The organism is Cryobacterium mannosilyticum (assembly GCF_004402705.1).
Classification (GTDB): Bacteria; Actinomycetota; Actinomycetes; order Actinomycetales; family Microbacteriaceae; genus Cryobacterium; species Cryobacterium mannosilyticum.
Genome location: NZ_SOFM01000023.1, coordinates 1 through 57,671 on the forward strand (window position 1 = coordinate 1; position 57,671 = coordinate 57,671).

The 57,671-nt window shown below is 69.5% G+C and carries 50 protein-coding genes (1 of these 50 running past the window's edge); 9 read left to right on the top strand and 41 right to left on the bottom strand.

The genetic code is table 11. The features are described from left to right. The first annotated feature begins 316 nt into the window (after positions 1-316). The gene (locus tag E3O32_RS08145; protein ID WP_134508405.1) at positions 317-1,063 is read left to right on the top strand and encodes an alpha/beta fold hydrolase; all 747 of its coding nucleotides are present in this window, start codon (positions 317-319) and stop codon (positions 1,061-1,063) included. A gap of 118 nt (positions 1,064-1,181) precedes the next feature. Continuing rightward, positions 1,182-1,445, top strand: coding sequence for a 30S ribosomal protein S20 (gene rpsT / locus E3O32_RS08150; protein ID WP_134508407.1), 264 nt, complete (start codon positions 1,182-1,184; stop codon positions 1,443-1,445). Positions 1,446-1,605: 160 nt separating this feature from the next. Here the strand turns inward: rpsT and holA are convergent, their stop codons facing one another. The 9 genes from holA to E3O32_RS08195 form a co-directional block, all read right to left on the bottom strand. Beyond that, positions 1,606-2,586 (bottom strand): DNA polymerase III subunit delta, encoded by a 981-nt coding sequence (gene holA, locus E3O32_RS08155; RefSeq protein WP_241974725.1) that lies wholly within the window; start codon positions 2,584-2,586, stop codon positions 1,606-1,608. A gap of 128 nt (positions 2,587-2,714) precedes the next feature. Beyond that, positions 2,715-5,297 (bottom strand): ComEC/Rec2 family competence protein, encoded by a 2,583-nt coding sequence (locus E3O32_RS08160; protein WP_134508411.1) that lies wholly within the window; start codon positions 5,295-5,297, stop codon positions 2,715-2,717. Next, positions 5,294-6,031, bottom strand: coding sequence for a helix-hairpin-helix domain-containing protein (locus tag E3O32_RS08165; RefSeq protein WP_241974716.1), 738 nt, complete (start codon positions 6,029-6,031; stop codon positions 5,294-5,296). Before E3O32_RS08165 ends, E3O32_RS08160 begins: the two co-directional genes overlap by 4 nt. Before the next feature lie 197 nt (positions 6,032-6,228). Continuing rightward, positions 6,229-8,811, bottom strand: a complete 2,583-nt coding sequence (gene leuS / locus E3O32_RS08170) for a leucine--tRNA ligase (RefSeq protein ID WP_241974719.1) — start codon at positions 8,809-8,811, stop codon at positions 6,229-6,231. A gap of 71 nt (positions 8,812-8,882) precedes the next feature. Further along, the gene (locus E3O32_RS08175; RefSeq protein WP_134508415.1) at positions 8,883-10,439 is read right to left on the bottom strand and encodes an anthranilate synthase component I family protein; all 1,557 of its coding nucleotides are present in this window, start codon (positions 10,437-10,439) and stop codon (positions 8,883-8,885) included. Between the two features lie 9 nt (positions 10,440-10,448). Further along, positions 10,449-12,293 (bottom strand): thiol reductant ABC exporter subunit CydC, encoded by a 1,845-nt coding sequence (cydC, locus tag E3O32_RS08180; RefSeq protein ID WP_134508417.1) that lies wholly within the window; start codon positions 12,291-12,293, stop codon positions 10,449-10,451. Next, the gene (gene cydD / locus E3O32_RS08185) at positions 12,286-13,962 is read right to left on the bottom strand and encodes a thiol reductant ABC exporter subunit CydD (RefSeq protein WP_134508419.1); all 1,677 of its coding nucleotides are present in this window, start codon (positions 13,960-13,962) and stop codon (positions 12,286-12,288) included. The genes cydC and cydD overlap by 8 nt, the downstream gene beginning before the upstream one ends. A gap of 15 nt (positions 13,963-13,977) precedes the next feature. Beyond that, on the bottom strand, positions 13,978-14,982 hold the full coding sequence (cydB, locus tag E3O32_RS08190; RefSeq protein ID WP_134508421.1) for a cytochrome d ubiquinol oxidase subunit II: 1,005 nt from the start codon (positions 14,980-14,982) through the stop codon (positions 13,978-13,980). A 9-nt stretch (positions 14,983-14,991) separates the two neighbouring features. Then, positions 14,992-16,404, bottom strand: coding sequence for a cytochrome ubiquinol oxidase subunit I (locus tag E3O32_RS08195; RefSeq protein WP_134508422.1), 1,413 nt, complete (start codon positions 16,402-16,404; stop codon positions 14,992-14,994). Positions 16,405-16,498: 94 nt separating this feature from the next. On the opposite strand from E3O32_RS08195, the gene E3O32_RS08200 reads away from it, so the two are divergent. Together E3O32_RS08200 and E3O32_RS08205 are read left to right on the top strand one after the other, a co-directional pair. After that, positions 16,499-16,879 (top strand): BlaI/MecI/CopY family transcriptional regulator, encoded by a 381-nt coding sequence (locus E3O32_RS08200; RefSeq protein ID WP_134508424.1) that lies wholly within the window; start codon positions 16,499-16,501, stop codon positions 16,877-16,879. 42 nt (positions 16,880-16,921) lie between these two features. Beyond that, the gene (locus tag E3O32_RS08205; protein ID WP_134508426.1) at positions 16,922-17,995 is read left to right on the top strand and encodes a M56 family metallopeptidase; all 1,074 of its coding nucleotides are present in this window, start codon (positions 16,922-16,924) and stop codon (positions 17,993-17,995) included. A gap of 123 nt (positions 17,996-18,118) precedes the next feature. On the opposite strand, the gene E3O32_RS08210 is transcribed toward E3O32_RS08205, so the two are convergent. The 5 genes from E3O32_RS08210 to E3O32_RS08230 form a co-directional block, all read right to left on the bottom strand. Beyond that, on the bottom strand, positions 18,119-19,045 hold the full coding sequence (locus E3O32_RS08210; RefSeq protein ID WP_198417540.1) for an ABC transporter substrate-binding protein: 927 nt from the start codon (positions 19,043-19,045) through the stop codon (positions 18,119-18,121). Next, positions 19,045-19,785: an ABC transporter permease gene (locus tag E3O32_RS08215; protein WP_134508428.1), complete on the bottom strand. Its 741-nt coding sequence runs from the start codon at positions 19,783-19,785 to the stop codon at positions 19,045-19,047. The genes E3O32_RS08210 and E3O32_RS08215 overlap by 1 nt, the downstream gene beginning before the upstream one ends. Further along, on the bottom strand, positions 19,782-20,468 hold the full coding sequence (locus E3O32_RS08220) for an ABC transporter permease (RefSeq protein ID WP_134508430.1): 687 nt from the start codon (positions 20,466-20,468) through the stop codon (positions 19,782-19,784). The genes E3O32_RS08215 and E3O32_RS08220 overlap by 4 nt, the downstream gene beginning before the upstream one ends. After that, positions 20,465-21,310 carry an ABC transporter ATP-binding protein gene (locus tag E3O32_RS08225; RefSeq protein ID WP_134508432.1) on the bottom strand — a complete coding sequence of 282 codons (846 nt, stop codon included), beginning with the start codon at positions 21,308-21,310 and terminating at the stop codon, positions 20,465-20,467. The genes E3O32_RS08220 and E3O32_RS08225 overlap by 4 nt, the downstream gene beginning before the upstream one ends. A 176-nt stretch (positions 21,311-21,486) precedes the next feature. After that, a complete protein-coding gene (locus E3O32_RS08230) occupies positions 21,487-22,152 on the bottom strand; it encodes a TetR/AcrR family transcriptional regulator (protein WP_134508434.1) in 666 nt (221 codons plus the stop codon). Between the two features lie 170 nt (positions 22,153-22,322). Here E3O32_RS08230 and E3O32_RS08235 point away from each other — a divergent pair, with 170 nt between their 5' ends. Further along, positions 22,323-23,366 (top strand): App1 family protein, encoded by a 1,044-nt coding sequence (locus E3O32_RS08235; RefSeq protein ID WP_420898103.1) that lies wholly within the window; start codon positions 22,323-22,325, stop codon positions 23,364-23,366. Here E3O32_RS08235 and E3O32_RS08240 read toward each other — a convergent pair. From E3O32_RS08240 to hisD, 3 genes are read right to left on the bottom strand one after another with little or no spacing between them, the layout of a single operon-like run. Then, entirely contained in the window at positions 23,363-24,433 is a 1,071-nt protein-coding gene (locus E3O32_RS08240) for a quinone-dependent dihydroorotate dehydrogenase (RefSeq protein ID WP_134508436.1), read from the bottom strand. The two genes, E3O32_RS08235 and E3O32_RS08240, sit on opposite strands and share 4 nt — an antisense overlap. A 3-nt stretch (positions 24,434-24,436) precedes the next feature. Beyond that, on the bottom strand, positions 24,437-24,949 hold the full coding sequence (gene nrdR / locus E3O32_RS08245) for a transcriptional regulator NrdR (RefSeq protein ID WP_134508438.1): 513 nt from the start codon (positions 24,947-24,949) through the stop codon (positions 24,437-24,439). 10 nt (positions 24,950-24,959) lie between these two features. Beyond that, positions 24,960-26,279 (bottom strand): histidinol dehydrogenase, encoded by a 1,320-nt coding sequence (hisD, locus tag E3O32_RS08250; protein ID WP_134508439.1) that lies wholly within the window; start codon positions 26,277-26,279, stop codon positions 24,960-24,962. A 74-nt stretch (positions 26,280-26,353) separates the two neighbouring features. Between hisD and E3O32_RS08255 the strand changes: the two genes are divergently transcribed. Next, positions 26,354-26,920, top strand: a complete 567-nt coding sequence (locus E3O32_RS08255) for a flavin reductase family protein (RefSeq protein WP_134508441.1) — start codon at positions 26,354-26,356, stop codon at positions 26,918-26,920. Positions 26,921-26,957: 37 nt separating this feature from the next. Here the strand turns inward: E3O32_RS08255 and E3O32_RS08260 are convergent, their stop codons facing one another. The 22 genes from E3O32_RS08260 to E3O32_RS08365 form a co-directional block, all read right to left on the bottom strand. After that, a complete protein-coding gene (locus tag E3O32_RS08260) occupies positions 26,958-27,725 on the bottom strand; it encodes a lysophospholipid acyltransferase family protein (protein ID WP_134508443.1) in 768 nt (255 codons plus the stop codon). 22 nt (positions 27,726-27,747) lie between these two features. Beyond that, entirely contained in the window at positions 27,748-31,215 is a 3,468-nt protein-coding gene (gene dnaE, locus E3O32_RS08265) for a DNA polymerase III subunit alpha (protein ID WP_134508600.1), read from the bottom strand. A gap of 107 nt (positions 31,216-31,322) precedes the next feature. Then, a complete protein-coding gene (locus tag E3O32_RS08270; RefSeq protein ID WP_134508445.1) occupies positions 31,323-32,243 on the bottom strand; it encodes an RluA family pseudouridine synthase in 921 nt (306 codons plus the stop codon). A gap of 7 nt (positions 32,244-32,250) precedes the next feature. Beyond that, positions 32,251-32,838 carry a signal peptidase II gene (gene lspA / locus E3O32_RS08275; RefSeq protein WP_134508447.1) on the bottom strand — a complete coding sequence of 196 codons (588 nt, stop codon included), beginning with the start codon at positions 32,836-32,838 and terminating at the stop codon, positions 32,251-32,253. Further along, the gene (locus E3O32_RS08280; protein ID WP_134508449.1) at positions 32,828-33,478 is read right to left on the bottom strand and encodes a DivIVA domain-containing protein; all 651 of its coding nucleotides are present in this window, start codon (positions 33,476-33,478) and stop codon (positions 32,828-32,830) included. The genes lspA and E3O32_RS08280 overlap by 11 nt, the downstream gene beginning before the upstream one ends. 141 nt (positions 33,479-33,619) lie before the next feature. Beyond that, positions 33,620-33,922 (bottom strand): YggT family protein, encoded by a 303-nt coding sequence (locus tag E3O32_RS08285; protein WP_134508451.1) that lies wholly within the window; start codon positions 33,920-33,922, stop codon positions 33,620-33,622. An 8-nt stretch (positions 33,923-33,930) separates the two neighbouring features. Continuing rightward, positions 33,931-34,485, bottom strand: coding sequence for a cell division protein SepF (locus tag E3O32_RS08290; protein WP_134508453.1), 555 nt, complete (start codon positions 34,483-34,485; stop codon positions 33,931-33,933). Between the two features lie 36 nt (positions 34,486-34,521). Next, entirely contained in the window at positions 34,522-35,229 is a 708-nt protein-coding gene (locus tag E3O32_RS08295) for a YggS family pyridoxal phosphate-dependent enzyme (RefSeq protein ID WP_134508455.1), read from the bottom strand. A gap of 15 nt (positions 35,230-35,244) precedes the next feature. Further along, entirely contained in the window at positions 35,245-36,435 is a 1,191-nt protein-coding gene (ftsZ, locus tag E3O32_RS08300) for a cell division protein FtsZ (RefSeq protein WP_134508457.1), read from the bottom strand. A gap of 129 nt (positions 36,436-36,564) precedes the next feature. Then, positions 36,565-37,689 carry a cell division protein FtsQ/DivIB gene (locus tag E3O32_RS08305; protein WP_134508459.1) on the bottom strand — a complete coding sequence of 375 codons (1,125 nt, stop codon included), beginning with the start codon at positions 37,687-37,689 and terminating at the stop codon, positions 36,565-36,567. 13 nt (positions 37,690-37,702) lie between these two features. Continuing rightward, complete coding sequence (murC, locus tag E3O32_RS08310; RefSeq protein WP_134508602.1) at positions 37,703-39,100, bottom strand: UDP-N-acetylmuramate--L-alanine ligase; 1,398 nt, start codon at positions 39,098-39,100, stop codon at positions 37,703-37,705. Between the two features lie 109 nt (positions 39,101-39,209). Then, on the bottom strand, positions 39,210-40,280 hold the full coding sequence (gene murG, locus E3O32_RS08315) for an undecaprenyldiphospho-muramoylpentapeptide beta-N-acetylglucosaminyltransferase (RefSeq protein WP_134508461.1): 1,071 nt from the start codon (positions 40,278-40,280) through the stop codon (positions 39,210-39,212). A 7-nt stretch (positions 40,281-40,287) separates the two neighbouring features. Further along, positions 40,288-41,532, bottom strand: coding sequence for a putative lipid II flippase FtsW (gene ftsW / locus E3O32_RS08320; protein WP_241974720.1), 1,245 nt, complete (start codon positions 41,530-41,532; stop codon positions 40,288-40,290). Further along, positions 41,501-43,048: a UDP-N-acetylmuramoyl-L-alanine--D-glutamate ligase gene (gene murD, locus E3O32_RS08325; protein ID WP_134508465.1), complete on the bottom strand. Its 1,548-nt coding sequence runs from the start codon at positions 43,046-43,048 to the stop codon at positions 41,501-41,503. Before murD ends, ftsW begins: the two co-directional genes overlap by 32 nt. Beyond that, positions 43,045-44,145 (bottom strand): phospho-N-acetylmuramoyl-pentapeptide-transferase, encoded by a 1,101-nt coding sequence (gene mraY, locus E3O32_RS08330; protein ID WP_134508467.1) that lies wholly within the window; start codon positions 44,143-44,145, stop codon positions 43,045-43,047. The genes murD and mraY overlap by 4 nt, the downstream gene beginning before the upstream one ends. Then, the gene (locus E3O32_RS17590; RefSeq protein ID WP_134508469.1) at positions 44,142-45,554 is read right to left on the bottom strand and encodes a UDP-N-acetylmuramoyl-tripeptide--D-alanyl-D-alanine ligase; all 1,413 of its coding nucleotides are present in this window, start codon (positions 45,552-45,554) and stop codon (positions 44,142-44,144) included. Before E3O32_RS17590 ends, mraY begins: the two co-directional genes overlap by 4 nt. Beyond that, positions 45,555-47,099 carry a Mur ligase family protein gene (locus tag E3O32_RS17595; protein WP_134508471.1) on the bottom strand — a complete coding sequence of 515 codons (1,545 nt, stop codon included), beginning with the start codon at positions 47,097-47,099 and terminating at the stop codon, positions 45,555-45,557. 13 nt (positions 47,100-47,112) lie between these two features. Next, the gene (locus E3O32_RS08345) at positions 47,113-48,891 is read right to left on the bottom strand and encodes a peptidoglycan D,D-transpeptidase FtsI family protein (RefSeq protein ID WP_241974721.1); all 1,779 of its coding nucleotides are present in this window, start codon (positions 48,889-48,891) and stop codon (positions 47,113-47,115) included. A 77-nt stretch (positions 48,892-48,968) separates the two neighbouring features. Then, positions 48,969-49,598, bottom strand: a complete 630-nt coding sequence (ftsL, locus tag E3O32_RS08350) for a cell division protein FtsL (protein WP_174774738.1) — start codon at positions 49,596-49,598, stop codon at positions 48,969-48,971. Then, positions 49,595-50,548, bottom strand: a complete 954-nt coding sequence (gene rsmH / locus E3O32_RS08355; RefSeq protein WP_134508473.1) for a 16S rRNA (cytosine(1402)-N(4))-methyltransferase RsmH — start codon at positions 50,546-50,548, stop codon at positions 49,595-49,597. The genes ftsL and rsmH overlap by 4 nt, the downstream gene beginning before the upstream one ends. A 100-nt stretch (positions 50,549-50,648) precedes the next feature. Beyond that, entirely contained in the window at positions 50,649-51,080 is a 432-nt protein-coding gene (gene mraZ / locus E3O32_RS08360) for a division/cell wall cluster transcriptional repressor MraZ (protein WP_134508475.1), read from the bottom strand. Between the two features lie 257 nt (positions 51,081-51,337). Beyond that, positions 51,338-51,715 (bottom strand): DUF3040 domain-containing protein, encoded by a 378-nt coding sequence (locus E3O32_RS08365; RefSeq protein ID WP_134508477.1) that lies wholly within the window; start codon positions 51,713-51,715, stop codon positions 51,338-51,340. A 70-nt stretch (positions 51,716-51,785) separates the two neighbouring features. On the opposite strand from E3O32_RS08365, the gene E3O32_RS08370 reads away from it, so the two are divergent. Beyond that, entirely contained in the window at positions 51,786-52,904 is a 1,119-nt protein-coding gene (locus E3O32_RS08370; protein WP_134508479.1) for a polyprenyl synthetase family protein, read from the top strand. A gap of 37 nt (positions 52,905-52,941) precedes the next feature. On the opposite strand, the gene E3O32_RS08375 is transcribed toward E3O32_RS08370, so the two are convergent. After that, positions 52,942-53,286: an Rv2175c family DNA-binding protein gene (locus E3O32_RS08375; protein ID WP_134508481.1), complete on the bottom strand. Its 345-nt coding sequence runs from the start codon at positions 53,284-53,286 to the stop codon at positions 52,942-52,944. Positions 53,287-53,546: 260 nt separating this feature from the next. Between E3O32_RS08375 and E3O32_RS08380 the strand changes: the two genes are divergently transcribed. Beyond that, entirely contained in the window at positions 53,547-54,761 is a 1,215-nt protein-coding gene (locus E3O32_RS08380; RefSeq protein WP_241974726.1) for a LysM peptidoglycan-binding domain-containing protein, read from the top strand. Positions 54,762-54,856: 95 nt separating this feature from the next. Beyond that, positions 54,857-56,812 (top strand): Stk1 family PASTA domain-containing Ser/Thr kinase, encoded by a 1,956-nt coding sequence (pknB, locus tag E3O32_RS08385; protein ID WP_134508485.1) that lies wholly within the window; start codon positions 54,857-54,859, stop codon positions 56,810-56,812. Positions 56,813-57,044: 232 nt separating this feature from the next. Here the strand turns inward: pknB and E3O32_RS08390 are convergent, their stop codons facing one another. After that, positions 57,045-57,671, bottom strand: partial view of a class II 3-deoxy-7-phosphoheptulonate synthase gene (locus E3O32_RS08390; protein ID WP_134508487.1) — the 3' portion only. Its footprint extends 702 nt past the window's final position; only the last 627 of its 1,329 coding nucleotides appear in the window; its start codon lies off the right edge, out of view; it ends in the stop codon at positions 57,045-57,047.

Consider the following 57,671-nt stretch of genomic DNA (forward strand, 5'->3'; position numbering starts at 1 on the left):
ACGGTAATGAAGGGCCATGAACCATTTTCTCAGACCCCTCAAACACGCCCAGGAACGACACGCCCTGCCGGTGGGCAGCCCCATAAAGCAACAGGCTCGGGCGCGGTAGCGCGCTGCGGAAACGGGCGCGGCGACAACCCGTTCGTGCCGACCGCGACCTGCGCTAGCCTCGAGCCCGACCAGACGCCGCTGGTCGAGCAGCCGGATGACGTGCAGAATCTCTGTATCGGGTCGGCACCGAATCGCCGTCAACCCCGACGCACCACCAGCTTCGAGCTGCCACAAGCCCGAACAGAGCCCAGGCAGGAGGGTAGCCATGACATCGGCCACACCAGTCCTCTTCGTGCACGGGATCCGAACCTCGGCCACCATGTGGCGGCGGCAGCTCACGATCCTGGGTGAGGCCGGGCATCCCGCGCTGGCGGTCGATCTGCCCGGCCACGGTTCGCGCCTGGCGGAGCGATTCACCGTCGAGGGTGCCCTTGCCGCCATCGACGACGGGGTCGCAGCCCTGGGCGGCCCGGTGGTGCTGGTCGGTCTCTCGCTGGGCGGCTACTACGCCATCGAGTACGCCGCACGGCACCCCGAGCGGGTGGCCGCGCTGGTCGCCGCCGGCTGCTGCGCGATCCCGTCCGGGTGGCCACTGGACGCCTACCGGCGCCTGGCGCGGCTGATCCGCAGACTTCCCGACCACGGACTCTGGCTGCACACCACCCTGGTGCGGGTACTGCTGCCACGCCAGGGTGCCGCGGACACGCTCGCCGGCGGGGTTCCCCTGCACGTGATGGACGCCGGGCTGGCCGCCACCGGCACCCTGCGCCCGCTGAAGGGCCTGTCCCGGTATCCGGGTCCGGTCTGGCTGGTCAACGGCGCTTTCGACCAGTTCAGGCTGCACGAGCGCCGCTTCCTCGGCGCGTGCCGGAACGGTCGCCTCGTGGTCGTGCCGCGGGCCTCGCATCTGGTCAGCCTTGCCCAGCCGGAACGGTTCGCGACGGTGCTGCGCGGCATCCTCGATGACGTCGCCGCCGGCCGCCCGCGGCCGATTGTCGACCCGGTCGAATAACTGGTATCGTTTCCTGTTGGCTTGCGTGTTGGGTCCCACCCCACACGATCATTGCCGCACGGCGCCCTCTACCGCCAAGCGGCCCATCCGAACAAGAACCTAACGAAAGCGTATAAACGTGGCAAATATCAAGTCGCAGATCAAGCGAATTGGCACCAACAAGAAGGCCCAGGAGCGCAACAAGTCGGTGAAGAGCGAGTTCAAGCGCGCTATCCGTGCGACGCGCCTCGCCGTCACCGCCGGTGACAAGGACAAGGCCGTTGCCAGTCTCGCCATTGCTTCGAAGAAGCTTGACAAGGCCGTCAGCAAGGGCGTCATCCACAAGAACCAGGCGGCGAACAAGAAGTCGGCCATCGCGAAGTCGGTCGGCGCACTCGTCTAGTCACCACCCAGACCTGGTTTGAGGCCGATGTTCGGAACTGAACCGGTGTGAAGGAAAGCCCTCGCCTTATGGCGGGGGCTTTCTTTTTCTGTGCCGTGACAGTGTGAGCCGGCGGCGGCCGGCGCAGGGGGCCGCCGGCTGGCTGCCCGCCGGGGAAGGGTCAGACTGCGCCGCGGCGGGCGATCACGCCGACGAGGCGTTCGAGGGCGAAGACCGGGTCGCGCCCTGCCCCCTTGACCGCGGCATCCGTCTCGGCGAGCATCACCATGCACCGGGCCAGGCCCTCGTCCGACCAGCCGCTCAGGTCACGCTGGGCCCGCTCCACCTGCCACGGCGCGAGCCCGAATTGCGAGGCGAGCTGCCCGGAACCACCGCGCACACCGTAGAGCTTCGCCATCGTGCGGATCTTCATCGCGAACGCGGCGACGACGGGAACGGGGTCGGCGCCCGAGGACAGCGCGTGCCGGAGGATGACCAGGGCCTCACCATGGCGCCCCGCGATCGCGGAGTCGGCGACCTTGAACGCGTTCGCTTCGACGCGTCCGCCGTAGTACCGGTCGACCGTGGTCTCGGTGACCTCGGACGCCGAATCGGCGATCAGCTGCTGGCAGGCCGCGGACAGCTCGGCGAGGTCGCCGGAGAAGGCCGCCACGAGAGATCGAAGGGCACTGGGCGTGACCCGCTTGCCGGCAGCCTTGAATTCCGCCGATGCGAAGTCGTGCCGGTCGGAGTCCTTCTTGAGCTCGGCGCAGACGACCTCGACGGCGCCGCCGACTCCGGACCGGATCGTGTCGAGCAGCTTCTTGCCGCGCACCCCGCCACCGTGCCGCAACACGACGTAGGTGTCCTCCGCCGGGTTCTCGAGGTAGGCGAGCGCCTCGATGAGAAAGGTGTCGCTGCATTTCTCGACCGAGCTCACCCGGATCAGCCGGGGCTCACCGAACAACGAGGGGCTGGCCATGGTGAGCAACTCCCCCGGTGCATAGCTGTCGGCCTGGATGTCGCTGATCTCGAGGCTCGGGTCTTCGAGCTTGAGGAAGTCCCTCAGCTGACGGATGGCCCGTTCCGCGAGGAACACCTCGGTGCCGGAGACCAGCACGACCGGGGCAGGGCGCACCTGGTGCCACGACAGTTGCGGGATTGCGACCGACTTGCTCGATCCGGCCTTGCTCGATCCGGCCTTGCTCGGAGTTGATCGGCCCGTTGCGGCCCGACCAGAGGATGCGGTTCGTGCGGCCACTCGGTTCCCTTCGATTGCGTGGGTCAAGCCTAGCCCGGGCCGCCGACGGGGGCAGCAGGCGAGTGACCCGTGCGCGCCGGTCCGGACGCCGGCTTCTCGGTCCAGACGGTCAGCGCGCCGTGCCCGCCCGGGTCGAGGGCCACCACGGCCAGACCCTGCCGGTCGGTGCGCACGGCGACGGTGCCGTCCGAGGCGAGAATGTCGAGCAGACGGTCGGTTGGATGGCCGTAGCCGTTGTCGGCGCCGACCGAGATCAGCCCCACCGTCGCCCGGAGATCGGCATAGAGGTCGGGGCTCTGGTCCCTCGAACCGTGGTGGGCAACCTTGACGACGTCCACCTGGCCGGGCGCGGAGGCACGGCGCAACGCGTCCTGAGCCTCCTCGCCGAGGTCACCGAGGAAGATCGAGCGGATGCCCCGCCCGTCGAAGCCGATCGTCACGCTCCCCGGGTTTCCGGTCTGCATCACCGGCGAGCCGCGCACGGGCCAGAAGATCTCCCAGCGCAGCCCGCCCAGCGTGCCCCGGTCGCCGCGGGCCGCGATGCGCACGTCCGCCCCGCCTTGGGCGAGCCGCGCGTGCAGGTGCTCGTCCTGGGCGTTCTCCGGAGTTCCGACCAGGGCCGTGCCGACCCGGCCGATCACGGCCTCGATCCCGCCGATGTGATCCATGTCGTAGTGGGTGAGCACGAGCAGGTCGATCCGATTGATCCCGAGGGTGTGCAGGCACGCGGTCAACGGCGCAGGGTCGGGCCCGACGTCGACCAGGGCGTAGCGTTCCCGGTCGCGCACGACGACCGCATCGCCCTGGCCGATGTCGCAGGCCGCGATCTGCCAGTCCGCCGGGAACGCCACCGCCCGGCCGAGGCCCGCGCCGATCAGGCTTCCCGCGTAGCTGCCTCCGGCGACGATCAGCACGATCGCGGCGGCGATCCGCCAGCCGGGCATCCCTGTCGATCCGGGCATCCGGGTCGATCCGGGCGCGCGTTCCGGCCGCCCTAACCGGCCGGGACGACCTGTGGCACCGGGCCGTCCCGACGCACGGGAACCGAGCAGGAGGGCCAGGGCCAGCAGCGTGAGCAGCCCGGTGGCCGCGACCCCGAGGGCTCCTCCCACCCACGGGAGGCGACTGCCGGGCAGCGCAGCGCTCGTCCCGGCGACGGCGGCGATCCACGCCGAGGGCAGCCAGGCCAGCTGAAGGATGCCCCACGCCACACCGGGCAGCCACGGGAGCAGGAGGCACGCGACCAGGCCGATCACGGTGGCCACGGGGGCGGCCGGCCCCGCCAGCAGGTTCGCCGGCACCCCGTAGAGCGGGAGGGTCGGGCTGAGCAGCACGAGCACCGGCTGGCAGGCCAGCTGCGCGGCCAGTGGGATCGCGATCACCCCGGCGAGCCAGGACGGCATCCAGCGGCCGAGAACCCGGCCCAGTGGCCCGGCCAGCACCAGCAGTCCGCCCGTCGCCAGCACCGAGAGTGCGAAGCCGTAGCTGCGGGCCAGCCACGGATCGAAGACGAGCAACCCGATCACCACGAGGGCGAGCAACGGCAGCCCGCGACCCGGCCTGCCCGTCGCGATCGAGAACAGGAGCACGGCGGCCATCAAGGCGGCACGCAGCACGCTCGGTTCCGGGGTCACCAGCACCACGAACCCGGCCAGGGTGACGAGGGCCAGCGCCAGGCGAGCCAGGCGGCGCAGCCTCAGATAGCCGCCGAGCAGCAGCATCCCGGCCGTGACGACGGCGCAGTTCGCCCCGGACACCGCAGTGAGATGACTCAGCGAACTTGTTTTCATCGCGCCGTCCAGGGCCGGCCCCACGGCGCTGGTGTCACCGATCGCCAGTCCGGGCAGCAGATCGCCGCCCTCCCCGGGCAGCCTCCCCGCGGCATCCGCGAACCGGGTCCGAAGATCGTTCGCCCAGGCCAGCCACCCGGGTGGCGCCGCGATCACGGCCGGCGGATCCCGGCCGAAGACGAGCGCCGCCGACGCGGCACCCGGTTCGGCCGGCCGCAGCCGGGCGGACAGGCGGATGACGGTGCCGATCTGGAGCGCGGGGCCTGCCGGGGCCTCGGCGAAAACCATAACCGGCACCGACACCCAGGCCGTGCGCCCGCCCTGGCCGAGCGAGCCGATGGTGCCGGTGAACCGCACCCGGCTCGAGCCGCCACCGGCACCGCCGAATCCTCCGAACGAGGCGGTCTCCACCGGCCTGGACCACACCGTGAGCGTCGCGGTGACCACGGCGTGCCTGGCCGCCGCGTCCCGCACCTCGGCAGGAAGACGTGCGGGGGCGGCCACGGCGACGGCGGATGCCACGAGCGCGGCGCCCGCGCAGCAGACGGTCAGCTGGGCGAGGACCGCGCGCACCGAAACCCGGCGTGCTGAAACCCGGCGTGCCGAAACCCGGCGTGCCGAAACCCGGCGCGCCGAAACGACGTGTGCCGCCGCCGACCGCGCCCGCGATCCGCGGATGGTGGCAACCAGGACCAGGGCCGCCGCAGCGGCCGCCCACAGTGCGAGCAGGCTTCCCGCCGCCCAGTCAGGCGTCCCGGTGAGCCACCAGCCCGCCAGCCAGGCCGCAGCAGCAGCGCCGGCGAGGCGCAGGTCGACGGTCACACCGTGACCAGGTCTTTCAGTCCCTCGAAGGTCTTGTCGCCGATCCCGGTGACGCTGCGGAGGTCGTCGACGCCCGCGAAGGGCCCGTTCGCCTCGCGGTAGTCGATGATGCGCTGGGCCATCAGCGGCCCGATCCGCGGGAGGGTGTCGAGTTCAGCCACGGTGGCCGTGTTCAGGTTCACCTTCTGGCCGGACGCGGCACCCCCGGCCGCTCCCGCTCCCCCGGATGCCGGCGGCGGTCCGGCCGGAACCTCGCCGACCTGGGGCAGGTAGAGCTGCTCTCCGTCGCTGAGCCGCCTGGCCAGGTTGGTCCCGGCCGGGTCGGCGGTCTCGGTCAGACCCCCGGCGGCCGCCACGGCGTCCATCACCCGGGCGCCGACGCCGAGCTGGAACAGCCCGGGCCGGCGCACCGCCCCGAGCACGTGAACAAAGATGATCGCCCCGGGCGCCGACGCCGGGTCGGTCGGGTTGCCGCCGGTCGCGGCGGCACCGGGTGTTGCCGCAACGCCCGCGGCCCCGCCGCCCGCGGCTCCGCCCGGCGAGGGTCCTCCGCCCGGCGTGATCACCTGGTGGGTGGCCTGCCCGCCGATCGCCGAGACGACCACGGCGGTGGCCAGGGCCGCGATGAGCAGCACGACTGCGGCGCCGACCCCGATCCGCATCCGGGCACCCCGTGCGGGGCGCGCCGGGCGGGCCAGGCGCGAGAGCGCCGCTGTGGCCGGGTCAGGCTCCATCCGGGCAGGCTAGACCGTCCGGCTCGGCGGGCCGGGCGGCCGGGATCGGACGGTGCGAGACCGCCGGATCCCGGCCCTGTGGAGGCGAGGCCAGACCACGAGGCCAGCCCGCGAGGCCAGACGTGGGGGTCTGACCGTGGGGGTCAGACCGTGGGGGTCAGACCGTGCGGGTCAAACCGTGCGGGTCAAACCACGAATCAGACCGCGCGGGTCACGATGCTGACCAGGCGGGGTGCCCGCACGATCACGTGCACGATCTCACGGTCGCCGATCGCCTTGATCACCGGTGCCGACGCGCGCGCGAGGCGTTCCAGTTCGTCGCCGGGGATCTTCGGCGAGATGTCCAGGCGTTCCCGCACCTTGCCGTCGACCTGCACGACGGCGGTCACCGATTCCTCCACGAGCAGGGTCGGATCGGCCTTGCGCCACTGGGCGAGCGCGACACAGGGCTCGTAGCCGAGCCGCTGCCACATGTCCTCGGCGGTGTACGGCGCGAACAGGTTCAGAGCCATCGCCGTGGCCTCCGCCGCCTCACGCACGGCGGCGTCGGCCGGGCCGGCACCCGTGTCGATGACCTTGCGGGTGGCGTTGACGAGCTCCATCAGCCGGGCGACGACCACATTGAACTTGAACGCCTCGATCAGGCCCGGCGCGTCCGCGAGGAACCGGTGGGTGACCCGGCGCAGGCCCGCGTCCCCGGTCTTCCAACGGATGTCCGGCTCACTCGTGACGTCCCTGGCCATGCGCCAGGCGCGGGCGAGGAACTTCGCGGAGCCGACGGGCGAGACATCCGCCCAGTCGATGTCGTCTTCGGGCGGCCCGGCGAATGCCATCGTGAGGCGCACGGCGTCGACTCCGAAACGGTCGACCTCCTCGGTGAAGTAGACGAGGTTGCCCTTACTCTTGGACATCTTCGCGCCGTCGAGGATGACCATGCCCTGGTTGAGCAGTGCGGTGAAGGGCTCTGTGAAGGAGACATAGCCGAGGTCGAAGAGCACCTTGGTCATGAACCGGGCGTAGAGCAGGTGCAGGATGGCGTGTTCGACGCCGCCGACATACTGGTCGACGGGCGCCCACTTCTCGGCTTCCTTCGGGTCGAACGCGCGGGTGTCGTCGTTCGGGTTGAGGAAGCGGAGGAAGTACCAGGAGCTGTCGACGAAGGTGTCCATGGTGTCCGCGTCCCGGCGCGCGGGGGTGCCGTCGATCGGGTTGGGCACGTTGACCCAGTCGGTCGCGCCACCGAGCGGCGAGGTTCCCTTGGGCTTGAGGTCGAGGCCGTCAGTGGGCGGCAGCAGCACGGGCAGCTGGTCTTCCGGCACGGGGATCTCCGCGCCGTCCTGGCCGTGGATGATCGGGATCGGGGTGCCCCAGTAGCGCTGCCTTGAGATCAGCCAGTCGCGCAGCCGGTAGTTCTTGGCCGCGCGGCCGGTCCCGTCCAGGGTGAGCTGGTCGATGATGCGCTTGATCGCGGTGTTCTTGCTCAGCCCGTTCAGGGTCCCCGAGTTGATCAGGCGGCCCTCGCCGGCCAGGGCGATGCCGGTCGCGGCCGGGTCGAGGGTGGGGATCTCCTCGGAGCCGCCCTGCATCTCCGGCGTGATCACGGGGATCATGCCGGTGACCGGCGCGGTCGTGTCGACGACGACGATCACGGGAAGGTCGAAGCGGCGGGCGAAGTCGAGGTCGCGCTGGTCGTGCGCAGGCACGGCCATCACGGCGCCGTGGCCGTAGTCGGCGAGGACGTAGTCGGCGGCCCAGATCGGCATCCGTTCGCCGTTGACGGGGTTGATCGCGTAGCGCTCGAGGAAGAGGCCGGTCTTCTCCCGGTCGGTGGACTGGCGTTCGATCTCGGTGCTGTTCTGCACCTTCACCAGGTATTCCTGGAACCGCGCCTTGACTGCGGGTGAGGAGTCGGCGACGAGCTCGGCGGCGAGGTCGGCGTCGGGGGCGACGACCATGAAGGTCGCGCCGTGGAGAGTGTCCGGCCGGGTCGTGAACACGCTGATCCGCTCCTCGCGGCCCTCGATCACGAAGTCGACGTCGGCACCGATCGAACGGCCGATCCAGTTGCGCTGCATGTTCAGCACCTTGGCCGGCCAGGTGCCCTCGAGCTGGTTGAGGTCGTCGAGCAGGCGGTCGGCGTAGTCGGTGATCTTGAAGTACCACTGGGTGAGCTTCTTCTTGACCACCACGGCGCCGCTGCGCTCCGAGGTCCCGTCGGCGAGCACCTGCTCGTTGGCGAGCACGGTCTGGTCCACCGGGTCCCAGTTGACCCAGCTGTCCTTGCGGTAGGCGAGGCCCTTCTTGTAGAGCTGGAGGAAGAGCCACTGGTTCCACTTGTAGTACTCGGGGTCGCTCGTGTGCAGTTCGCGGGACCAGTCGAAGGACGCCGCGTAGAGCTTCATGCTCTTCTTCTGCTGCGCGATGTTGTCGTAGGTCCAACCGCGCGGGTCGATGCCGCGTTTGATCGCCGCGTTCTCCGCGGGGAGGCCGAAGGAGTCCCAGCCGATCGGGTGCAGCACGTTGAAGCCCTGCTGGCGCCAGTACCGGGCGACGATGTCGCCGAGCGCGTAGACCTCGGCGTGGCCCATGTGCAGGTCGCCGGACGGGTACGGGAACATGTCGAGCACGTACTTGCGCGGGCGGGTGTCGTCGGGGTCGTCCGTGCGGAACGGCTCGAGTTCTTCCCAGATCGGCTGCCATTTGGCCTGGATTGCGGCGAAATCGTAGATTTCTTCGTCGCGGTGGGCGCCGGTGGGCGTGTGGTCGTGCTCGTGTGCCACGTGACTCTCTTCGTTGCAGTGGGATTGCGCCATCTCAGGCAAAAGGGCGCCCGCAGGCGTCGTCCAGGTTTCTAGGTTACTAAACCCTGGCCGGCCGGCGTTGCGGACGGGGTTCCGGGCGGTCGTGCGGGGTGGGTTTTCGGGGCGCCGAGAACGTCGAGCAGGGCCGCGGCCTTGATCCGGGTCTCCTCGATCTCCTCGGCAGGGTCGGACAGTGCCGTGATTCCGCCGCCGGTGCCGATGGACGCGCCGTCGCGGTCGATGACGATGCTGCGGATGACCATGGCCAGGTCGACGGCGCCGTCGAAGCCGAAGTAGCCGAACGCGCCGGAGTAGATGCCGCGAGGTCCGGCTTCGAGCCGGTCGAGGATGCCCATGGCGCTGGGCTTGGGCACGCCGGTCATGGAGCCAGCCGGGAAGCAGAATTCCACGGCGTCCACGCCGGTGAGGCCGGCCGCCAGCCGGGCCTCCACCGTGCTGACCAGCTGGTGCACGTGCGCGTAGCTTTCCACGTCGAGCAGTTGGGTGACCGCGACCGAGCCGAGTTCGGCGATCCGGCCCAGGTCGTTGCGCATGAGGTCGACGATCATCAGGTTCTCGGCGCGTTCCTTCTCGCTGGTCTCCAGTTCGGTGCGGAGAGCCAGGTCGCGAATGACCCCGGTGGAGCGGCGCCGGGTGCCCTTGATCGGCCGGGTGCTGACCCGGCCGGCGCGGGAGACGGCGAGGAATTGTTCGGGCGACGCGCTGAGCAGGGCGGTCTCGCCGAACCGGAGCAGGCCGCCGTGGTGGCTGGGGCTGCCGGCGCGGAGGCGGAGGTAGGCGTCGACCGGGTCGGGGTGCGCGTCGACCAGGATCTCGTTGGTCAGGCAGAGCTGGTAGGCGTCGCCCGCGGTGATCGACGCCTGACAGTGCCGGATCAGGGCGTCGTAGCGTTCCGGGTCGTGCCGCCAGTGTGCCGCAACGGGAGCGTCGATCCGGACGTCCGCCCGGGCCTGGGCCGGCATCCGAGAGACGGATGTCCCGGCCGCGGCCCGAAGGGCAGCGAGCACCTCCGCCGCCCACTGTTCGAGGGTGCCGGCCGTCGCCCCGCCGGGCCCGGTGCGGGCGAGCAGGGTGACGGTCAGTCCGGCGTGGTCGAATTCGATCGCGCGGTCGACCTGCAGGAGCGCCGCATCGGGGTAGCGGGAGTCGTGCACGCTGGCGCCCACGGTCTGGGACCCGAGTTCGTAACCGAGCCAGCCGACCCAGCCGAGCCGGAACCCGCTCTCGCTCCCGCGGCCACCGGCGGCATCCGTCCCAGCAGCGTCGTCGGGCTCGGACTCGGCCGCGGCCAGATCTTCCCGCAGGAACTCGAAGATGGTCTCCGGCAGGGTCACGGCTCCGCCGCCGACGCCCGCGCCGGAGTCCGGGTCGGTCTCCGGGAACGTCACCGTCACGGTGCCCTCCGGCACCGACGCGGTCACGAAGCGGGACGCGGCATCCGCGGCTCCGAGGTAGCTGAAACCGTCCCCGGCGGCGACGCCCGCGTCGAGCCAGAAGGAGTGGGAGCAGGACCGGTAGAGGGTGAGGTAGACGAACTCCGGGTCCCACCAGCCGGGCAGGGGGAATCGTCGGATCGGAGCTGGCACGCCCCCAGCCTAGGCCGGAAGGACTCCGGCGGCGCGCCGCAATCCGGGGTCCCGACCGGGAAGGGTCACCCGGGCCGTGATGAGTTCGTCGGGCACCGGCGTGTGGGAGATGAGCAGCACGGCCCGGCCGTCCTCGGCGGCTGTGACCAGGATGTCCCGCACGAGCCGGTCACCCTGTTCCTCGTCCACGTTGGCGGTGGGTTCGTCGACTACGAGCACCGGGAAGTCGGCCAGCAGCGCCCGGGCGAGGGCGATCCGCTGGGCCTGCCCGCCGGAAACCAGCGCGCCGCGTTCGCCGACCCTGGCGTCCAGTCCGCCGCGCTCCGCCGCCCACTCGGCCAGGCCCACCCGGTCGACCACGGCCAGCAGTTCCTCGTCGGTCGCGGTGTCCCGGGCGAACAAAAGGTTCTGACGGATGCTGTCGTCGAACAGCCAGGGTCGCTGCTCGCAGAGCCCGACCACCGCGCGCACCTCGGATTGGGGCAGCAGCCGGGCCTCGACGCCGCCGAGAGTGTACGACCCGGTGTAGTCGAGGAAACGCACCAGAGCCTGCGCCAGCGAGGTCTTGCCCGCTCCGCTCGGCCCGGCCAGGTGCACCCGGTCGCCGGGTGCCAGCCGCAGGAAGACCCCGGTCACGGCCGGGGACGCCGCACCCGGCCAGCGCGCACCGAGGTCGGTCAGTTCGACGATGCGAGCCCGCTCCCCCCTGGTCGGACCGGTGGCGCCCCCGGACGGGATCTCGACCGGGACCCCGACCGGGACCTCGACCGGAATCTCGGCGGGGATCTCCGTCGGCACGGCGGTGGCGACACGCTCGGCGCTGGAGCGCACCTCGCGCCACGCTCCCAGGGCGGCCGGGACGGTGCCGAACACCTCGAAGACGGCCATCGGCACGAGCACGATCACGGCGAAGGCCGGGCCGGCCAGGCCGCCCGCCGCGCCGCCGGACCCGCCCGCCGCCAGGGCGGGGATACCGACGGCCAGCGCGGCGACCGTGGCGGCGCCCGCGAACAGCGACAGCACGGCTCCCTGCACGCCGACACCCAGCGACCGGCGGAGGGTCGCCCGTCTGAGGAGCTCGTCGGCCCGCCGAAGGGCGTCGAGTCGCCCGGTCAGGGCGCCGAAGGCGGTCAGCACGTCGAGGTTCTCAACGACCTCGAGCACCTGCCCGGTGAGGTTGCCGCGCAGCGGCGCCAGTTCGCGCTCGGCGCGGGCGGCGAGCACACCGGAGCCGAGCGCGCCCAGCACCCCCGCGACGACGAGGCTGAGCAGCAGGGTGAGCCCGGCGGCAGGCAGCACGCTCCACACCCCGGCGACCGAGAGAGCGGCGACGATGCCCGCGGTCGCGAGCGGCTGGACGACCCGCAGCGGGAGATCCTGCAGTGCGTCCACGTCGCGCACGAGCCGGGTGAGAAGCTCGCCCCTGCCGGTGTCGGCGAGCCCGGCCGGCGCCAACGGGATGATCCGGGAGAACACGCCGACCCGCAGCAGGGAGAGCTGGCGGAAGGCCGCGTCGTGGCTGCTCAACCGATCGAGGTAGCGGAAGGCCGACCGGCCCAGGGCGAAGGCCCGCACGCCGACCACCGCCATCGAGAGATAGAGGATGGGCGGCTGCTCGGCGGCCCGGGTGATCAGCCAGGCGGAGGTGGCGAGCAGGGCCACGGCGCAGAGCATGGAGGCCACCCCCGCCGCCAGGCCGGGCAGGAACCAGCGCGCGCGCGGCTGGGCCAGCCGGAGAATAGCCCGGGTGGCGGTGCTGAGCCGCCGGGTGCGCGCCGGCGCGGAGACGGCAGGCTCGGCGGCAACGGCACCGGCAGCGGCAGCGGCAGCGGCGTCGAGCGTCGGTTCAGACATGCGCGGCCCCGTCCAGTTCGACGACCTGGTCCGCGGCGTCGCGGAGCAGCGGCCGGTGGCTCACGACGATCACGATGAGCCCCTCGGCGGCGAGGCGGCGGAGCCCGGAGACCAGCCGCTGCTCGGCTACGGGGTCGAGGGCGGAGCTGGGCTCGTCGAGCACGAGCACGCGGCAGCCGTGCAGCCGGGCTCGGTAGACGGCACGCGCGGCCGCGACCCGCTGGGCCTGCCCGCCGGAGAGCCCGTCGCCGTTGACGCCGAGTCGGGTCGCCGGGTCCAGTTCGCCTGCCCCGGCCTCGCGGAGGGCCCAGTGCACCAGCGCCGGGTCGGCGGATGACTCCCCCAGCGCGACGTTGTCGGCGATCGTTCCGGCCAGCAGGCCGGGGCGCTGTCCGGCCCAGGCCAGCCAGGGCCGCGGCGTGCCGGGGACGACGACGGCGTCGCCGAGGCTGATCTGCCCGTCGAAGGGCACGAACCCCTGCAGGGCGGCGACCAGGGTCGACTTGCCGGCGCCGCTCGCGCCGCGGATGACGGAGAGCCGGCCCGGGAGGAAGACGGCGGTGAACTCCGGGGCGGCCCGGCCGGCCCGGTCCGCGGAACGGCGCACCCTGACCCGGTCGAAGCGCAGGGCGTCCGGGGCGGGCCGGGCGGCATTGGCGGGCCGGGCGGCATCCGTCGGCCCGGTCCAGACGGCGGCCAGGGGCGCGGCGGGGGCCGGCGCGTCGTCGAGGATCGCGAAGACGTCCTCGGCCGCGGCGAGGCCGTCGGCCGCCGCGTGGAACTGGGCCCCGACCTGCCGCACGGGGAGGAACGCCTCGGGGGCGAGGAGCAGCACGAACAGGCCGACGCCGAGCTGGAGGGAACCGTCGACCAGGCGGAGGCCGATCGACACGGCGACGAGCGCGACCGACAGGCTGGAGCCCAGCTCGAGCACGAAACCGCTGAGGAAGGACACCCGCAGCACCTTCATCGTGCGGCCGCGGTAAGCCTCGGTGATGGTGCGCACCCGGTCGGCCTGGCGCGCCTCCCGGCCGAAGATCTTGAGCGTGGCGAGCCCGCCGACCAGGTCGAGGAAGCCTGCGCCGAGCCGCTGCAGCGCGTCCCACTGCGCGCGCTGCACGGCCTGGGTCGCCTGGCCGATCAGCACCATGAACAGCGGGATGAACGGCAGCACCACGATCACGGTGATGCCGCTCGGCAGGTCCTGCCAGAGCATCACGAGCACGAGGATCGGGGTCGCGATGCCGGCCAGGAGCAGCTGCGGCAGGTACCTCGCGAAGTAGTTGTCGAGGGCGTCGAGGCCCTGCCCGACCAGGGTGGCCACGCCGGCGCTCTGCGTGCCCGCCAGCCAGTCGGGGCCGCGCTCGGCGAGGCGCCCGAGCACGCGTGCGCGCAGCTGGCTCTTGACCGACGCAGCCCCTCGGCTCGCGGCCACCTCGAGCAGCCAGACCAGGGCGGCCCTGGCCACGACGACGACGACGAGGGCGCCCAGCGTCGGCGCCAGCTCGGCCGGGCCGTACCCGGCGACGGCGAGGCTGATCGCCCGGCTCAGGAACCAGGCGAATGCGACCACGACCAGCGTCTGGGCCAGGCCGAGCGCGGCCCCGACCAACAGGAACCACCGGGCAGCGGACGCGTAGCGGAGGAGCCGAGGGTCGAGGGGGCGCATGGACGATTCGGGAGGCTAGTGCGCGGCGGCTTCGATGGTGCCGCGGCTGACCCTTTTGCGCAGCACCCAGTAGGTCCAGCCCTGGTAGAGGAAGATCACCGGGGCGGCGATTAGGGCGGTCCAGCTCATCACCTGCAGGGTGTACGGCGTCGACGACGCGTTCGCGATGGTCAGGCTGTTCGCGGTATCGTTGCTCGCCGGCATCACGTCGGGGAACAGGGACGCGAACAGGGTCAGCACGGCCAGCCCGATGGTCGCTGCCATCAGCGTGAACGCCCAGCCCTCCGAACCCTTCAGGTTGAGCAGGAACGACCCGATCAGGGCAACGGCGGCCAGAGCGGCGAACACAGCGGTGAACAGGCTCCCGAAGGCCAGCACAGTCCAGAGCAGGAACGACGCCGCGACGACGATGGTCACGAGCCCGGATCGCACGGCGAGTTTCCTGGCCCGCTCGCGGATGTCGCCCTCGGTCTTGAGGGAGACGAAGACGATCCCGTGGGTGAAGAAGAGCAGCAGCGTGGTCAGGCCGCCGACCAGCGCATAGGGGTTGAGCAGGTCGAAGAAGCTGCCCGTGTAGTTGTGGCCGGCGTCGAGCTGCACCCCCTGCACGACGTTCGCGAAGGCGACGCCCCAGAGGAGGGCAGGCACGGCGCTGCCCACGACGATCATGCCGTCGAACCACTTCTTCCACTCCGATTCCGGCCGCTGGTGCCGGTACTCGAACGACACCCCGCGCACGATCAGGGCGAGCAGGATGAGCAGCAGGGCGAGGTAGAACCCGCTGAACATGGTCGCGTACCACTCGGGGAACGCGGCGAAGAGGGACGCGCCGGCCACGATCACCCAGGTCTCGTTGAGATCCCAGACCGGGCCGATCGTGTTGATCAGCACCCGGCGGTCGGTGTCGTCCCGGCCCAGGAACGGCAGGGACATCCCGACGCCGAAGTCGAAACCGTCGAGCACGAAGTAGCCGATGAACATCGCGGCGATGATCCAGAACCAGAGGATGTTGAGTTCCATCAGACGCTCCTAGTAGACCGTGACACGTTGGGGGGTTTCACCGGTCAGCGGATCCGGCACCGGGGCATCCTCCGGGCCCTGCCGGACCGCGCGCAGGATCAGCCGGAACTCCACCACGGCCAGCACGCCGTAGATCAGGGTGAACGCGATCAGGGAGATCAGGATCTCCAGCCCGGAGACGTTGGGTGAGACGCCGGACTCCGTCTTCAGCAACCCGAAGACGAGCCAGGGTTGCCGTCCCATCTCGGTGAAAATCCAGCCGACGCTCATCGACGCGAGCGAGAACGGGAACGACCAGATGGCGACCTTCCAGACCCAGGCGGCGGCCGGGGTGCGCCCGCCGCGGGTGAGCCATAGGCCGACGACGGCGACGAGGATGTGCGCGATGCCGAGGCCGATCATCCAGCGGAACGCCCAGTAGGTGATCCAGATGGTCGGCGTGTAGTCGCCGGGTCCGTAGAGCCCCACGTATTGGGCCTGCAGGTTGTTGATGCCCTCGACGGTGCCGTCGAGGGTGTGGGTCGACAGGAACGAAAGCAGGTACGGGATCCGGACCGAGAACAGCTCGCTCACGCCGTCGGGGGTGCCGAGGGTGAAGATCGAGAAGGATGCGTCGGCGCCGGTGGCCGTCTTGTACATCGCCTCGGCCGCGGCCATCTTCATCGGCTGGGCGGCGGTCATGGCCAGGCTCAGTGAGTCGCCGAAGAAGGTGGTGAGCGCGCCGGAGATGACCATCATCCACATGCCGAACTTGAGGGCGGGGCGCATGGTGTCGGCGTGCTGCTTGCGGTAGAGGTGCCAGGCCGCGACGGAGATGATCAACCCAGACGACACCATGAAGCAGGCGAAGATCGTGTGCGGGAAGGACGCGAGGGCGATCGGGTTGGTGAGCAGTTCGCCGATGTCGGTGAGCTCGGCCCGGCCCCTGGCCTCGTTGATCCGGAACGCGATCGGGTTCTGCATGAACGCGTTCGCGGCGAGGATGAAGTAGGCGGAGGCGATCGATCCCACCGTGGTCAGCCAGATCGTGGCGAGGTGCAGGCCCCGGGGAAGCCTGTCCCAGCCGAAGATCCACAGCCCGACGAAGGTGGCCTCGAGGAAGAAGGCGACGATGCCCTCGAACGCCAGGGGCGCGCCGAAGACGTCGCCGACGAAGCGGGAGTAGGTGGACCAGTTCATGCCGAACTGGAACTCCTGCACGATCCCGGTCACGACGCCCATGGCGAAGTTGATCAGGAAGATCTTTCCGAAGAAGTGGGTCAGCTGGAGGTACTTCGCCTTGTCGGTGCGCACCCAGGCGGACTGGAAGATCGCGACCGTGAGGGCCAGCCCGATCGTGAGCGGAACGAACAGGAAGTGGTACACGGTCGTCAGACCGAATTGCCACCTCGACAGGAGTAACGGATCCAGCCACTCGTTCATGCGTCCTCCAACAGGGCCACTCTTCTACGATACGTAGAAGACTACACTTCTACGCCCCGTAGAAGACGGCGGTGGGCTGCGGTAAACTGGCCGCATGGGGAATCTGGGTGTGCTGGAGCGGTTGCTGATGGATGTCCTCTGGGACTCCGGCCAGGCGCTGCCCGCGAACGAGCTGCGCGACCGCCTGCTCACCCCGGCCGCCGTGGCCGCGAGCCGCAAGCCGCTGGCGACGACCACGGTGCTCACGGTGCTGTCCAGGCTCGAGACCAAGGGCTTCGTCACCCGGGACCGCGACAACCGCCCGCACCTGTACCGGGCCGTGCGGACCCGGGCCGAACACACGGCCGAGCTGATGCACGAGGTGCTCGGTTCGGCGCCCGACCGCCAGGCGGCGCTGGCCAGGTTCATCGGCAACGTCACCCCGCAGGAAGCCGAAAGCCTCCGGCTCCTGCTCAGCCCCGCGTCCGGCGAGTGACGCGGCGCGAGTGACGAATAGAGCGACGCGAGACCCGGCACCGTGCCAGCGACCGCGCTAGCCCTCGGTGCGCTCGCCCTCGCCCTGGCGTGGCCACTGCCGATCTTGCTCTCCCGGGCCCGGTGGCCGGCCCGCTCCCCCGGCCTCGCGCTGGTCCTCTGGCAGTCGATCGCCCTCACCGGCGGCCTGTCGATGATCGGAGCCCTGTTCGCCTACGGACTACTCGGGTTCGGAACCAATGCGCTGGCGGGCATCCGCTCCCTGTCGGTGCACGCCGGCTCCGGGGCGGTCCCCGCCGGGATGACGTTCAGCCAGGTGCTCGCACTCGCCGCCGCGTTCCTGCTCACCGGCCACCTGCTGCTCAATCTGGCGGCGACGTTCCTCCGCGCCCGGGTGCAGCTGCGCCGGCACCGCCACCTGGTCGCGCTGCTCAGCGAGCCGTCCGCCGACCGTCCGGGCACCCGAGTCATCGACCATGAGGCCCCGGTCGCATACTGCCTGCCGGGCGGGACGACGTCGGCGACCGTGTTGTCGCGGGGACTGATCAGCCTGCTCGAGGCCGACCAGCTCCGCGCGGTGGTGGCCCACGAGCGCGCGCACCTGCTGCAGCGCCACCATCTCGTGCTGCTCGCTTTCCGGTCCTGGCGCAGCGCACTGCCGTGGTTCCCGATCGCCACCCGGGCGGAGACCGCCGTGGGCCTGCTGGTGGAGATGCTGGCCGACGACGAAGCCCGCCGGCAGGTGGACGACCGCACGCTCGCGATGGCGATCGCCCTCGTGGGTTCGGCGCACGGGCCGGTCACCGGGGCAGGCGACACGGGGGCAGGCGACACCGGGGCAGGCGACACCGGGGCAGGCGACACCGGGGCAGGCGACACGCGGCCAGGCGACGCCGGGGCAGGCGACACGGGGGCAGGCGCGACGAGAACCGGAACCGGGCCGCGGGACACGGATGCCGCGGCCTTCGCCCGGCCGGATCATCCGTTCGACCTGCTGACCCCTCGCCTGCGCCGGCTCGTGGTGGACACGCCGAGGCTGCGCCGGCACCAGGGCTTCGGTGTTCTCGCAGCGTCGGCAGGGCTGCTCGCCCTGCCGACGTTGCTGCTGCTCACCTGATCCCGGCTGCCCGGCTCCGCGCGCCCCGTCGAATTCGACGGACATTTTCGCATTTTGGGGCGGTTTTGCCCCAAATCAGGCACGCAAACCGAAAATGTCCGTCGAATTGGTCACCCGCAGGGACTAGAAGAGGTTCGCCTGCGTGAGCCAGTCGGCCGCGATCGCCTTCGCGGACTTCTGGTCGTTCTTGCTCTCCGAGTTCATGCTCACCAGGTCTTCGGCGCTCAACGCGGCGCTGACCTTGTTGAGCACCGCGGCGGCCTTGTCGTCGACCTTCTTCGACACGACAGGTACGACGTTGTCCGGGAAGAACAACCCGTCGGGGTCGGTCAGGGCGACGAGCTTGTTCGACTTGATGTTCGGGTCGGCGGTGTAGATGTTCGCCAGCTGGATGTCGCCGTCGACGAGGGCCTTGACCGTGAGCGGTCCGCCGCTGTCCTCGACCGGCTTGAACCCGGCGGTCACTATGCCGTACTTCTCCTTGAGCGCGGTCGGTCCGTACGGGCGGGTCTCCAGCTCGGAGTTGCCGCCGACCGTGATCGGCTCGGTCACGTTCTTCAGCGACGCGATGTCGGTGAGCTTGTACTTCGCGGCGAAGGCCTGCGTGACGGTCCACGAGTTCTGGTCGGTCGCGGCAGCCTGGTCGAGCACGCCCAGGCCGGACGGCAGGGCCTTCTCGAGTTCGGCATAGGTCTCGTCTGCCGTGCCGCCGGCCGCCTTCTTGTCGAGAGCCTGCAGCAGGCTGCCCGTGTATTCGGGGAAGACGTCGATCTTGCCGCCGGTGATGTCGGGCAGGTAGACCTCGCGCTGGCCGATCCGGAACTGCCGGTCGACGGTGACGCCGTTGGCCTCGAGCGCCTGGGCGTAGATCTCGGCGATGATCTCGTTGGAGTAGTAGTCCTGCGAGCCGACCACGAGGGTCTTCGAGTCGCCCGAGGTGGTACTTCCGGCGCCCAGCGGATCGCCGGACGCACACCCTGCAAGGGCTACGACGGCCCCAACCGCGACCGCGGCGATTGCCGCGAGCCGGCCTCTTTTCACTGTGAACATTAGGGGTTTCCTTTCGTGATGGCGGGTTCCATCCCCGGGCGCGGTCTGGCTGACCTGGCCCGGTCGACTGGGAGGCGGGTCGTGGCGACACCGCGTGGGACCACGACCCGCTGGATCGTGGCGAAGACGGCCTCGAGTGCGAGGGCGAGCAGGATGACGAGGATGGAGCCGCCGAGCATCTCCGCGTAGTCGCGGGTCTTCAGCCCGGCGAACAGGTACCGGCCGAGGCCGAAGTCCGCGACGTAGGCGGCGAGGGTGGCGGTGGCCACGACCTGGAGCGCGGCGGAGCGGAGACCACCGATCAGCAGGGGCAGGCCCAGCGGAATCTCGACCTGGGTCAGGACCTGCGCCTCCGACATGCCGACGGCTCGGGCCGCGTCGATCGCACCCCGGTCGATGGCCTCGAATCCGGCGTACGCACCGGCGAGGATCGGGGGGATCGCGAGCACGGTGAGGGCGACGTAGGGGGCACCCAGGCCGATTCCGACCCAGAGCGCCACCAGGGTCAGCAGCCCGAGGGTCGGGATGGCGCGCAGCCCTCCGCTCGTCGCCACGGCCAGGCCGCGTCCCCGGCCGGTGTGCCCGATCGCGAAGCCGAACGGGATGGCGATGGCCGAGGCGACGACCAGGGTCAGGAAGGTGAAGCCGAGATGCTCGAGCACGCGCACGGGGATCGCGCCCGGTCCGGCGTAGTTGGCCGGGTCGAGGATCCAGCCGAGGGCGTCGGCGAAGATGTTCACGGGGTCACCTCGACGGGCAGCCGGAGCCGCGCATCCGCCTTGACGTCCTTCCGCACCCGGGTCCAGGGCAGTGCCAGCCGTCCGGCGGCGACCAGCGCCCCGTCAAGCAGCAGGGCGAGCAGTACGGTCGCGACGATGCCGGTGATGATCTCGGCCTGGATGCCGCGCTGGAAGCCGTCGGTGAAGAGGGAGCCGAGGCTCTGCGCCCCGATCACCGCACCCACCGTGGCCAGGCTCACGGTGCTGACCGCCACGACCCTGAGCCCGGCCAGCAACACCGGGCCGGACAGCGGGAGCTCCACCTGCCAGAAGTTGGTCCAGGCCGAGAACCCGACCGCCACGGCCGAGCGCTGCACGTCGGCGTCGACGGAGGCGAGTCCGTCCGCGACCACGCGCACCATCAGGGCCACGCCGTAGATGGTGAGGGCGATGACCAGGTTGAGCGGGGACCGCAGCGTCGTGCCGACGAGCGCCGGCAGCACGATGAACATCGGGAACGAGGGGATGGCGTAGAGGAGCCCGCTCGCCGTCAGGATCACGCCCCGGCTGATCCGGAAGCGATTGGCCAGCCAGCCCAGCGGCAGTGCGATCACGAAGCTGAGGATGATCGGGGGCACGCTGAGAATGAGGTGATCGAGGGTGCGATCCCAGATGAGGTCGAGGTTCGCCCAGACCCAGGTCACCGGGAGACCCCGACCTGCCCCGGGGCGGAGTCGCCGACGAGCACGCCGGCCAGGCGGCCGTCGCTGTCGACGAGCACATCACGACCGTCGTGTCGTTCGACATGCAGCGCGCGCTTGCCGCGGTCGGCGCCGATGAAACTGGCGACGAAGTCGTTCGCCGGGTGGGCCAGGATGTCGGCGGGCGAGCCGATCTGGGCGATCAGGCCGCCCTCCTGGAGGATGACGACCTGATCGCCCAGCAGGAACGCCTCGTCGACGTCGTGGGTGACGAAGACCACGGTCTTACCGAGTTCGGTCTGCAGCCGGATGAGCTCCTGCTGCAGTTCGGCGCGCACGATCGGGTCCACGGCGCCGAACGGCTCGTCCATCAGCAGGATGTTGGGATTGACCGCGAGCCCCCTGGCCACGCCGACGCGCTGCTGCTGCCCGCCGGACAGTTGGCTCGGGTACCGATCGGCCAGGGCCCGGTCGAGACCGACCGTGTCGAGCATGGCCAGGGCGTCGGCCCTGGCCTTCTTACTCGGCACGCCACGCAGCAACGGCACCGTCGCGACGTTGTCGACCACCTTGCGGTGCGGGAGCAGGCCCGAGTTCTGCATCACATAGCCGATGCTGCGGCGGAGCTTCACCGGTTCGAGGGAGGCGATGTCGACCCCGTCGATCTCGATCGAGCCGGCCGTGGGGTCGACCATCCGGTTGATCATCCGCAGCAGGGTCGTCTTCCCCGACCCGGACGATCCGACCAGGACCGTGGTCCGGTGCGAGGGGAGGGTGAGGCTGAAGTCATCGACGGCCAGGGTGCCGTCCGGGAATTGTTTGCTCACCGAGCGGAACTCGATCATAGAAGTGGCTCATTCCTCGCCTGAAGTCGCATCAACACGTGCCAGAGGGTTAACACAACCATCCTTCGACGCGGAACGGCACAATGGATTGCAGAATGTTATCCGCTGACGGCGAAACGGGTAGCGCCGATTGGTCAGCGCCGACTCGTCAGCGCCGACTCATCAGCGCCGACTCGTCAGACGCTGGCCGCGACCGGCCCGTAGTAGCCGACCAGGTAGTCGCGCATGACCCGGCGGCACTCCGCGATGAAGCGTTCGTCGCCGTTCGGGTCGCTGTGGAAGGCGCGGGAGAGGATCGAGTCCGCCATCTCGACTGTCACCTCGAGCCGGAAAATCAGTTCAGGGCCACCGTGCAGGCCGAACTCCTCGGCGAGCACGCCCGCCAGCTGACGGGCGAAGTAGCCCGATTCGAGGTCCTCGCTGCCGCTGATCGGGGTGCGTTCCCGGTCCGCGAAGTGCACGATCCGAAAACCGGGCTCCGAGCGGTACAGGTCGACGAACGCCGTGACGGCGCAGTCGACGGCATCCCACCAGTTCTCCGGCCCGCTCGTGCGGAGTTGCTCGACCACGCGCTGCCGGAACCGCAGCACCGCGCGTTCGCGCAGCGCCTGCAATACCGCCACCCGGTCGGGGTAGTACCGGTACACAGTGCCGATCGACGCCCCCGCGCGTTCAGCGACCATCGCGGTCGTGATGCGGTCGAACCCCACCTCGTCCACGACGACGGCGGCTGCATCGAGCAGCCCTGACAGACGGGCGGTGCTGCGCTGCTGCGTGGGTTCGATCCGCACCTGCTGGCCCGACACGACAGGATCCCCACCGAAAAGGTCACTGAGTGACACTTGTCCTCCTTGAAGTAGGCCCCAATCCTATGTTGCTGAGTCCCGCTCGTTTGCCAGCGACAGGCATCTGCCCCGGATTGGGGGCCGCGCCGCGCCGCGCGGTCGCTGCGCATGCCAGACTAGGGACTGTGCCGAAGTCATCCCGAGTACCGACCACGGTCACCCCTGCGATGATGATGCACCGCGCGGCGCGCATCGAGGACTGGCTGCACGGGACCCGCGAAGGATTCGCCCGCAAGCGCGGCTACCTGCCCACGGTCATTCCGTACACCGGTTACGGGTCGACCGGGTGGGTGCGGATCCTCTGCCGTGTGCTCCTGGCCAAGCCGGCCAGGCCGCGCAAGCCGGCCAGCACCCGGCTCCGCTGGCGTTCCGACCGGCGTGACGCCGGCATCCGCGGCTGGCGCAGTTTCACCAGTGTGCCGGTCAACGACGTGACCGTGACCATTGAGATCAACGGCCAGGTGCATCGGGTGCAGGCGGACCGCGGTGGCGTCGTGGACACCGTGGTGCGGGTGAGCCTGGCCCCCGGCTGGCATGTGGCGCGGCTGCACACGGAGGTGCACGCGGATGCGTCCACCCCGGTCGAAGCGCCTCTCTTCATCGTCGCCCCGACTGTTCACCACGGGATCATCTCCGATGTCGACGACACCGTCATGGTCACGACGCTCCCCCGCCCTCTGCTGGCGGCCTGGAACACGTTCGTGCTCGACGAGCATGCCCGCGTGCCCACCCCCGGGATGGCGGTGCTGCTCGACCGGCTGGCGGCCACGGCCGAGGGTGCCCCGATGGTCTACCTCTCGACCGGGGCGTGGAATGTCGCCCCCACGCTGACCCGTTTCCTCTCCCGCAACCTCTACCCGGCCGGGGCGCTCCTGCTCACGGACTGGGGTCCCACCCACGACCGCTGGTTCCGGAGCGGGCAGGAGCACAAGCGCGCCAATCTGCGCCGGCTCGCCCAGGAGTTCCCGGAGATCCGCTGGATCCTGATCGGGGACGACGGCCAGCACGACGAGGCCATCTACAGCGAGTTCCAGCGTGACTTCCCCGGCAGCGTCGAGGCCGTACTGATCCGGCAGCTGTCCCCGAGTGAGGCCGTCCTGGCCGGACGCCGGGCCAAGGACGCCGTCGACGAGAAGCACGATCCTCGGTGGGTCTACGGACCCGACGGGTCCAGCCTGGCCGCCCAGCTGGCCGAACAGGGCCTGCTCTAGCCTGCTTTCGTCCAGCCTGCTTGCGTCCAGCCTGCTTCCGCGGCGCGGATGCGGTCCAGCCCGCGGTTGATCTGGCGCGCCCAGAGCGGGCCACGATAGAGGAACGCCGTGTAGCCCTGCACCAGGGTCGCTCCGGCCGAGAGGCGCTCGGCGACCTGCTCCGCCGTCTCGACGCCGCCGACCGAGATGACGCACAGCTCCGGGGGCACGGAGGCACGGATCAGGCGCAGCACGGCCAGGGACCGGGCGTGGAGCGGGGCCCCGGAGAGGCCGCCTGCCCCGGCGGCGGCGACCGTGGCGGCATCCGTGACCAGGCCCTCCCGCGAAATGGTCGTGTTCGTCGCGATGATGCCGTCGAGGCCGAGGCCGACCACGAGTTCGGCGATCCGGGTGACCTCCTCGTCGCTGAGGTCGGGGGCGATCTTGACCAGCAGCGGCGTTCCGGCGGCCTCCGCCTGCACCGCGCGCAGGAGCGGCGCCAGCTGGTCGAGTTCCTGGAGCCCGCGCAGTCCCGGTGTGTTGGGTGAACTCACGTTCACGACCAGGTAGTCGGCCAGGGGCGCGAGGAGCGCGGCGCCGGCCAGATAGTCGGCGGTGGCGTCCTCGACCGCGGTGACGCGGCTCTTGCCGATGTTGATGCCGAGCACAGGGCGGCCGGGAACGGCCAGAACCCGGGCGAGGCGCTCCCGCGCCGCCGCTGCTCCGTCGTTGTTGAAGCCCATCCGGTTGATCACGGCACGGTCGGTGATCAGTCGGAAGAGGCGCGGCTTCGGGTTTCCGGGCTGGGCGACGGCCGTGATCGTGCCGACCTCGACATGGCCGAAACCAAGCTGGCCGAGGCCGATCACGGCCTTGCCGTCCTTGTCGAACCCGGCGGCCAGGCCGAACGGCGAGTCGAAGTGCAACCCGAGCGCGTCGACGCCGTGGCCGGGCGCCGGCGCGGTGAACCGGCGCACCAGACGCCCGATTCCGAGGGCGGGGAGTGCCCGGATCACGCTGAAGGCGAGATGGTGCGCGCGTTCCGGGTCGAGCCGGGAGAGCACGGCCGTGAAGAAGAACGGGTACACGGCCTAGAACTCCGCCGTGCCGGTCGGCGCCTGGGCGGAGGAGTCCCCAGGGTCGGTGCCGAGCCCATCGACGTGCCCGGTGCGCAGCTGGGCGATCGCGGATTCGAAATCCTCGAGCGAGTCGAAGCCCTGGTACACGCTGGCGAAGCGCAGGTAGGCGACCTCGTCCAGGTCGCGCAGCGGCGGGAGGATGGCCAGGCCGATGTCGTTCGCGTCCACCTGGGAGGCGCCGGTCTGACGGATGGTCTCCTCCACCTTCTGGGCGAGCATGGCCAGGTCAGAGTCCGTGACCGGTCGACCCTGGCAGGCCTTGCGCACCCCGGACACGATCTTGTCCCGGCTGAACGGTTCGACGACCCCGCTGCGCTTGATGATGTTCAGGCTGGCGGTCTCGGTGGTGCTGAACCGGCGCCCGCACTCGGGGCACTGGCGCCGGCGCCGGATCGACAGTCCGTCGTCGCTCGTGCGCGAGTCGATGACCCTGGAGTCCGGGTGGCGGCAGAAGGGGCAGAACATTTGGCCCAGCCTACCGTTCCGCGCCGGCGCTGAACCGTGCCGTGACGGCGTCGCCGTGGGCGGGCAGCGCCTCGGCATCGGAGAGGGCGGCGATGTGGCCGGCGACCGCGAGCAGTGCCTCCCGGCTGTAGTCGACGACCTGTTGCGGCCGGAGGAAGGTGTACGCCCCCAGTCCGGAGGAGAACCTGGCCTGGCCGCCGGTCGGCAGCACGTGGTTCGAGCCCGCGACGTAGTCGCCCAGGCTGACGGGGGAATACGGGCCGAGGAAGATGGCCCCCGCGTTGTCGATCAGCTCGAGCACGGCCTGCGGGTCCTCGGTCTGGATCTCGAGGTGCTCGGGTCCGAACGCATTGCTGAATGCGGCGGCCGCGGCCAGGTCGTCGACGAGCACGATCGCGGACTGGCGTCCGGAGAGCGCCGCGGTGACCCGTACGCTGTGAGTGGTCGTCCTGGCCAGGTCGTCGAGGCCGGCGGAGACGGCATCCGCAAGCGCGGCGGAATCGGTGACGAGCACGGCCGCCGCCAGCTCGTCGTGTTCGGCCTGGCTGACCAGGTCCGCCGCCACGAGCCGCGGGTCGGCGGCGGCATCCGCGATCACCAGGATGTCGGTCGGCCCGGCTTCGGAGTCGATCCCGGTGACCCCGCGCACGAGGCGTTTCGCGGCGGCGACATAGACGTTGCCGGGACCGGTGACGAGCTGGACCGGGTCGAGGCCGAGCCCGGGGACGCCGTAGGCGAAGGCGCCGACGGCGCCCGCGCCGCCCATGGCGTAGATCTCGTGCACGCCGAGCAGCCCGGCGACGGCGAGGATCGTGGGGTGCACCCGACCGGCGTGGTCGCTCTGCGGCGGCGAGGCCAGTGCGAGCGACGAGACGCCGGCGACCTGGGCCGGCACGACGTTCATCACGACGCTGGACGGGTAGACGGCCTTGCCGCCGGGAACATAGAGCCCCACCCGGTTGACCGGCTGCCAGCGCTGGGTGATGACAGCGCCGTCGGCGATCGTGGTGGTGACGCGCGGGGGCACCTGCGCGGCGCTCGCGATCCTTACCCGGCGGATCGTCTCTTCGATGGCGGTGCGCACGTCGGGATCGAGCCCGGCCACGGCTTCCGCGATCTCGCTCGCCGGAACCCGGACGTGGGCGGGACGCACCCGGTCCAGGCGCTCGGCCTGGTCGAGCAGCGCCGCCTCTCCCCTGGCGCGCACGTCGTCGATCAAGGCAGCGGCGACGTCGCTGGCGACGGTCACGCTGGTGGCCGCGCGCGGCACGGCAGCCAGCAGGTCGGCGGGAGTGGGCCTGGTGCCCCGAAGGTCAATAGTCTGGATCATCTCTGACCAGCCTAGCGACGAACCTCCCGGTGTACGGGAATAGGCTGGCTGGCGAGGAGCTTGATTCAAGAACCATGAACGACACCGAGGCACCAGAAACATCGCCCGCCACCACGCCCGCCACAGCCGCACCTCCGCTGGAGGGCGACCCGAACGCGCCCCAGGACCTCGCGGCCTTCAAACACGCGTTCCGCCGCCATGCCGCGGGGGTCGCGGTCATCACCTCGCGCAGCGAAGACGGCACACCGCTCGGGTTCACCGCCACGTCCCTGGCGTCCCTCTCGTCCGTGCCACCGCTGGCCACGTTCAACATGGCGCGTTCGGCCAGCACCTGGCCGGCCATCGCGGCGAACGACCGGGTGGTCATCCATATCCTCGGGGCACGCAACCGCGCCCTCGCCCAGAAGCTGTCAGGGCCTCAGGAACAGCGTTTCGTCGGCGACCATTGGACGCCGGGCCCGCACGGGCTGCCCGTGCTCACCGGGGTGACGTCGTGGATGGTCGGTCGGATCGTCGACCGGGTACTCGTGCACAACAGCGCGGTCGTGATCGTGCAGATCGAAGAGGGCGGCATGGGCGAGAACGACGATGCCCTGCTCTACCACGAGCGCGCCTACCGGGTGCCGGGAGCCGAGGTCTGACCCTGCCGATCTGACCCTGGCGAACCGACCCGGCGACTCAGACCGGCGGCAGGTCGCGCAGCCGGCGGCGCTCCGCTTCGACGATCGCGGCCTCCTCCGGGGTCGGCGCGCTGCCGCCCAGGTGCTTGGGCTGCCACCAGGCGCCGGCGCCCTCCTCCGGGTAGCTTTCCTGCAGGCCGTCGACGAGGGACTGCAGGGTCTCATGGAGGAGCAGGGTGAGCTGATGCGCATCCGCGTCGGCCGGCACCTGGATCGGCTCCCCGATCGCGAATCCGATCGGCGCCCGGAAGGCGTCCCGCAGCGACGGCTTGTGGTTCTTGGTCAGCAGGCGGTGCCCGCCCCAGACCGCGATCGGCACGACGGGTACCCCTGCCTCCGCCGCCATCCGGATGGCACCCGATTTGAGTGACCGCACGGTGAAGGATGCGTTCACACCGCCCTCCGGGAACACGCCGAGAAGTTCACCGGCGCGAAGTGCCTCGACCGCCTGGACGTAGGCTGCCGCCCCGGCCTTCATGTCGACGGAGATGTGGCGCATACCCCGCAGCAGCGGGCCGACGAGCGGCTGGTCGAACGCGCCCTTCTTGGCCAGGAAACGGATGTGCCGCCGGTTCCGGTGCCAGGTCATCCACTCGACGAGTGCGAAGTCCGCATAGCCGAAGTGGGTGACGGCCAGGACCGCTCCCCCGGTGTCCGGAAGGTTGGCGAGCCCGGTGACCGACGGCCTGAGGCGCAACAGACCGAACACGGCCCGCCCTGCCCCGATGGCCGTGCTGTAGATCGGTTCCCTGGCGCGCCTTGTCATGGTCCAAGGCTACAACCCTGCGTCAGGTGAGGCAGTAGGGCCCGAGCAGGCTCTTCAGCTCCCCGAAGAGGTCGGCGCTGATCGTGATCCGGAACGGCAGCTCGAACACCCGGGCGGTCGTACCCTTGACGAGTTTGAGCCTCACCTCCGAGCTGCCGCCGTGGCGCCCGAGCACCTCGCCGAGCGCGGTGACCGTGTCGGTCGTCGCCCGGGCCTCGGCCACGGTGATGGCCAGCGGGCCGGAGTCGGAGGCCTGGCCCAGCTCGGGCGCGAAAATGCTGTACGCGTGCAGGTTCATTCCGTCGTCCCGCATGCTCACCCGGCCGCGCACGACCACGATCGAGTCGCTGATCAGGTCCTGGGCGAACTCCTGGTACGCCTTGCCCATGAACATCACGGCGATCTCCCCGCCGAAGTCCTCGACCTGGATGATGCCGTACTGGTTGCCCGACTTCTTCGCGATCCGGTGCTGCACGCTGGTGATCAGGCCGGCGATCGTGACGGTGTCGGCATCCTGGGTCTGGTCAGAGGCCATCAGGTCGACGATGGTGGTGCTGGCGTGCTTGGCCAGCGGGATTTCGAGCCCTGCGAGCGGGTGATCGGAGACGTAGAGGCCGAGCATGTCGCGCTCGAAGGCGAGCTTCTCCTTCTTGCTCCACTCCGGGCGGTCGGGCACCTGTTCGGTCTCCTGAGGGTCGTCGAACAGGCTGTCGAAGTCGAAGCCGACCATTCCGTGCTCTTCGTCCCGCTTGATCTTGACGGCGGATTCGACCGCGGCCTCGTGGATCTCGACCATGCCGCGCCGGGTCGCGCCGAGCGAGTCGAAGGCGCCGGCCTTGATCAGCGACTCGACCGTGCGCTTGTTGGCCACCTGGATCGGCACCTTGCGCAGGAAATCGTGGAACGACTCGAACGCGCCCTTCTCCGTGCGGGTGAGCCGGATGGCGTCGACGACGTTGAAGCCGACGTTGCGCACCGCTCCCATCCCGAACCGGATGTCGGTGCCGACGGCCGCGAAGTAGCCGATCGACTCGTTCACGTCGGGCGGCAGAACCTGGATGCCCATCCTCCGGCACTCGTTCAGGTAGAGGGCCAGCTTGTCGCGGGAGTCGCCGACGCTGGTGAGCAGGGCCGCCATGTACTCGGCCGGGTACTTGGCCTTGAGGTACGCGGTCCAGTAGGAGAGCACCCCGTAGGCGGCCGAGTGGGCCTTGTTGAAGGCGTAGTCGGAGAACGGCAGCAGGATGTCCCAGACCGTCTTCACGGCGTCCATCGAGTAGCCGTTGGCCTTCATCCCGCCGGAGAAGCCTTCGAACTGCTTGTCCAGCTCGGACTTCTTCTTCTTGCCCATGGCGCGGCGCAGGAGGTCGGCCTGGCCGAGGGAGAACCCGGCCAGCTTCTGCGCGATCGACATGACCTGCTCCTGGTACACGATCAGGCCGTAGGTGGTGCCGATGACGTCCCGGAGCGCTTCCTCGAGCTCAGGGTGGATCGGGATGATCTCCTGCTGTCCGGTCTTGCGGAGCGCGTAGTTGGTGTGTGAGTTGGCGCCCATGGGACCCGGCCGGTACAGCGCGATCACGGCGGAGATGTCTTCGAAGTTGTCAGGCTTCATGAGCCGCAGCAGCGATCTCATGGGGCCGCCGTCGAGCTGGAACACGCCCAGGGTGTCGCCGCGGGCGAGCAGTTCGTAGGCGGCCGGGTCGTCGAGCCCGAGCTCCTCGAGCACGGGCCGATGGCCGCGGTTCACCGCGATGTTGTCGAGGGTGTCGTCGATGATGGTGAGGTTGCGCAGCCCGAGGAAGTCCATCTTGATCAGGCCGAGGGCCTCGGAGGCCGGGTAGTCGAACTGTGTGACGACCTGGCCGTCCGCTTCCCGCTTCATGATCGGGATGATGTCGATCAGCGGGTCGGAACTCATGATCACGCCGGCGGCGTGCACTCCCCACTGGCGCTTGAGGTTCTCCAGCCCGAGGGCCGTGTCGAAGACGGTGCGGGCCTCCGGGTCGGACTCGATCACGGCGCGGAAGTCGGCCGCCTCACGATACCGCGGGTGGTCCTTGTCGAACATGCCGGTGAGCGGCACGTCCTTGCCCATGATCGCCGGCGGCATGGCCTTGGTGAGCTTGTCGCCCATGCCGAAGGGGAATCCCAGCACCCGGGACGCGTCCTTCAGGGCCTGCTTGGCCTTGATCGTGCCGTAGGTGACGATCTGGGCGACGCGTTCCTCACCGTATTTCTCGGTGACGTAGTGGATGACCTCGCCGCGGCGGCGCTCGTCGAAGTCCACGTCGAAGTCGGGCATGGAGACGCGGTCGGGGTTCAGGAACCGCTCGAAGATCAGCCCGTGCACGAGCGGGTCGAGGTCCGTGATGCCCATCGCGTACGCCACCATGGAACCGGCGCCCGAGCCACGGCCGGGCCCCACCCGGATGCCCTGCTGCTTGGCCCACATGATGAAGTCGGCCACGACCAGGAAGTAGCCCGGGAAGCCCATCTGGATGATGATGCCGATCTCGTAATCGGCGCGTTTGCGCACGTCCGCCGGGATGCCGTTCGGGTAGCGCTTGGCCAGCCCGATCTCGTTCTCCTTGACGAACCAGCTCTCCTCGTTCTCGCCCTCCGGGCACGGGAACCGGGGCATGTAGTTGGCCTGGGTGTTGAACTCCACCTGGCAGCGCTCGGCGATCAGCAGGGTGTTGTCGCAGGATTCCGGGTGGTCGCGGAAGATGTGCCGCATCTGCGCGGCGGTCTTGAGGTAGAACTCGTCCGAGTCGAACTTGAACCGGTTCGGGTCGTCGAGGGTCGAAGCCGACTGCACGCAGAGCAGGGCCGCGTGGGCGGTCGCATCATGCGCGTGGGTGTAGTGCAGGTCGTTGCTGGCCACGAGCGGGAGCTTCAGTTCGCCGGCGAGTTTGAGAAGGTCGGTCATGGTGCGGCGCTCGATGTCGATGCCGTGGTCCATGATCTCGCAGAAGAAGTTCTCCTTGCCGAAGATGTCCTGGAAGTCGCCGGCGGCCTTCTTGGCCTCCTCGTACTGGCCGAGGCGCAGGCGGGTCTGCACCTCGCCACCGACGCAGCCCGTCGTTCCGATCAACCCGGCGGAGAACTCGGAGAGCAGCTCGCGGTCCATCCGGGGCTTGAAGTAGTAGCCCTCCAGACTGGCCTTCGACGACAGCCGGAACAGATTGTGCATGCCCGCGGTGGTCTCGGACAACAGCGTCATATGCGTGTACGAACCGGCCCCACCGACGTCGTCCCGGTTCTGCCCGTTGGTGCCCCACCGCACCCGGGTCTTGTCCCGGCGGTCGGTGCCGGGGGTGATGTACGCCTCGGTGCCGATGATCGGCTTGATGCCGGCCTCGGTGGCGGTGCGCCAGAAATCGAACGCACCGAACACGTTGCCGTGGTCGGTGATCGCGACGGCGGGCATGCCCTGCTCGACTGCCGCGTTGATCAGCGGCTTGACCCGCGCCGCACCGTCCAGCATCGAGTACTCACTGTGCACGTGCAGGTGGACGAACGAATCCTTCGATCCACCCGACTTATTCTGAGGGGACAAGACGGCTCCGAGGTGTTGAGAGTGGTCGCTGCGGGCTAGGCGTCACGCAGCACGTCGAGCGCGTGAGCGAGGTCGTCCGGGTAGTCGGCGTTGAAGGTGACCCACTCGCGTGAGTCGGGGTGGTGGAAGGCGAGTTGTTTCGCGTGCAGCCACTGCCGGGTCAGGCCCAGCCGGGCGGTGATCGACGGGTCGGCCCCATACATGGCGTCGCCGACGCACGGATGCCGCTGGGCGGCCATGTGCACCCGGATCTGGTGGGTGCGCCCGGTCTCCAGGTGCACCTCCAGCAGTGACGCCGAGCGGAACGCCTCGAGGGTCTCGTAGTGGGTGATCGAATCCTTGCCGCCGGCGACGACGGCGAATTTCCAGTCCGAGCGAGGGTGGCGCCCGAGAGGGGCGTCGATGGTGCCGGCGAGCGGGTCAGGGTGTCCCTGGACGACCGCGTGGTAGATCTTCTCGACCTCCCGGTCGTGGAAGGCCCGCTTGAGGGCCGTGTAGGCCGCCTCCGACTTGGCGACGACCATCAGCCCGCTGGTGCCCACGTCCAGGCGGTGCACGATGCCCGCGCGTTCGGCGGCGCCGGAGGTCGCGATCCGGTACCCGGCCGCCGAGAGCGCCCCGAGCACGGTCGGCCCGGTCCAGCCGACGCTGGGGTGCGCGGCGACACCGGAGGGCTTGTTGACGACGACGATGCTCTCGTCGTCGTGCACGATCGACAGGTCAGGCACCGGGATCGGCACGATGGTGAGGGCCTCACGCGGCTGCCAGTTGACCTCCAGCCACGCTCCGCCGTGCAGCCGGTCGGACTTGCCGACGACGGCGCCGTTCAGTTCCACCCCGCCGGCCTCGGCGACCTCGGCCGCGAAGCTCCGGGAGAACCCGAACAGCTTGGCGATGCCGGCGTCGACGCGAACGCCGTCGAGGCCGTCGGGAAGGGGAAGAGAGCGTGTTTCCATGGGTGAGTCAGGGTGCTAACTGGGTGGGGGTCGGAGCAGCGGAATCGGGGGTTCCGGATGCCGGGGCGCCGCCTTCCGTGGCAGCTCCCCGGCGGCCGTCCAGGCCGACGCCACGGATGGTGAGCCACATGAAGATGATCATGCTCGTCACGATCGACATGTCCGCGACGTTGTAGATGGCCGGGATGAGCCAGGGGGTCGAGATGAAGTCCACCACGTGTCCGAGGCCGAAGGACGGTTCCCGCAGCAGCCGGTCCGTCAGGTTTCCGAGCACGCCGCCCAGCAGGAGTCCGAAGACCAGTCCCCAGGCAAGGGAACGGATGCGACCGGCGAACCAGACGATGAACACCACCACGGCGACCGCGATGATCGAGAAGATCCAGGTCATCCCGGTTGCCAGGGAAAACGCAGCGCCCGGGTTCCGGACGAAGTGCAGTTGCAGCACATCGTTCAGAACCCGGACGGTGTCACCCTCGGCGAGGCCGGTGACGACAAGGTACTTGCTGATTTGGTCCAGCGCGTAGATGCCCAGCGCGACAAGGACCAGAACGACAAGCGCGCTGGAGCGCTTCTTCGCTCCGTCCTTAGGCGCCAAAGCCCTGGAAGCTCGGCTTCGGAGCGTTGCCCGAGTCGCTGCCGGCGTTCGCGCCGACCGGGGAGGTGGCGTCGAGGTCGCGGAGCTGGCTCTCGATGTAGCTCTTCAGCTTCTGGCGGTACTCGCGCTCGAACGTGCGCAGGTCTTCGATCTTGTTCTCGAGGACCGAACGCTCCTTGTCGAGGGCGTTGATCTGGGCGCGCTGCTTGGCCTCGGCCTCGGCGACCAGACGGGCGGCAGTGGCGTGGCCTTCGGCGATGAGCGCGTCACGCTTCTCGGCACCCTCCTTGACGTGCTCCTCGTGCAGACGGCGAGCCAGCTGGAGCAGGTTGGTGGTGCCTGCGGTCTCATCGACCGGCTCTGCGACCGCGGCGGCAACCGGGACGACCGGAGCGACGACGGGAGCCGGGGTGGGCTCTGCAACGACCTCAGGAGCCTTGACGGCCTCGGCCAGGACAACGGGCTCGGCCGTTCCGCCACCGGAGACGCGAGCTCGGAGCTCCTCGTTTTCCGCGGTGAGGCGACGCAGCTCGACAACGACCTCGTCGAGGAAGTCGTCTACTTCGTCCTGATCGTATCCTTCACGGAACTTCGTCGACTGGAACCGCTTGTTGACTACATCTTCCGGAGTTAGCGCCATGGCTTTCCACCCTTTAAACTTGAGTTTGCGAACATTTCTGATTGAGTTCTACCAACGTACCAAGGACCGACCCATGTCGCTCCGCGTCGGCCCGGTACGCCACCGGTCAAGAATACATGCCTCGACGGTGCTGGGCGGTATTCAGACCCGAACGAGGGCCCCGGCGATCCACATTCCCACGATGACGCAGAGCATGGTCAGGCTCCAGCCGAAATCGAACGCGATCGGGCCGAGTCGGAGCGGGGGCATGATCCGGCGGAAGAAGCGAACCGGCGGGTCGGTGACCGAGTAGACGAGCTCGACGAGCACGAGGACGAACCCCGTCGGCCTCCAGGCCCGATTGACGCTGCGGACCAGGTCGACGATGAACCGACCCCACATGACGAAGAAGTAGAGCAGCAGGGCGTAGTACGCGACCGTGCCGAGCAGTGAAACGACGAACACGGGGAGGTTTACGACTGCGCGAAGAACGACGCCTCGGCGTCGGGCTCTTCACCCGCATTGTCCCCGGAGACGACGACGTGTGACGGGGAAAGCAGGAAGACCTTGGCCGTGACGCGCTCGATCTTGCCGTACAGGCCTTGCGAGAGGCCGCTGGCGAAGTCGATCAGGCGCCGGGCATCCGCATCGCTCATCTGCGACAGGTTGATGATGACCGGGATCCCGTCTCGGAAGGACTCGGCGATCGCCTGGGCGTCTTTGTACTGGCGCGGGTGGACGGTGAGGATTTCATTCATTTCTGAGGCAGCCACATTCTTGGGGGTGGAGGTCTTGCGCAGCGGCGTCACCGGTGCACGGCCGGCCGAACCGTGGGTGGCGCCGGAGTGCGACGACCCCCCGGCGGCCGAGTGGGGCGCGGCGGATTTCGGAGCGGCGGAGTGCGCATTGGCCGAGTGTGCCACGGCGGAGTTCGAATTGCCGGCCGGGGCAGCCGCAGGCGCCTCGTATTCCAGCTCTTCGTCTGCCAGACCCAGGTAAACCATGGTTTTCTTGAGCGGGTTGGACATCTCGACCTCCGGGTTGATGATTCTTACGTTCTCAGATTAACCGAGTACCGGGCGATTCCCGGTGATTGCCGTGCCAATTCGAAGGTGTGTCGCCCCTTCGCTGATCGCGTCGGGGTAGTCCTGCGACATCCCCATCGAGAGGAACTTCGCCTCGGGTGCGACGCGTCTGGCCTGCTCGCCGAGCTCACGCACGCGGGCGAACGCCCGGCGCGGTTCGGCGCCGAGCGGAGCCACGGCCATCAGGCCGAGGAGTCGCAGCCCCGCGGTGGCCTGCACGCGCTCGAGGAGGGAGTCCAGGTCAGGGGGTGCCACGCCGCCGCGGGCCGGGTCGTCCGTGAGGTTCACCTGCACGAAGCAGTCGACCGTGGACTCGTCGGAGGCGAGGGCGTCGACCAGCGACGGGCGGTCGACGGAGTGGATGACCTGCGCGTAGGCCCGCACCTGCCTGGCCTTCTTGCCCTGGACCTGGCCCACGAAGTGCCAGGTCAGGCCGAGTGCGGACAGCGCCTCGGCCTTGGCCTGGGCCTCCTGGTGCCGGTTCTCGCCGACGTCGTTCACGCCCAGGGCGTGCAGCTCCTCGATCAGCGAGACGGGGTGGAACTTGGTGACGACGATGGTGGTGATCTCACCGGGGTCACGATCGGCGAAGGCAGCCGCCTGGGCGATCCTCCCTCGCACGAGGGTGAGGCGCTCCCGGAGGTCCGGCTCGGCCGGCCCCCCGGGAACCACGTCCGGGTCGTTCATCTGGTCGCCGTCTGCTTACTTGAGAAAGTCGGGGATGTCCAGGTCGTCCGGGTCTTCCTCGAAGGCCGGGTCGGCCACGGCCGCACCGGGCTCGACGCCGGACCAGACCGAGGAACCGGCCGCCTCGTCGACCTCGTACTGCGCCGAGTCACTGCCGGAGCCGGCGGATGCCCCGCCGGCCGACGAGCTCACGCCGGCTGCCACGCCTGCCGCGACCAGGTCGGCGCGGCGGACCTCGACCGCCTTCGCGCCGGGCTCGCCGCCGTCGAAGCCCGCGGCGATGACGGTGACCCGCACCTCGTCGCCAAGAGTGTCGTCGATGACCGCACCGAAGATGATGTTGGCCTCGGGGTGGACGGCCTCCTGCACGAGCCGGGCGGCGTCGTTGATCTCGAAGATTCCGAGGTTGGAGCCACCCTGGATCGAGAGGAGCACGCCGTGCGCGCCGTCGATCGAGGCCTCGAGGAGCGGGGAGGCGACCGCGAGTTCGGCAGCCTTGATCGCGCGGTCGGCGCCGCGGGAGGAACCGATGCCCATCAGCGCCGAACCGGCGCCCTGCATGACCGACTTGACGTCGGCGAAGTCGAGGTTGATCAGACCGGGGGTGGTGATCAGGTCGGTGATGCCCTGCACGCCGGCGAGGAGAACCTGGTCGGCCGTGGCGAACGCCTCCAGCATGCTGATCCCACGGTCGCTGATTTCCAGCAGCCTGTCGTTCGGCACGACGATGAGGGTGTCGACCTCGTTCTTGAGCGAGGCGACGCCGGCCTCGGCCTGGGCCTGGCGGCGCTTGCCCTCGAAGCCGAACGGCTTGGTGACGACACCGATGGTGAGCGCGCCGATGGACTTGGCGATCCGCGCGACGACGGGGGCGCCGCCGGTTCCGGTTCCACCGCCCTCACCGGCCGTGACGAAGACCATGTCGGCGCCGGCCAGCGCCTCTTCGATCTCTTCGGCGTGGTCCTCGGCGGCGCGACGGCCGACCTCGGGGTCCGCTCCCGCGCCGAGGCCGCGGGTGAGGTCGCGGCCGACGTCGAGCTTGACGTCGGCGTCGCTCATCAGCAAGGCCTGGGCATCCGTATTAATGGCGATGAACTCGACCCCGCGGAGGCCAAGCTCGATCATGCGGTTGACGGCGTTGACACCGCCGCCACCGATTCCAACAACCTTGATGACTGCGAGGTAGTTCTGATTTGTTGTTGACACGTCCGGCCTCCGGTGGAACTCTAAACCTTTACTCGAAGTTTAAAGTTATGCTGAGTATGCAATTCCTGATCTCGAAGTTATGCGCCAGTTCGCACGGCTCGGGGAGGCGCGCCCGCGTGTCGCGAAAAGTCAGCGCAGAACGGCGCTGTCGGGCGAGGACACGTCGTATTCGCCGACGCTGCCGACCGGGTGGCTCACGACCAGGGCGGCGAGCACCACGGCCTTGTACTCGGACTTCTCCGCGCTCCCCCAGACGACGCGCGCGCCGCCGACGAGAGTGAGGGTGACGTCGTCCTTCGTCGCCGCGGTGACCGTGTCCAGCTGGCCGCGGATGCCGTCCGGCAGCGCCATGATCACGGCCGCGGCCGCCTGGAAGCCGGTGCTGCCGGCGCCGGAGCGCGCGGTGATCGTCGCATAGCCGGCCGGCCGTTCGGTCCCGCTCTGGATGACGACGCCCGCGGCATCGACGAGGTCGAAGCCCGCCGGGGTGACGACGGCACCGATCGGCTCACGTTCGACGATCCGCACGACGAGGGTCCCGGGCGGGCGGCTCTCGGTGACGTAGCTGCGGATCAGGGTGAACCTGGACAGTTCCTTCTTCACCTTGCTGAAATCGACCAGCGGCAGCGGGGTGCCCAGTTGTTCGCCGAGCGCCGCCTGCACCTCGGCCGACGGGACGCGGTCGGCCCCGACGACCTCGATGGTCTTGAGGGCCATCAGCGGCGAGTACGCGCCGATCAGGACGAATCCGCCCAGCGCCGCGATGATGCCGAGCGAGACGAGCCAGATGGTGCGCCGGCGGCGTGACCGCCAGGTGAAGCGGCGCACCTCCTCACGCTCATACAGCTTGCGGGCCCGGCGCGCGGCACGGAACTTCCGGCGGGCGCCGGCCGGGGTGAGCGGCGCATCGGCGGGCGGCGTCGCAGCCGGCGTCGCGGGCAGGCCGGGCGCGGCATCCGGTCGGGTGATTCCCTGGATCGCCGGCGAGTCGACCGTCTCCGTCGGGCGTCGGAGCGGCCAGACGGGGGCGACGCGCCGGGCGCCCGGCGCGGGCAGCACGATCGGTTCGGTCGAGGTCTGATCGGAGGCGGCCGGGGAGCCGGGCGTACGGCCGGGTGCGGGACGGGCGTCCGTTGCACGGCCGGCGGTGCTGGACCCGGGTTTCGTCGTCCGCCGGGGGCCGCGGGTGCGGACGGCGGCCGGGCGGGCGGGTTCGGGCGCGGCCGGTTGGTCGAAGCCCTGGGGCCGCTTCATGCCGAGGTGCGGGTCATCCGCGGGCCGTTTCGAGCGAGCCGAGGAGCTGGGGAACGATGCGGTACACGTCGCCGCAGCCGAGGGTGACGACGAAGTCGCCGTCGCGGGCGATGCTGGCGACGTAGTCGGCCGCTTCCTGCCAGTCCGGCACATAGGCGACGTGGGACGGGTCGTGGAACTTTTCGGAGACGAGCGCCCCGGTCACTCCGGGCTCCGGGTCCTCGCGGGCGCCGTAGACGCCGAGGACGACGGTCTGGTCCGCGAATTTCTCGAGGGTGTCGGCGAATTCGCGCGCGAACAGCCGGGTGCGGCTGTAGAGGTGCGGCTGGTGCACGGCGATGATGCGCCCCGCGCCGACCACGGTGCGCGCGGCGGCGAGGGCCGCGGCCACCTCGGTCGGGTGGTGCGCGTAGTCATCGTAGACGCTGACCCCGTTGACGGTGCCGTGCAGTTCGAACCGGCGTTCCGTGCCGCCGAACTCGGAGATCGCGGCGAGGGAGGCGGCCGGCTCGAAGCCGAGCCCGACGAGCACCGCGAACGCGCCGGCCGCGTTGATGGCGTTGTGCCGGCCGGGGATCCGGAGCGTGGCGAAGTAGTCCTGCCCGGCCCAGGCGACGCCGAAGCCCACCGGCCCCTCGGTGACCACGGAGTGCACCCGCACATCTGCGTCCGCGGCCTCGCCGAACGTGATGACCCGTTTGCCCTCGAGCTTGCCGGTGACGCTGACGGCCCCGTCGTCGTCGGAGGAGATGACGACGAACTCCGTGGCCTTCTGGGCGAATTCCACGAAGGCAGCCTCGAACGCCTCGAGCGACCCGTAGTGGTCGAGGTGGTCGGGGTCGACGTTGGTGACGAGGGCGACTGCGGTGTTGTAGAGCAGGAACGACCCGTCCGATTCGTCGGCCTCGACGACGAAGAGGTCATCGGTGCCGCTGGCCGCCGACACGCCGAGCGATTCGATCACGCCGCCGTTCACGAAGCTGGGGTGCTGGCCGATGCCGAGCAGGCCGGTCACGATCATGCCGGTGGAGGTGGTCTTGCCGTGTGCGCCGGCGACGGCGACGAGGCGGTGCTTCTGGATCAACCAGGCGAGGGCCTGCGACCGGTGCAGCACCGGCAGCCCGCGTTCCTTGGCCAGGACGTATTCGGGGTTGTCCTGCCAGAGCGCCCCGGTGACGACGAGGGTGTCCGCGGCGCCGACGTTCTCGGCGGCGTGCCCGATCGCGATGCGCGCGCCGAGCTTCCGCAGGGCGAGGACGTTGTCGGACTCGCGCACGTCGGATCCGGTGACGGTGTGGCCGGCGTCGATGAACAGGCGCGCGATCCCGCTCATCCCCGACCCGCCGATGCCCACGAAGTGCACCGTTCCGAGGTCGCGCGGAATGATGAGGTTCAGGTCGGGCTTGATCACGGTTGCTGCGCTCTTCTCGGTTGGAGACAAATGCTGGGTGTGCGGGAACTACGTTACGCGCCGTCGCCGCCGAATGCCGGATTGACGACGGCCGGGGTCGGCGGCCGGCTCAGGCGAGGGCACTCCGGATGAAGTCGGCCATCCGGGCCGACCCGTCCCGTCCGCCGACGGATGCCGCGGCGGCGCCCATCCGCGCGACCCGGGCTCGGTCGGTGAGCACCGTCAGGAGCTCGGCCCGCACCCACTCGGGGACGAAGTCCGCGTCGTCGACGAGGATCCCTCCCCCGGCCCTGACGACGTCGGCGGCGTTGAAGCGCTGCTCGCCGTTGCCGACCGGGTACGGCACGTAGACGGCCGGGATCCCCAGGGCGCTCAGTTCGCAGACCGTGCCGGCCCCGGCCCGGGAGACGGCGAAGTCGGCCACCGACAGGGCGAGGTCCATCCGGTCGCAGTAGGCGATCATCCGGTAGTGGTCCAGCCCGGGGTCGGCCACCTCGGACTTCTCCCCGGTGATGTGCAGCACCTGCCAGCCGGCCGTGATCAGGTCGGGGGCGGACTGCAGGACCGTGTTGTTGAGCCGGCGGGCGCCGAGCGAACCGCCGGTGACGAGCAGGGTGGGTCGGTCGGGGTCCAGGCCGAAGGCCGACAGCGCCTCCGGGCGTGCCGCCGCACGGTCGAGCCGTTCGATTTCGGGGCGGAGCGGCATCCCCACGACCCGCGCGTGGCGGATCCGGGTGCCGGGGAAGGCCACCCCGACGAAACCGGTGAACCAGGCGCCGAGCCGGTTGGCCAGGCCGGCCCGGAAGTTCGCCTCGTGGATGACGATCGGCACGCCCGCACGCCGGGCGGCGAGGTAGGCGGGGGTGGAGACGTAGCCGCCGAAACCGACGACCACGTCGACCTTGCGGTCTCGGATCAGGGCGGTGAGGTTGGCGACCGCGTGGTTCAGCCGGCTGAGGAAGGTGAGCGCCTGCCGGTTCGGGCGTCGCGGGAATGGCAGCCGGGGCACGATCACGAGTTCGTAGCCGCGGGCCGGAACGAGCCGGGATTCGAGGCCTTCGCGCGTCCCCAGCACGATCACGGTGGCGTCGGGTTCCCGGCTCCGGATCGTGTCGGCGACCGCGAGCAGGGGGTTGACGTGGCCGGCGGTGCCGCCGCCGGCGAGCAGGTAGGTGGTCACGCGGGACTCACTCGTTCTCTTCAGGTGCGGCGCCGGCGTCCTCGTGGTCGCCACGGGCGAAGGAGAGCACGATTCCGATCGCGACCAGTGTCGACAGGAGCGCGGTGCCACCGGCCGAGACCAGCGGCAGTGGCACGCCGAGCACGGGGAACACCCCGAGCACGACGCCGATGTTGACCATGGCCTGGCCGATCACCCAGACCAGGACGGCCGCGGTGGAAACCTTGGCCTGCAGGCTGGGGCTGGTGCGCATGATCCGGATGAACGCGAAGGCGAGCAGGATGAACATGCACAGCACGACGACGGCGCCGATCAGGCCGAGCTCCTCGCCGATGATCGCGAAGATGTAGTCGTTGTCGGCGGCGGGCAGCCACGACCATTTTGCCTTGGAATTGCCGAGGCCGACGCCGAAGATGCCGCCGTTGGCGAGGGCCCAGGTGCCGTGCAGCGGCTGCCAGCACGCCGCGGAGATGGTGCCGTCGGCAGCGTCGCAGCCGGTGCCGAGGAAGCTGAGGATCCGGGTCATCCGGTTGGAGCTCGAGACCGCGACGAGGAGGGCCAGCACGGTCCCGACCACGAGCGGTACGGCCAGCAGCCGCAGCCGGACCCCGGCGAAGAAGAGCGTCCCGAAGAGGATCCCGGCCATGATCATCACGGTGCCGAGGTCACCACCGATCATGACGAGAAGCACGGCGCCGCCGCCCACGCCGAAGACCGGGATGTACACGTGCCGCCAGTCGTCGAGCTTGTCCTTCTTCTGGGACAGGATCATGCCCAGCCAGATCACGAGCGCCAGTTTGATCGCCTCGGACGGCTGGAACTGGATTCCTCCGAGGGAGAGCCAGTTGGTGTTCCCGGCCACGGTGATGCCGAGCGGGGTGAAGACGACCAGGCACTGCATCAGGCAGGAGACCATGAGCATCGGCCAGGCGATCCGCCGCCAGAACTTCAACGGCAGCCGGCTGACGACGAGCAGGAGCGGAACCCCGATCAGGGCGAACCCACCCTGGCGCAGTACCGTCCCGAAGAAGCCGCTGTTCTCGAGGTAGGAGTCGACCGACGACGAGGAGAGCACCATGACGAGCCCGAAGACGACCAGGAACAGGGTCGTGCCCAGCAGCAGGAAATAGCTCGCGGACTCGGCCTTGAACACCCGGCCGAGGTGGATTCGGGCCGACGAACCGTCGGCCGGGTCGCTCGCTGCCGGGGGTGCGACCGGCCTAAGCGGGCGGAGTCGAGGCGGATTCGTCACCCGCCTCACCTCCCAAGTATTCCCGTACGGCTTCTGCGAACAACCGGCCGCGCTGCGCGTAGTCGGTGAACTGGTCCATGGATGCGGCCGCAGGCGCGAGCAGCACGACGTCGCCGAGTTCGGCGAGGTCGGCGGCCAGTCGAACGGCGTCCGGCATCACCTGTCCAGTGTCCTGTGCGTTGATCTCGAAAACACGCAGCCGGGGCGCGTGTCGCCGGAATGCGTCCCGCAGCGCCTCCCGGTCGGTTCCGATGATGATGGCCCCGCGAAGGTGACCCACGTGGCTGGCGACCAGCTGGTCGATGTCGACGCCCTTGAGCAGCCCGCCGACGAGCCAGACCACGGATTCGAACGCGGCGAGGGAGGCGTCGGCGGCGTGCGGGTTGGTGGCCTTCGAATCGTCGATCCAGCGGATGCCGGCGGACTCGGCGACGACCTCGATCCGGTGCGCGTCGAGGTGGAATATCTCGAGGGCGTCGTGGATGACCTCGGGCAGCACGCCGAAGGAGCGGGCGAGCGCGGCCGCGGCGAGGATGTCGGCGAGCAGATGGTGGGCGGCCAGTCCGCGTGCCCGGAGCTCGGGCACCGTGGTGATCTCGAGGGCGGTCTCGAAACGGTCCTCGTGGAAGGCGCGGTCGCAGAGGATGCCGTCGACGATGCCGACCTCGCTGGGGCCGGGCACGCCGAGGCCGAACCCGATCGCCCGTGCGCCCTCCCGGACCTCCGCGTCTTCGACCATCCGCATCGTGGCGGCGTCGGCCTTGTTGTAGACGCAGGCGACGCGGGTGTTCGCGTAGACGGTGGCCTTGGCGGCGCGGTAGGCCTCCGCCGAACCGTGCCAGTCGAGGTGGTCGTCGGCGACGTTGAGGCAGACACTGGCCCACGGGACCAGGGCGCCGGGCCCGCTGTGCGGGAGATGGTGCAGTTGGTAGCTGGACAGTTCGACGACGAGCACGTCCCAGCCCTGCGGGTCGCGCACGGCGTCGAGCACGGGCACGCCGATGTTGCCGCACGGGGCGACGCGCAGGCCCGCCGCCGCGAGCATGGTGGCGGTCAGCTGCACGGTCGTGGTCTTGCCGTTCGTGCCGGTGACCAGGATCCACTCTGCCGGAGGGCCGACCTTGTCGCGCAGGCGCCAGGCCAGTTCGATGTCTCCCCAGACGGGGATGCCGTTCCGGGCGGCCCAGAGGAGCAGCGGGTGGTCGGGGTGGAACCCGGGCGACACGATCAGGAGTTCCGGTCGGTGCCGAACCAGGTCGGGGAGAACGGCGGGGTCGGCGTCGGGGTCGGCGAACAGGTCGGCCTGCACGAGGCGGACGCCGATCACGCCGATCAGCCTGGCGCGGTCGGCGGGGGTTCCGCTCGCGGGGACCGGGCCGGCCACGACGAGAACGTCGGCGCCCAGTTCGGCGAGGGTGTCAGCGGCGGCGAAGCCGGTGACCCCGAGCCCGAGCACGGCGACCCTCAGCCCGCGCCAGTCGGCGTGCCAGCTGCTCAGGTCGTCAAGACGGCTCAATTGGGCACCGCCGACAGCCACTCGAGGTAGAACGTTCCGACGCCGGCCGCGACGAGGAGCCCGCCGATGATCCAGAACCGCACGACGACGGTGACCTCGGCCCAGCCCTTGAGTTCGAAGTGGTGGTGGATCGGGCTCATCAGGAAGATCCGTTTGCCGCGGGTCACCTTGAAGTAGGCGCGCTGCACGATCACGGAACCGGTTTCGATCACGAAGATGCCGCCGAGCAGCACGAGCAGGAGTTCGGTGCGGCTGAGGATCGCGAGGGCGGCCAGGGCGCCGCCGATCGCGAGCGACCCGGTGTCGCCGAGGAAGATCTTCGCCGGGGAGGTGTTCCACCAGAGGAAGCCGATCAGGCCGCCGGCGATGGCTGCCGCGACGATGGCCAGGTCGAGCGGGTCGCGAGTGTCGTAGGACCGGTAGAGGTCGCCGATATCCGCCCCACCGAACCTTGCCTGGTTGGACTGCCAGAACCCGATGACGATGAAGGCGCCGATCGCGAGGATCGAGGAGCCGGTAGCGAGGCCGTCGAGGCCGTCGGTCACGTTGACCCCGTTCGAGGTGGCGGCGACGATCAGGCAGATCCAGACGATGAAGACGGCGATCCCGATCACGGTGCCGAGCTTCATGAAGTCCAGCGGCAGGTCCCGGATGAAGGAGATCTGGGTCGAGGCCGGAGTCAGGCCGTGCCGGTTGGGGAACTGCAGGGAGAGGTAGCCGAAGGTGCCGGCGACCAGGACCTGCCCGACCACCTTCGCCCAGCCGCCGAGCCCGAGGCTGCGCTGGTTGCGAGTCTTGAGGAAGTCATCGACGAAGCCGACCAGTCCGAGGCCGACCATCATGAACAGCACGAGCAGGGGGGAAGCCGGGATCGCCCGCTGGGCGATGAACATGGCCAGGAAGTAGCTGACCAGCGTGCCGATGATGATGATGATGCCACCCATGGTGGCGGTGCCCCGCTTGGCGTGGTGGCTCTGCGGACCGTCGTCGCGGATGAACTGGCCCCAGCCGAGCTTCTTGAACAGCCGGATGAACAGCGGGGTGAAGGCCAGGGTGAAGACGAGCGACAAGGCCCCGGCGCTCAGTAGTGCAATCACGAGAAGTACTCTCCTAGTCGGTCGCCGAGGAATCGCAGGCCGGCCGAATTCGAGGACTTGACCAGCACCGTGTCCCCTGGCCGCACCGTTGATCGGAGCAGGTCGAAGGCTTCGTCGGGTGTCTCGACGAAAGCCGATTCACCGTCCCAGGATCCTTCATTGATCGTACTGATGTGCATGCGGCGGGCGGCCCGCCCGACCACGATGAGCTGCGAGATGTTCAGGCGCACGGCGAGGAGTCCCACCCGGTCGTGCTCCTCCCCCGCCAGGTCGCCGAGCTCGCTCATCTCGCCGAGGACGGCGATGGTTCGCTGGCCCGGCCGGCGGATCTGAGCGAGCGTCTTCAGCGCGGCGGTCATCGAGTCCGGGCTCGCGTTGTAGGCGTCGTTGATGACGGTCACGCCGTCGCGGCCTCCCATCACCTCCATCCGCCAGCGCTCGGCGGTGTGCACGGATTCGAGGGCGGACACGATCACGTCGATGTCCACGCCGAGCAGCTCGGCGGCGGTCGCGGCGGCCAGCGCGTTCATCACGTGGTGCTCGCCGAGCACCCGGAACGCCACCGGGCGGGTCTCCCCCGAGGCCAGGTGCAGCTGGAAGGTCGTGCCGGTGGCGGAGGCGACGACGTCGGTCGCCCGCACACCCTCGGTTCCGTTCTGCCCGAACCAGGCGATCCGGGCCCGGGTCGCCCCGGCCATCCCAGCCACCCGAGGGTCGTCGGCGTTGAGCACGGCGACGTCCGTCTCGAGCAGGTCGGTGACCATCTCGGTCTTGGCCCGGACGGTCGCGTCGATGCCGCCGAACTCGCCGGCGTGGGCGAGGCCCACCTTGAGCACGATCCCGATGTCGGGCCGGGCCATCCGGATGAGCCGGGCGATTTCCCCGACGGCACTGGCGCCCATTTCGGCGACCAGGAAGCGGGTCTCCAGGGTCAGTCCGAGCATGGTCAGCGGCGCGCCGACCTCGTTGTTGAAGGATTCCCGGGCGGCGACGGTGGGGCCCACCCGTTCGAGCACGGCCTTGAGCAGGTTCTTGGTCGTGGTCTTGCCGTTGGAACCGGTGATGCCGATGATCTTCAGTGGACCGGCGGCCCTGACCCGGGACACGACCTCGGTGGCAAGGTCGCCGAGGGCGGTGACCGCATCCGGGACCACGATCTGGGCGACGGGCAGGTCGAGCCGGCGCTCGACGATCAGGAGCACGGCGCCGCGCTCGAGGGCGGTCGGCGCGAACAGATGCCCGTCGGTGACGTCACCGGGCTTCGCCACGAAGACGGCGCCAGGTCCGATCTCGCGGGAGTCGGTGTTGACGGCGCCGTCGATCCGCGATTCGGGAGTGAGCGTGCTGCCGTCGAGGTGCAGTTCGCCGCCGACCGCCTGGGCGATTTCGCGAAGGCTGAGCGCGATCACTTACAACCACCCCGCTTCGCGGAGGGCCAGCCGGGAGTCGTCCCGGGCGGAATACGGGATCTTGACGCCGGCGACCTCGTGGTAGTTCTCGTGGCCCGGTCCCGCGTAGAGGATCGCGTCGCCCTCTTCGGCGAGGGAGAGCGCCTTCCGGAAGGCAGTGTGCGGATCGGCGACCTCATAGAACTCGCCGGTCGGCACGGCTTCCCTGGCTGCGGCGAGCAGAGTGGCGCGGATCGCGGCCGGGTCCTCGAACCGGGGGTGGAAGTCGGTGACGACGACGACGTCGGCGCCCCGGGCCGCGATGGCGCCCATGTCGGCCCGTTTCGTGGTGTCGCGGTCGCCGTCGGCGCCGAAGACCATGATCACGCGGCCGGGAGTGAACTTGCGGATCGCGGCGAGGGTGTTGAGGAAGGCGTCGGGGCTGTGGCCGTAGTCGATGTAGACGAGCGGGCCGCGGTCGCCGGAGATCCGTTCGGCACGGCCCGGGATGTACACGTCGATTCCGCCGTCACGTTCCAGGGTGTGCGCGATCGCCTCGAGGTCGTAGCCGGATTCCACCAGCAGCAGGATGGCCAGGGCCGCGTTGGCGGCCATGAACCAGCCGAGCAGGGGCACCCTCGTCTGCAGGCGACGGCCCTCCGGACCTTCGAGCACGAACTCCGTGTAGAGGGCGCTCTCGGACACGATGGTCATGTGCCAGTCGGCTTCGACGTCGGGCCGGCTGCTCAGGGTGGTGACCGGGATGCGGCATTCGTCGACGATGCGGCGGCCCCAATCCGAGTCGACCGTGACCACGCCGCGGCGGGAACGGTCGGGCTGGAACAGCTCGAGCTTGGCCTGGAAGTACTCGTCCAGGCCGGCGTAGTCGTCGAGGTGGTCGTGGCTGAGGTTCGTGAAGCCGGCGACGTCGAAGACGAGGCCGTCGACCCGGTGACGGGTCAGCGCCTGGGCGGACACCTCGATGGCGACGGCCCGCACCTCGGCCTCGCGCATGCGCGCCAGCAGGGCGTGCAGCTCGGTGGCCTCCGGGGTGGTCAGGGCGCTGACGACGGCCAGATCGCCGATCCGGCGCTCCGCGGTCGAGGTGAGCCCGGAGACGACGCCCAACTGGGTGAGGATCGCGAAGAGCAGGTAGACGACGCTGGTCTTTCCGTTGGTGCCGGTGACGGCGAACAGGGTGGCCGGGTTCTCGTCGGTGCGGTAGATCCAGGCGGCGACGGCGCCGAGGGCGGCGCGGGCATCCGGGGTCACCAGGATGGGCAGGCCGCTGCCGGCGGCGAGGAGCGCCCCGGCCTCGTCGGTCAGGATGGCCACGGCGCCCGCCTCCCTGGCCGCTGCCGCGAAGGCTGCGCCATGGCTGGCGCGTCCGGGTACTCCGACGTACAGGTCTCCGGGTTGGACCGTGCGTGAGCTCAGGCTCACACCGGTCACCTCTAAGCCATCGATGTCTCCGCGCAGGAACAGTTCAAATTCATCGACCAGGCCCGACAACGATCGCGGGACCGGATGCTGAGGACGGAGAGCCGAGGGTGCCAATTCGGTCACGGGGCTCGCTTTCTTACCAGGTACCGGGAAGCGCAGGCGCGGCGGCGCCCGATGGGACTGCCCGGTACTTCTTCAGCACCTGGCTCATGACCTCTTGGAAGACCGGAGCAGATGCTGCAGAAGAGTTCAGTTTAACAGGATCCGCGAGACTGACCGAAACGACGTACTCAGGATCGTCGGCCGGCGCGAAGCCGGAAACGGAAACCAGGTAGCCGTGGGTGTAGCCTCCGTGGCCGTCCGGCATCTGCGCGGTGCCGGTCTTGGCGGCTACCCGGTAGCCGGGGATGTTCCACTTCGCGGCCAGCCAGCCCTTCTGGTAGACCATTTCGAGCATGTCGGCCGTGTCGCGGGCGGCCGAGGCCGAAACGACCTGGCTGCCTGCCGTGGCCGGCACCTCGGTCATGGTGCCGTCGGCGTGCCGGCACCCCTCGACGAGCTGAACGGGAAGCCGCACGCCGTTGTTGCCGATGGCCTGGTAGATGCTGGAAACCTGCAGCGCGGTGGTGGTCAGGCCCTGGCCGAACATGGTGGCGTACTTGGTCTGGTTGTCCCAGTTCTCGAAGGCGTGCAGGATGCCGCTGTCTTCGGCGGGAAACTGCGCCTCGGTGGCCTTTCCCAGGCCGAACCTGGTCATGTAGTCGTAGCGCTGCTGGTCGCTGAGCAGCTCGCCGAACTTCGACATCCCGGTGTTGGAGGATTCGATCAGCACACCGGTCAGGGTCAGGTTGAGGTCGGCGTGGCCGGAGCTGTCGTTGACGTTGGCCCCGTTCGGCGGGAGGTAGCGGTAGGGCGCCACGATCTTGCTGCCGGGGGTGGCGAGGCCGGCGTCGAGCACGGATGCCGCGGTGAGCGCTTTGAAGGTCGAGCCGGGTTCGAACGATTCGGCGAACGCCCGGGAGCCGCGGTCCTTCGGATTCTCGGTGCCGTTCACGTTGTTGGGGTCGACCGACGGGTAGTCGGCGACGGCGACGAGCTTGCCGGTCTTCACCTCCTGCACGACGACGGTTCCCCAGGCCGCGCCGGTGGCCTGCGCCTGCTTGGCGAGGACCTGCTGCACGTACCACTGCAGGTCGGAGTCGATGGTGGTGACGACGTCGCCGCCGTTCCGGGCCTGGCTGGTGGTGACGGTGCTCTGCGGCAGGCGCACCCCGTCCGCGCCCTTCTCATAGGTTTCCGTGCCGTTCGTGCTGGCCAGGCAGGAATCCTGGCCGAGTTCGAGGCCCGCCTGCGCCTCTCCCCCCGACGAGACGAAGCCGACCAGGTTGCCGGCGACGGCGCCGTCCGGGTAGACCCGGCTCGGGTTCTTCTCAAAGTAGATCCACGGGATCTCGAGCTTGTCGACCGCCCGGAAGACGTCCACGGCCACGGCCTTGGCCACGAACGCGTAGTCCGAGCTCTTGTCCTTGGCGAGGGCGCCGGAGATGATCTGGAGGATGGAGTCCCCGGTCTTGCCCGTGAGCGCACCGACCTCTGCCGCCGCCTGCGCCACAGTCACGGTGACCTCGCCGGCTTCGGTCGTGCGGGTGAACTCGGCGGCGTTGCGCGGCGACAGGGTGATGTTGTACCGCATCACCGTTCCGGCCAGCACGACGCCGTTGGCGTCGAGGATGTCCCCGCGCGAACCGTAGACGGGTTGTTCGACCGACCGGTTGCCCAGCGATTCCGCGTTCAGGGTGTCGGCCTGCACGATCTGGATGTCGACGAGCTTGACCACGAACAGGGCGATGATCGCGAACAGGAGCACGATCGTTCCCGCGATGCGGCGCCTGCTTGACCGGGTGTTAGTCGCCACCGTCTGATCCTTACTGTGGCCGGGCCACGGGGTTGGCGGGTGCTGTGCTTGCGGGTGCTGTGCTTGCTGGTGCCGGACTAACGGGTTGCGGGGGTCGGGATGCCGTTCGGCGCCGTCTTCGGCGCGACGTCCGCGACCTTCGCCGAGGGCTCTGCCGCGACACCGCCGACGCTGGCGCCCTGGCCGGTGCCCTGCGGCAGCTGCGTGACCAAAGGTACGCCGGCGAGCAGCGCATTCGGCACGAGACTCGCCGAGCCGCCCTGACTTCCGGTGGCCGAAGCCGGCGCCCCGAGCACGGCGCCGTCGGACAGGCGGAGGTAGACGGGGTTCGAGTTGCTGACCATGCCCAGCGCCTCGGCGTTGGCGGCGAGGCTCTGCGGAGAGGAGATCCGCACGAGGTCCTCGGTCACGCTCTCGGCGGTGCGGCCCAGCTCGACCTGGCTGGCCTGCAGCCGGGACACCTCGTAGGCACCCTGGGAGATCCCCACGCTGAGCAGCAGCTGGACGATGACGATGGTCGCCATCCCTGCCACGGCGGAGAGCGCGTAGACAATCCGGGGCCTGGCCCGGCGCTGGCTGCGGGTGGAGACGATTTCGATGTGGCGGGTGTCGGGCGCCTGGACCTGGTCGGGGGTGTCGGGCGCCTGGACCTGGTCGGGCGTGTTGTCCCAGTTCGGTCGCAGGACGCGTGCGAGATTGTCACTCATGCGGCTCTCCTCAGTCGCTCGGCGGCGCGAAGTCGGACTGACGTCGCGCGCGGATTACTCGCTTTTTCCTCTTCGGAGGCCAGTTCCGCGCCTCTGATGAGCAATTTGAACAGGGGTTTGTGTTCGGGCAGCTCGATCGGCAGCCCGGCGGGGGCCGTTGAGCCTGACGCGCCGGCAAGCAGCTTCTTGACGATGCGGTCCTCGAGCGACTGGTAGGCCATGACGACGATCCGGCCGCCGACGGCGACCGCTTCGAGGGCGGCCGGGATGGCCCGTTCGAGAACGGCCAGTTCCTGGTTGACCTCGATCCGGAGCGCCTGGAAGACCCGCTTCGCCGGGTGCCCGGTGCGCTGCACCGCCACGGGGGTGACCGCGGTGATCACCTGGACCAGCTGGGCCGACCGGGTGAACGGCGTTGTGGCTCGAGCCTCGACGATGGCCTTCGCGTAGCGGGCGGCGAGCTTCTCTTCGCCGTAGTCGTGGAAGATGCGCCGCAGGTCGGCTTCGCTGTAGCTGGCGAGGATGCGTTCGGCGGTGAGCTCGCTGGTGTTGTCCATCCGCATGTCCAGCGGCGCGTCCTTCGAGTAGGAGAACCCGCGCTCCACCCGGTCGAGCTGCAGTGACGAGACGCCGAGGTCGAAGAGGATACCGTTCACCTCGCGGATGCCGAGGCCGTCGAGCGCCTCGCGGATGCCGTCGTAGACGGTGTGCACCAGGTGAACGCGGTCGCGGAACGGCTTGAGCCGCTCCTCGGCGATCGCGAGGGCCTCGAGGTCCCGGTCGAGGCCGACCAGGACGAGGTTCGGGAAACGCTGGAGGATGGCCTCCGCGTGCCCTGCCATGCCGAGGGTGGCATCGACGAGAACCGCGCCGGGCTGTTCCAGCGCGGGTGCGAGCAGTTCGACGCAACGGTCGAGCATGACGGGGGTGTGGATGTCGTTGATGGCCATATAGTCCCGGGAGTAGTTCCTGGTTCCTGATCCCCATCCATTCCTTCCTGGCACCGGGGAAGTGTGTCAGGGAGAACGGCTGGGAGTCAGGCGCCAGGTACTAGATGAGTCCCGGAATCACCTCCTCCGAAGTGTTTGCGAATGAGGTTTCCTGTTCGGCGAGGTAGCTGTCCCACGCCGCGCTGTCCCAGATCTCGACCCGGGTGCCGGCGCCGATGACGGTGAGGTCACGGTCCAGGCCTGCGTAGCTGCGCAGGTTGGCCGGGATGGTCACCCGGTTCTGCTTGTCCGGCATCTCGGCGCTGGCACCGGACAGGGTCATCCGCGCATAGCTGCGGGCTGCCTTGTCGGTGAGCGGGGCCTGGCCGATCTTCTCGGCGAACGCCTCGAACTCGCGGGTCGTGAAGACGTAGAGGCAGTTCTCCTGGCCACGGGTCATGACGATCCCCGGCGACAACTCGTCGCGAAACTTCGCGGGAAGGATGACGCGTCCTTTTTCGTCGAGCTTGGGGGCATAGGTCCCGAGGAACATTCATCACCCCTTCCGGCCAGGTTCAGGTGTTACTCCACTTTACTCCACTTCGCTCCACCTAACAATGAAAATACACCCCCTTTCGGGGTTTTTTGCCGCACGACCCCCACTATGACTGGGAACCGCCAGTGGAGGGAAAATCCATGCAAGTGGCCGAAACCCGCGATTCCGGGCACAAAAAAAGGGCCGATCGGATGATCGGCCCACATTCTCGGGAAAAACGCGCGTGCGGGTGGTGCTACGGAAGTTTCACTGCTTTACTGCTGGCCGTCCTGGCGACGATCCCAGCGTTCGTTGAGCCGGTCCATGAAGCCCTTGTCGGCGGCCCGCTGCTGGGCGGGGCGACGAAGGGGCGGGGCACCCATCCGGCGAGCGGACTTGCCGGGCGTGGTCGCGATGAGCACACCGGCGAACATGACGATGAATCCGAGGATGCCGATCCAGAGTTGCTGAACGGCCACACCGGCGATCAACCCGCCGATGCCGGCGACTGCGGCAAGGACGCCGATGGCGATGGAGCGGTAATTGGGTCGGAGCGGTGAACCGCCGACGGTCGACACGAAGTCGGCGTCATTGTGGTACAGACCGCGCTCCATTTCTTCGAGGAGTCGCTGCTCTTGTTCCGAAAGCGGCATCTCATTCCTCCTACTTGGACCGGCGCCTGGCTCCCAATTCTAACCCCGCTGTGATGGCTAGGCTAGGCACGTGGCTGAAAGCAATCAACTGGTCGAACTGGTTCATTCTCGGATCGACGAATTCATCGAAACCCGTCAACCAATTGTGACTACTATCAGCCCGGATCTTACGCCGCTGGTGGACTTCTCACGGCAATTTCTCAGCGGTGGCAAGCGCTTCCGGGCCCTCTTCTGTTACTGGGGCTGGAAGAGCGTCGAGGGTGCCCGGTCCCCCGCCGAACCGGCGGCCGCCGAGGACCCCCTGGCGCGGTTGTTCCCGGTGGTCGCCGTCGCCGCAGCGCTCGAGATCTTCCATGCGGCGGCGCTCGTTCACGACGACATCATCGACAAGTCGGACACGCGGCGAGGCAAGGCATCCGCCCACCGGCTCTTCGAGGCGATGCATGCGTCGAGCGGCTGGGCCGGCAGCCGTGAGGACTTCGGCCAGGCCGCGGCGATCCTGCTCGGAGACCTCCTGCTCGGCTGGAGCGACGAGCTCCTCGACGAGGGGCTGGCCGGCGTGGCGCGGGCCTCGGCCCAGGCCGCGAGGGCGGAATTCAACCGGATGCGCACCGAGGTGACGGCGGGGCAGTACCTGGACATCCTGGAGGAGCGGGCCTGGCTCACCCAGCCGGAGTCTGAGCTGCTCGACCGGGCGATGCGGGTGATCGTCTTCAAGTCGGCGAAGTACAGCGTGCAGGCGCCGCTCGTGATCGGTGCCGCTGTGGCCGGCGCCGGCGTGGAGCACCTCGACGCGCTCCGGGCCTTCGGGCTGCCGCTCGGCATCGCCTACCAGTTGCGGGACGACCTCCTGGGCGTCTATGGCGACGCGTCGGTGACGGGTAAGCCCAGCGGCGACGACCTGCGCGAGGGCAAGCGCACCGTGCTGGTGGCCCTGGCTCGGCAGGCCCTGGCCGAGGACGACCGGAACCTGCTCGACACGCTGCTCGGCGACCCCGGGCTCACGGCGGAGCAGATCACCGGCCTGCAGCGGCTGATCCTCGACAGCGGGGCCGTGCTCCGCGTCGAGGACCTGATCCAGTCACACGTGGCCGAGGCGCTGGCCGCGCTGGCCGGGTCGCCGATCGGTGCCGAGATCACCGCGCAGCTCGGCATCCTCGCCGAAACCGTGACCCGGAGGGTCTTCTAGAGTCCGGGACCGGCGGTCTGCCGGAAGAGCGTGGTGCCTAGGCGAGGGCCTGGGCCACGCGACGCACTTCGGCCTTGCGGCCGGCCAGCAGCGCGACGATGGGCGGAACGCCCAGACTGTTGTCGACCTCGAGCAGCCAGTCCATCGCCTGCTCGTCGGTGAAGCCGTCGTCCGCGAGCACGATCAGGGTGCCGCGCAGCTCCGGAACGGGGGCGCCGTCTCTGATGAACTGGGCCGGGACCTGCAGCGGGCCGCCGGCGCGACGCACGGCCAGCAGCTGCTTGTCGTCGATCAGCTGGCGAACCCTGCTCTGGCTGACGCCGAGGAGTTGGACGAGGTCGGGGATGGATAGCCACTGCGGATCTGAAGACGATTCGGTCACTTCACCAGCATTCCATGATTCCCGGACCTCGACAAACCCCCCGTCCGCTTTCCCGCGTGTTGACGCCTATAACAGGGGGCACGCTGGTTGACTCTCTTAATCATCTGTGTCAGCGTTGGTCGTTGTATGCAATCGGAACGGGGAACGCCATGTCGGCAAAAGCCAGCAAAATCGGAACACAGACAGGGCCGCCGGCGGATGGTGGTCGGCACAGCACCAGCCGGTCCGGGGAACGCCGTTCGTTCGGACGCCTGGCCACGATCCCCCTGGTGATCATCAGCACCATCGCGATCACCCTGAACCTGGCCTCACCGGCGGATGCCGCGACGATTGCGAAGAAGCCGCTGAAGAGCCGGAGCAACCTGCCGGGCGCGGTCCCGGCGACCGCCGTCCGCGGCCAGGTCACCCGCGCATCCGGCGAGGCGCCGCCCACCCAGTACACGGTGGTCGAGGGTGACACCGTCAGCGCGGTGGCCGGCCGGTTCGGCCTGTCGACGGCATCCGTGCTCGCCTTGAACGGCCTCGGCTGGTCAGCCGTGATCTTCCCCGGCCAGACCCTCACCCTGTCCGCGCAGGCCGCACCGGTCGCCGCCGCGCCGGCCCCGGTCGCCGCCGAGATCGCCCGCTACACGATCGTGGCCGGTGACACCATCAGCGGCATCGCGGCCGCCCACGGCCTCTCGGCGGGCGACATCCTCAGTGCGAACGGCCTCGACCGTGGCAGCATCATCTTTCCCGGCCAGGCCATCGTGCTGCCCGGCGCGGCCGCGCCGGCAGCGGCACCCGCCGCCGCACCGGCGCCTCAGCCTGCCCTGGCTTCCCCCGCCGGCACCCACACCATCGTCACCGGAGACACCATCGGGGCCATCGCGGCAGCGGCCGGGGTCTCCGTGCAGGCGATGCTCGACGCCAACGGGCTCGGCTGGTCCAGCATCATCTACCCGGGCCAGGTGCTGGCGGTGCCGTCACTCGCCATCGAGCAGGTGTCGTCGGTCGCGTCCGCGCCGGCCGCTCCGGCCGCGGATCCCGTCCGCCCCGAGCCGACCGCCACCGCCGGCGTCGTCACGCCGCTGACCGAGGAGATGGGCCAGAACGCGCGAATCATCGTCTCCGCCGGGCGTGCCGCCGGCGTCGGCGACGCCGGCCTCGTCATCGCGCTGGCCGCCGCCGCCCAGGAATCCGGGTTGCGCAACGTGCGACACGGCGACCGGGACTCGCTCGGCCTGTTCCAGCAGCGGCCGAGCGCGGGCTGGGGATCGGCCGAGCAGGTCATGGATCCGCTGCGCGCCAGCCAGGCCTTCTTCGGCGGAAACGGCAACCCCAACCGCGGGGTCACCCGGGGTCTGCTCGACATTCCCGGCTGGGAGGCGATGACGGTGACCCAGGCGGCGCAGGCCGTGCAGATCTCCGCGTTCCCCGACTACTACGCCAAGTGGGAGACATCCGCCAGGGCGTGGCTGCCTGAACTGGGCTGACCTGCGCCCCGACCTGCACCCGACTTCCCCGCCAATCCCCCGAGTTGCGGGTGTCCTGCACCGGTGAACGCCGCATCCTTCCCTAGACTCGACTGGTGAGCGATACCCCTGCCGATCCGATGATCGGCCGTTTGATTGACGGCCGCTATCAGGTGCGCTCGCGGATCGCCCGCGGCGGCATGGCCACCGTCTACCTCGCCACCGACCTGCGCCTCGAACGCCGGGTCGCGATCAAGATCATGCACGGCCACCTTGCCGACGACAACGCCTTCAAGGCGCGGTTCGTGCAGGAGGCCCGCTCCGCCGCCCGGTTGGCTCACCCGAACGTCGTCAACGTGTACGACCAGGGGCAGGATGCCGACATGGCCTACCTGGTGATGGAGTACCTGCCGGGCATCACGCTGCGCGACCTGCTCAAGGACTACGGCAGGCTCACGAGCGAGCAGACCATGGACATCCTCGAGGCCGTGCTGTCCGGGCTCGCCGCGGCGCACAAGGCCGGGATCGTGCACCGCGACCTGAAGCCGGAGAACGTGCTGCTCGCCGACGACGGCCGGATCAAGATCGGCGACTTCGGCCTCGCCCGCGCGGTCAACAACAACACCGCCACCGGCCAGGCCCTGCTCGGCACGATCGCCTACCTCTCCCCCGAGCTCGTGACCCGCGGGATCGCCGACGCGCGCAGCGACATCTACGCGCTCGGCATCATGACCTACGAGATGCTCACCGGCGAGCAGCCCTACGTCGGCGAGGCTCCCATGCAGATCGCGTACCAGCATGCGAATGACACGGTGCCGATGCCGAGCACCCGGGTGGCGACGATCCCGCCCGAGCTCGACGAGCTCGTCAGCTGGGCCACGGCCCGCGACCCGGAGAACCGCCCGCGGGATGCCAGGGTGATGCTCGACCAGCTGCAGGACGTCGACAAGACCGTGCGTGCGTCCTCCGCCGACGAGACCGCGCTCCAGCCCACGATGATCCTCGCCACCGGGCTGCCGAGCGCCGCCGCCGACGCGGAGACCCAGATCCTCGGCGCGAGGCCCCTCGCCACGGCGACCAAGCCCCGGACGCCGACGCCGCCCGCGAAGCCCGACAACGCGGCGCGGCTCACCGACAAGGCGCGCAAGCGCAAACGCAAGGGTTACTGGCTGTTCGCGCTGGTCATGCTGCTCGCCGCTCTGGCCGGCGGCACCGGCTGGTACTTCGGTTCGGGGCCCGGCTCGCTCATCGCCGTTCCGCAGCTCGTCTCGGCGTCGCCGGAAGACGCGGCCGGCCAGCTCACCGAACTGGGCCTCGAGGCCAAACTCGGCACCCAGTACAGCGGCACGATCGCGGCCGGGCTCGTCGCGAGCACCGACCCCGGCGCCTCAGCGCGGGTCGCCAAGGGCAGCACGGTCACGCTCCGGGTGTCCCAGGGACCCCAGCCGATCACGTTGCCGGTGCTGGCCGGCCTGTCCACGGAGGCCGCCACCACCGCGATCACCGATCTGAAGGCATCCGTCGGCGCCACCGACTCGGTCTTCGACGGCGACGTTGCCGCCGGCACCGTCATCTCCGCCAGCCGGGAGAGCGACGCGGGCGACGTGTCCCAGGGCGGCGGCTACTTCGAGGGCATGAAGGTGAACCTGGTCGTCTCGCTCGGCGGGATCCCGGACGTCGCGGGCAAATCGGTCGACGACGCCACCGCCATCCTCAAGGAAAAGGGCCTGGTGACCACGCCCGGCGAACAGACCTACAGCGACACGGTGCCGGAGGGCAACGTGATCAAGGCCTCCGCCGCGGGCGACGGCCCCGTGCGCGTCGGCGACACCTTCAGCCTCACGACATCCCGCGGGCCGGAGCCCGTCGTGGTTCCGAATGTCATCGACATGCCTTGGAACGAAGGCAAGAAGGCCCTCACGGACCTCGGCTTTAAGCTCAGCTACAACCCCGGCGCGGACTCCCCGGTCTACTCATCCCTGATCCGGGTCGCATCCACCGATCCCGCCGCTGGCACGTCCGCCCCCAAGGGCAGCACGATCGCCCTCAAGCCGACCAACCCGTTCGGGTAACGACCTGACGCGCACCCCTGCCTCAGGCCAGTAAGCTCGCCTGCTCAGTGTGACCGGGTGACTCGGGTTGCTCCCCCGAGCCGGCCGACGGCATCCGTCGCTTGTGGACACGCACGCTCGTCCTGTCGAATTCGACGGACATTTTGCTCTGAACAGTCGTTTTCAGAGCCAGAACATCGATATTCCGAAAAATCTCCGTCGAATTCGACGGGCGCGACGCGCGCGCGGCGCGCTAGCGGGCGGCGAGCTCCTCGGCCACCAGGAACGCGAGCTCGAGGGACTGCATGTGGTTGAGCCGCGGGTCGCAGAGCGACTCGTAGCGGGTCGCGAGGTCGGCCTCGTCGATGTGCTCCGAGCCGCCGAGGCACTCGGTGACGTCGTCGCCGGTCAGCTCGACGTGCACGCCGCCCGGGTGGGTACCGACAGCGCGGTGCGCCTCGAAAAAGCCGCGCACCTCATCGACCACGTCGTCGAACCGACGGGTCTTGTAGCCGGTCGGGGTGGTGACGCCGTTGCCGTGCATCGGATCGGTGATCCAGAGCGGCTTGGCGTCGCTGGCCTTGATCGCCTCGAGCAGCGGCGGGAGCGCGTCGCGCACCTTGCCGGCGCCCATCCGGGTGATGAAGGTCAGGCGTCCGGGCTCGCGGTTCGGGTCGAGCTTGTCGACCAGGCGCATCATATCGTCGGCCGATGTGGTCGGGCCGAGCTTGACCCCGATCGGGTTGCGCACCCGCGAGAGGAAGTCCACGTGCGCCCCGTCGAGTTCCCGGGTGCGTTCGCCGATCCAGATGAAGTGCGCCGAGGTGTTGTACGGCGTGCCGGTACGGGAGTCGATCCGCGTCATCGGGCGCTCGTAGTC

What these genes read in the sequence shown, in the direction of transcription:
- hisD (WP_134508439.1), bottom strand. Translation starts at nt 26,279, where the DNA reads ATGATCCAGACTATTGACCTTCGGGGCACCAGGCCCACTCCCGCCGAC.
- E3O32_RS08145 (WP_134508405.1), top strand. Translation starts at nt 317, where the DNA reads ATGACATCGGCCACACCAGTCCTCTTCGTGCACGGGATCCGAACCTCG.
- E3O32_RS08295 (WP_134508455.1), bottom strand. Translation starts at nt 35,229, where the DNA reads ATGAACGACCCGGACGTGGTTCCCGGGGGGCCGGCCGAGCCGGACCTC.
- rsmH (WP_134508473.1), bottom strand. Translation starts at nt 50,548, where the DNA reads ATGGCCATCAACGACATCCACACCCCCGTCATGCTCGACCGTTGCGTC.
- nrdR (WP_134508438.1), bottom strand. Translation starts at nt 24,949, where the DNA reads ATGTTCTGCCCCTTCTGCCGCCACCCGGACTCCAGGGTCATCGACTCG.
- E3O32_RS08255 (WP_134508441.1), top strand. Translation starts at nt 26,354, where the DNA reads ATGAACGACACCGAGGCACCAGAAACATCGCCCGCCACCACGCCCGCC.
- dnaE (WP_134508600.1), bottom strand. Translation starts at nt 31,215, where the DNA reads ATGCTGGACGGTGCGGCGCGGGTCAAGCCGCTGATCAACGCGGCAGTC.
- E3O32_RS08305 (WP_134508459.1), bottom strand. Translation starts at nt 37,689, where the DNA reads ATGAAGCGGCCCCAGGGCTTCGACCAACCGGCCGCGCCCGAACCCGCC.
- E3O32_RS08225 (WP_134508432.1), bottom strand. Translation starts at nt 21,310, where the DNA reads ATGATCGAGTTCCGCTCGGTGAGCAAACAATTCCCGGACGGCACCCTG.
- E3O32_RS08290 (WP_134508453.1), bottom strand. Translation starts at nt 34,485, where the DNA reads ATGTCCAACCCGCTCAAGAAAACCATGGTTTACCTGGGTCTGGCAGAC.
- E3O32_RS08165 (WP_241974716.1), bottom strand. Translation starts at nt 6,031, where the DNA reads ATGGAGCCTGACCCGGCCACAGCGGCGCTCTCGCGCCTGGCCCGCCCG.
- E3O32_RS08270 (WP_134508445.1), bottom strand. Translation starts at nt 32,243, where the DNA reads ATGGAAACACGCTCTCTTCCCCTTCCCGACGGCCTCGACGGCGTTCGC.
- E3O32_RS08365 (WP_134508477.1), bottom strand. Translation starts at nt 51,715, where the DNA reads ATGCCGCTTTCGGAACAAGAGCAGCGACTCCTCGAAGAAATGGAGCGC.
- E3O32_RS08210 (WP_198417540.1), bottom strand. Translation starts at nt 19,045, where the DNA reads ATGTTCACAGTGAAAAGAGGCCGGCTCGCGGCAATCGCCGCGGTCGCG.
- E3O32_RS08200 (WP_134508424.1), top strand. Translation starts at nt 16,499, where the DNA reads ATGGGGAATCTGGGTGTGCTGGAGCGGTTGCTGATGGATGTCCTCTGG.
- mraZ (WP_134508475.1), bottom strand. Translation starts at nt 51,080, where the DNA reads ATGTTCCTCGGGACCTATGCCCCCAAGCTCGACGAAAAAGGACGCGTC.
- E3O32_RS08235 (WP_420898103.1), top strand. Translation starts at nt 22,323, where the DNA reads ATGATGATGCACCGCGCGGCGCGCATCGAGGACTGGCTGCACGGGACC.
- E3O32_RS08280 (WP_134508449.1), bottom strand. Translation starts at nt 33,478, where the DNA reads ATGGCGCTAACTCCGGAAGATGTAGTCAACAAGCGGTTCCAGTCGACG.
- cydB (WP_134508421.1), bottom strand. Translation starts at nt 14,982, where the DNA reads ATGGAACTCAACATCCTCTGGTTCTGGATCATCGCCGCGATGTTCATC.
- cydC (WP_134508417.1), bottom strand. Translation starts at nt 12,293, where the DNA reads ATGTCTGAACCGACGCTCGACGCCGCTGCCGCTGCCGCTGCCGGTGCC.
- cydD (WP_134508419.1), bottom strand. Translation starts at nt 13,962, where the DNA reads ATGCGCCCCCTCGACCCTCGGCTCCTCCGCTACGCGTCCGCTGCCCGG.
- E3O32_RS08260 (WP_134508443.1), bottom strand. Translation starts at nt 27,725, where the DNA reads ATGACAAGGCGCGCCAGGGAACCGATCTACAGCACGGCCATCGGGGCA.
- ftsL (WP_174774738.1), bottom strand. Translation starts at nt 49,598, where the DNA reads ATGAGTGACAATCTCGCACGCGTCCTGCGACCGAACTGGGACAACACG.
- E3O32_RS08195 (WP_134508422.1), bottom strand. Translation starts at nt 16,404, where the DNA reads ATGAACGAGTGGCTGGATCCGTTACTCCTGTCGAGGTGGCAATTCGGT.